Annotated in this window: 43 protein-coding genes (1 of these 43 running past the window's edge); 11 read left to right on the forward strand and 32 right to left on the reverse strand. The window is 57.0% G+C overall.

Annotation, left to right across the window (positions count from 1 at the left end):
* The 6 genes from ACFFSY_RS08940 to ACFFSY_RS08965 form a co-directional block, all read right to left on the reverse strand.
* Window positions 1-1,004, reverse strand: a 1,004-nt coding sequence (locus ACFFSY_RS08940; protein WP_512699689.1) for a DUF8696 domain-containing protein, incomplete at its 3' end; no start/stop codon positions are given.
* 772 nt (window positions 1,005-1,776) lie between these two features.
* Window positions 1,777-2,373, reverse strand: a complete 597-nt coding sequence (locus ACFFSY_RS08945) for a phage tail protein (protein ID WP_377492945.1) — start codon at window positions 2,371-2,373, stop codon at window positions 1,777-1,779.
* A gap of 53 nt (window positions 2,374-2,426) precedes the next feature.
* On the reverse strand, window positions 2,427-3,014 hold the full coding sequence (locus ACFFSY_RS08950) for a phage tail protein (protein ID WP_377492947.1): 588 nt from the start codon (window positions 3,012-3,014) through the stop codon (window positions 2,427-2,429).
* A gap of 83 nt (window positions 3,015-3,097) precedes the next feature.
* Window positions 3,098-3,685 (reverse strand): phage tail protein, encoded by a 588-nt coding sequence (locus tag ACFFSY_RS08955; RefSeq protein WP_377492949.1) that lies wholly within the window; start codon window positions 3,683-3,685, stop codon window positions 3,098-3,100.
* A gap of 100 nt (window positions 3,686-3,785) precedes the next feature.
* Complete coding sequence (locus ACFFSY_RS08960) at window positions 3,786-4,373, reverse strand: phage tail protein (RefSeq protein WP_377492951.1); 588 nt, start codon at window positions 4,371-4,373, stop codon at window positions 3,786-3,788.
* A 167-nt stretch (window positions 4,374-4,540) separates the two neighbouring features.
* The gene (locus tag ACFFSY_RS08965; RefSeq protein WP_377492953.1) at window positions 4,541-5,704 is read right to left on the reverse strand and encodes a response regulator; all 1,164 of its coding nucleotides are present in this window, start codon (window positions 5,702-5,704) and stop codon (window positions 4,541-4,543) included.
* A 388-nt stretch (window positions 5,705-6,092) separates the two neighbouring features.
* On the opposite strand from ACFFSY_RS08965, the gene ACFFSY_RS08970 reads away from it, so the two are divergent.
* Complete coding sequence (locus tag ACFFSY_RS08970) at window positions 6,093-6,566, forward strand: GNAT family N-acetyltransferase (RefSeq protein WP_377492955.1); 474 nt, start codon at window positions 6,093-6,095, stop codon at window positions 6,564-6,566.
* A 167-nt stretch (window positions 6,567-6,733) separates the two neighbouring features.
* On the opposite strand, the gene ACFFSY_RS08975 is transcribed toward ACFFSY_RS08970, so the two are convergent.
* The 9 genes from ACFFSY_RS08975 to ACFFSY_RS09015 form a co-directional block, all read right to left on the reverse strand.
* Window positions 6,734-7,627, reverse strand: coding sequence for an ABC transporter permease (locus ACFFSY_RS08975; protein WP_377492957.1), 894 nt, complete (start codon window positions 7,625-7,627; stop codon window positions 6,734-6,736).
* 12 nt (window positions 7,628-7,639) lie between these two features.
* Complete coding sequence (locus tag ACFFSY_RS08980) at window positions 7,640-8,644, reverse strand: ABC transporter permease (RefSeq protein WP_377492959.1); 1,005 nt, start codon at window positions 8,642-8,644, stop codon at window positions 7,640-7,642.
* Between the two features lie 79 nt (window positions 8,645-8,723).
* The gene (locus tag ACFFSY_RS08985; protein ID WP_377492961.1) at window positions 8,724-10,406 is read right to left on the reverse strand and encodes an ABC transporter substrate-binding protein; all 1,683 of its coding nucleotides are present in this window, start codon (window positions 10,404-10,406) and stop codon (window positions 8,724-8,726) included.
* 50 nt (window positions 10,407-10,456) lie between these two features.
* Window positions 10,457-11,440, reverse strand: coding sequence for an ABC transporter ATP-binding protein (locus tag ACFFSY_RS08990; protein WP_377492963.1), 984 nt, complete (start codon window positions 11,438-11,440; stop codon window positions 10,457-10,459).
* A gap of 15 nt (window positions 11,441-11,455) precedes the next feature.
* A complete protein-coding gene (locus tag ACFFSY_RS08995; RefSeq protein WP_377492965.1) occupies window positions 11,456-12,430 on the reverse strand; it encodes an ABC transporter ATP-binding protein in 975 nt (324 codons plus the stop codon).
* 589 nt (window positions 12,431-13,019) lie between these two features.
* Window positions 13,020-14,135 (reverse strand): glycoside hydrolase family 88 protein, encoded by a 1,116-nt coding sequence (locus ACFFSY_RS09000; RefSeq protein WP_377492967.1) that lies wholly within the window; start codon window positions 14,133-14,135, stop codon window positions 13,020-13,022.
* Between the two features lie 264 nt (window positions 14,136-14,399).
* Window positions 14,400-15,971, reverse strand: coding sequence for an extracellular solute-binding protein (locus ACFFSY_RS09005; protein WP_377492969.1), 1,572 nt, complete (start codon window positions 15,969-15,971; stop codon window positions 14,400-14,402).
* Between the two features lie 114 nt (window positions 15,972-16,085).
* The gene (locus ACFFSY_RS09010) at window positions 16,086-16,823 is read right to left on the reverse strand and encodes a carbohydrate ABC transporter permease (RefSeq protein ID WP_377492971.1); all 738 of its coding nucleotides are present in this window, start codon (window positions 16,821-16,823) and stop codon (window positions 16,086-16,088) included.
* Window positions 16,824-16,966: 143 nt separating this feature from the next.
* Window positions 16,967-17,953: an ABC transporter permease gene (locus tag ACFFSY_RS09015; RefSeq protein ID WP_377492973.1), complete on the reverse strand. Its 987-nt coding sequence runs from the start codon at window positions 17,951-17,953 to the stop codon at window positions 16,967-16,969.
* A 933-nt stretch (window positions 17,954-18,886) separates the two neighbouring features.
* On the opposite strand from ACFFSY_RS09015, the gene ACFFSY_RS09020 reads away from it, so the two are divergent.
* Together ACFFSY_RS09020 and ACFFSY_RS09025 are read left to right on the forward strand one after the other, a co-directional pair.
* The gene (locus tag ACFFSY_RS09020; RefSeq protein WP_377492975.1) at window positions 18,887-19,201 is read left to right on the forward strand and encodes a hypothetical protein; all 315 of its coding nucleotides are present in this window, start codon (window positions 18,887-18,889) and stop codon (window positions 19,199-19,201) included.
* Window positions 19,191-19,544, forward strand: coding sequence for a hypothetical protein (locus tag ACFFSY_RS09025; protein ID WP_377492977.1), 354 nt, complete (start codon window positions 19,191-19,193; stop codon window positions 19,542-19,544). Before ACFFSY_RS09020 ends, ACFFSY_RS09025 begins: the two co-directional genes overlap by 11 nt.
* A 144-nt stretch (window positions 19,545-19,688) precedes the next feature.
* On the opposite strand, the gene ACFFSY_RS09030 is transcribed toward ACFFSY_RS09025, so the two are convergent.
* Window positions 19,689-22,007 carry an AraC family transcriptional regulator gene (locus ACFFSY_RS09030; protein ID WP_377492979.1) on the reverse strand — a complete coding sequence of 773 codons (2,319 nt, stop codon included), beginning with the start codon at window positions 22,005-22,007 and terminating at the stop codon, window positions 19,689-19,691.
* Window positions 22,008-22,237: 230 nt separating this feature from the next.
* Here ACFFSY_RS09030 and ACFFSY_RS09035 point away from each other — a divergent pair, with 230 nt between their 5' ends.
* Window positions 22,238-23,848, forward strand: a complete 1,611-nt coding sequence (locus ACFFSY_RS09035) for a sensor domain-containing diguanylate cyclase (protein WP_377492981.1) — start codon at window positions 22,238-22,240, stop codon at window positions 23,846-23,848.
* A 91-nt stretch (window positions 23,849-23,939) separates the two neighbouring features.
* On the opposite strand, the gene ACFFSY_RS09040 is transcribed toward ACFFSY_RS09035, so the two are convergent.
* The 3 genes from ACFFSY_RS09040 to ACFFSY_RS09050 all read right to left on the reverse strand — a co-directional run bounded on the left by ACFFSY_RS09040 (window position 23,940) and on the right by ACFFSY_RS09050 (window position 28,261).
* The gene (locus ACFFSY_RS09040) at window positions 23,940-24,476 is read right to left on the reverse strand and encodes a GyrI-like domain-containing protein (protein ID WP_377492983.1); all 537 of its coding nucleotides are present in this window, start codon (window positions 24,474-24,476) and stop codon (window positions 23,940-23,942) included.
* A 110-nt stretch (window positions 24,477-24,586) separates the two neighbouring features.
* Window positions 24,587-26,089, reverse strand: coding sequence for an MATE family efflux transporter (locus ACFFSY_RS09045; RefSeq protein WP_377492985.1), 1,503 nt, complete (start codon window positions 26,087-26,089; stop codon window positions 24,587-24,589).
* A gap of 114 nt (window positions 26,090-26,203) precedes the next feature.
* The gene (locus tag ACFFSY_RS09050) at window positions 26,204-28,261 is read right to left on the reverse strand and encodes a beta-galactosidase (protein ID WP_377492987.1); all 2,058 of its coding nucleotides are present in this window, start codon (window positions 28,259-28,261) and stop codon (window positions 26,204-26,206) included.
* A gap of 134 nt (window positions 28,262-28,395) precedes the next feature.
* Between ACFFSY_RS09050 and ACFFSY_RS09055 the strand changes: the two genes are divergently transcribed.
* Complete coding sequence (locus ACFFSY_RS09055) at window positions 28,396-29,232, forward strand: AraC family transcriptional regulator (RefSeq protein ID WP_377492989.1); 837 nt, start codon at window positions 28,396-28,398, stop codon at window positions 29,230-29,232.
* A gap of 533 nt (window positions 29,233-29,765) precedes the next feature.
* On the opposite strand, the gene ACFFSY_RS09060 is transcribed toward ACFFSY_RS09055, so the two are convergent.
* The 7 genes from ACFFSY_RS09060 to ACFFSY_RS09090 all read right to left on the reverse strand — a co-directional run bounded on the left by ACFFSY_RS09060 (window position 29,766) and on the right by ACFFSY_RS09090 (window position 42,475).
* Complete coding sequence (locus tag ACFFSY_RS09060; protein WP_377492991.1) at window positions 29,766-34,061, reverse strand: glycosyl hydrolase 53 family protein; 4,296 nt, start codon at window positions 34,059-34,061, stop codon at window positions 29,766-29,768.
* Window positions 34,062-34,305: 244 nt separating this feature from the next.
* Window positions 34,306-35,895: a DUF3502 domain-containing protein gene (locus ACFFSY_RS09065; protein ID WP_377492993.1), complete on the reverse strand. Its 1,590-nt coding sequence runs from the start codon at window positions 35,893-35,895 to the stop codon at window positions 34,306-34,308.
* A gap of 73 nt (window positions 35,896-35,968) precedes the next feature.
* Window positions 35,969-36,901, reverse strand: coding sequence for a carbohydrate ABC transporter permease (locus tag ACFFSY_RS09070; RefSeq protein ID WP_377492995.1), 933 nt, complete (start codon window positions 36,899-36,901; stop codon window positions 35,969-35,971).
* Window positions 36,902-36,919: 18 nt separating this feature from the next.
* Window positions 36,920-37,840: an ABC transporter permease gene (locus ACFFSY_RS09075; protein WP_377492997.1), complete on the reverse strand. Its 921-nt coding sequence runs from the start codon at window positions 37,838-37,840 to the stop codon at window positions 36,920-36,922.
* 309 nt (window positions 37,841-38,149) lie between these two features.
* Window positions 38,150-38,884 (reverse strand): YheC/YheD family protein, encoded by a 735-nt coding sequence (locus ACFFSY_RS09080; protein ID WP_377492999.1) that lies wholly within the window; start codon window positions 38,882-38,884, stop codon window positions 38,150-38,152.
* 159 nt (window positions 38,885-39,043) lie between these two features.
* Window positions 39,044-40,600: a response regulator gene (locus ACFFSY_RS09085; protein WP_377493001.1), complete on the reverse strand. Its 1,557-nt coding sequence runs from the start codon at window positions 40,598-40,600 to the stop codon at window positions 39,044-39,046.
* Between the two features lie 150 nt (window positions 40,601-40,750).
* Window positions 40,751-42,475 carry a histidine kinase gene (locus ACFFSY_RS09090; RefSeq protein WP_377493003.1) on the reverse strand — a complete coding sequence of 575 codons (1,725 nt, stop codon included), beginning with the start codon at window positions 42,473-42,475 and terminating at the stop codon, window positions 40,751-40,753.
* Between the two features lie 223 nt (window positions 42,476-42,698).
* Between ACFFSY_RS09090 and ACFFSY_RS09095 the strand changes: the two genes are divergently transcribed.
* Window positions 42,699-43,757: a glycoside hydrolase family 53 protein gene (locus ACFFSY_RS09095; protein WP_377493005.1), complete on the forward strand. Its 1,059-nt coding sequence runs from the start codon at window positions 42,699-42,701 to the stop codon at window positions 43,755-43,757.
* 236 nt (window positions 43,758-43,993) lie between these two features.
* Here ACFFSY_RS09095 and ACFFSY_RS09100 read toward each other — a convergent pair whose 3' ends face one another.
* Window positions 43,994-44,971, reverse strand: a complete 978-nt coding sequence (locus ACFFSY_RS09100) for an alpha/beta fold hydrolase (protein WP_377493007.1) — start codon at window positions 44,969-44,971, stop codon at window positions 43,994-43,996.
* A gap of 165 nt (window positions 44,972-45,136) precedes the next feature.
* Window positions 45,137-46,300 carry a hypothetical protein gene (locus ACFFSY_RS09105; RefSeq protein WP_377493009.1) on the reverse strand — a complete coding sequence of 388 codons (1,164 nt, stop codon included), beginning with the start codon at window positions 46,298-46,300 and terminating at the stop codon, window positions 45,137-45,139.
* Window positions 46,301-46,642: 342 nt separating this feature from the next.
* Here ACFFSY_RS09105 and ACFFSY_RS09110 point away from each other — a divergent pair, with 342 nt between their 5' ends.
* Together ACFFSY_RS09110 and ACFFSY_RS09115 are read left to right on the forward strand one after the other, a co-directional pair.
* The gene (locus ACFFSY_RS09110; RefSeq protein ID WP_377493011.1) at window positions 46,643-46,864 is read left to right on the forward strand and encodes a hypothetical protein; all 222 of its coding nucleotides are present in this window, start codon (window positions 46,643-46,645) and stop codon (window positions 46,862-46,864) included.
* Window positions 46,846-47,523 carry a hypothetical protein gene (locus tag ACFFSY_RS09115; protein ID WP_377493013.1) on the forward strand — a complete coding sequence of 226 codons (678 nt, stop codon included), beginning with the start codon at window positions 46,846-46,848 and terminating at the stop codon, window positions 47,521-47,523. Before ACFFSY_RS09110 ends, ACFFSY_RS09115 begins: the two co-directional genes overlap by 19 nt.
* A gap of 168 nt (window positions 47,524-47,691) precedes the next feature.
* Here ACFFSY_RS09115 and ACFFSY_RS09120 read toward each other — a convergent pair whose 3' ends face one another.
* On the reverse strand, window positions 47,692-49,038 hold the full coding sequence (locus ACFFSY_RS09120; RefSeq protein ID WP_377493015.1) for an extracellular solute-binding protein: 1,347 nt from the start codon (window positions 49,036-49,038) through the stop codon (window positions 47,692-47,694).
* A 318-nt stretch (window positions 49,039-49,356) separates the two neighbouring features.
* On the opposite strand from ACFFSY_RS09120, the gene ACFFSY_RS09125 reads away from it, so the two are divergent.
* Together ACFFSY_RS09125 and ACFFSY_RS09130 are read left to right on the forward strand one after the other, a co-directional pair.
* Window positions 49,357-51,174 (forward strand): cache domain-containing sensor histidine kinase, encoded by a 1,818-nt coding sequence (locus ACFFSY_RS09125; protein ID WP_377493017.1) that lies wholly within the window; start codon window positions 49,357-49,359, stop codon window positions 51,172-51,174.
* A complete protein-coding gene (locus tag ACFFSY_RS09130; RefSeq protein WP_377493019.1) occupies window positions 51,146-52,762 on the forward strand; it encodes a response regulator in 1,617 nt (538 codons plus the stop codon). The genes ACFFSY_RS09125 and ACFFSY_RS09130 overlap by 29 nt, the downstream gene beginning before the upstream one ends.
* Before the next feature lie 110 nt (window positions 52,763-52,872).
* Here the strand turns inward: ACFFSY_RS09130 and ACFFSY_RS09135 are convergent, their stop codons facing one another.
* From ACFFSY_RS09135 to ACFFSY_RS09145, 3 genes are all read right to left on the reverse strand, one after another.
* On the reverse strand, window positions 52,873-53,097 hold the full coding sequence (locus ACFFSY_RS09135; RefSeq protein WP_377493021.1) for a hypothetical protein: 225 nt from the start codon (window positions 53,095-53,097) through the stop codon (window positions 52,873-52,875).
* Window positions 53,098-53,139: 42 nt separating this feature from the next.
* On the reverse strand, window positions 53,140-53,604 hold the full coding sequence (locus ACFFSY_RS09140) for a pentapeptide repeat-containing protein (protein WP_377493023.1): 465 nt from the start codon (window positions 53,602-53,604) through the stop codon (window positions 53,140-53,142).
* Window positions 53,605-54,260: 656 nt separating this feature from the next.
* Window positions 54,261-57,176 (reverse strand): pectate lyase-like domain-containing protein, encoded by a 2,916-nt coding sequence (locus ACFFSY_RS09145; protein WP_512699690.1) that lies wholly within the window; start codon window positions 57,174-57,176, stop codon window positions 54,261-54,263.
* Window positions 57,177-57,504: 328 nt separating this feature from the next.
* On the opposite strand from ACFFSY_RS09145, the gene ACFFSY_RS09150 reads away from it, so the two are divergent.
* Window positions 57,505-57,671: the start of a ribonuclease domain-containing protein gene (locus ACFFSY_RS09150; protein ID WP_377493025.1), read on the forward strand. The gene runs 271 nt beyond the window's last position; only the first 167 of its 438 coding nucleotides appear in the window; the start codon lies at window positions 57,505-57,507; its stop codon lies off the right edge, out of view.

Genomic DNA, 57,671 nt, shown 5'->3' on the forward strand with positions numbered 1-57,671 from the left:
TGCGTATCGATGCTTGGTGACGCGGCATTCGTCAGCGCGTTGACTTGCACCTTCGCTACGCTGCTCGTTGCCGTTGCCGTTTGCTGGCCCGTTGCGCCCGTGTCCGTGTTCGTCACGATTACATAGTAGTACGTCGTGCCCGCTGTACCCGTCGGAGCTACATAGGTTGCGCTCGTTGCGCCGGTAATCAGCGTGCCGCCGCTCGTGCTGTTTGTCGTGTTGCTGTACCACTGGTAACTCAACGCTACGCCGCCGCTTGCCGCGACTGTCAAGTTAGCGGTGCCGCCCACGTTGACCGTTTTGTCGGACGGCTGCGTGTCAATGCTCGGTGCTGCTGCGTTGGTTAACGCGTTCACTTGCACCTTCGCTACGCTGCTCGTTGACGCTGCGGTTTGTTGGCCTGTTGCACCTGCATCTGTGTTCGTCACGATTACATAGTAATACGTCGTGCCCGCTATACCCGTCGGCGCCGCATAGGTGGCGCTTGTTGCGCCGGTAATCATCGTGCCGCCGCTCGTGCTGTTCGTCGTGTTGCTGTACCACTGGTAGCTCAACGCTACGCCGCCGCTTGCCGCGACTGTCAGGTTAGCGCTGCCGCCCACGTTCACCGTTTTGTCGGACGGCTGCGTATCAATGCTCGGTGTCGCCGCGTTAGTTAACGCGTTCACTTGCACCTTCGCTACGCTGCTCGTTGCGGTTGCCGTTTGCTGGCCCGTTGCCCCCGTATCCGTGTTGGTTACGACGACGTAGTAATACGTCGTGCCTGCTGTGCCGGTCGGCGCTGCATAGGTTGCGCTCGTTGCACCGGTAATCAGCGTGCCGCCGCTCGTGCTGTTCGTCGTGTTGCTGTACCACTGGTAGCTCAGCGCTACCCCGCCGCTTGCCGCGACTGTCAGGTTGGCGCTGCCGCCTACGTTCACCGTTTTGTCGGACGGCTGCGTGTCGATGCTCGGCGTCGCTGCGTTAGTAACTCCTACAGGATCACCGACTGTTAGATCATCCATATCCACTGAAACCTTGGAATTTGCACTAATTCGAAACTCATCAATATTGCCCCATGATGGTTCGCTGGAGAAATCCACCGTATAAAATTGGGTGTATACAGGAGTGAATATCTTTACAGCATTCGCTACTGGATTTCCGTCTAAATATCCTGTCACTGTATATTGATTAGCAGTAGCATTTCGCTCGATGACTCTAAATGATGAAAGCTTAAATGGTCCCGTCTTGGATTTAACACGCCCATATTCCGTCGGACCCTTGTTAAGATTGCCTAAAAACATAATGTCGTTGGTAGTGTTAGGACTTACCTTTCTGAGTTGCACCCTAGGCGTACTGGTTCCGTCCGTACTAGCTGCACTAAAGGTCCAGTCTCCATGGTCAATCGAAGTCGTAGCAGTACCAGTTGTAGCACTATCAAAATTCTCACTGCTCGGTGTCGTAGCCGCATACACGTGTTGTGGAGCAATCACCGATTGTAAAGGAGCGGCAAAAACTATAGCTATACATAGCCACGCAATCCATTTCATCTCTTTCAGAGATGACCTGCTTTGTCCCATAATTCCACCTCTTTAAGCCTGTTTCTATTCTATTGAAGCTATACGTATAGATAATAAAAAAGTAATCTAGTTCGCCTGAAACAAGATCAAGGAGTCCATTGCATAACGCAACAAACTCCCTGACCTTCATTAGAATTGCCTCTCTGCTGTTCGCACCTTTCCTATGAACAACGGCTATTCTAACAAGTTGGAACCGTACTATTAAACAACGCAGCCACTAAGGTTTCGGAGGATACAAACCACTCACGCATATGATGTAATTAATGACTTGGTAAGGCTGCACATTGCTAAACGGCATTCCGGATCCCGCCACTCCCGTAGTTCCGCTAACCGATGCGGTTGTATTCATGGTTGCCGTCATCATCGTTGGAGGCGAGGTATTGTAAATGTTCGCTTCCCCAGCCGTTGAATCTTGCGCTTTGGAGAGACTTGTATTGGCCGCTGGCGTATTGGTCGTCGGTTCGCCCGTATTGGCAGGCGCTCCAACGCTTACGTTCGCGGTCCCTGAAACCGTATGATTATGCGCAGGCAGCTGATTGGATGTTAGCGCGGTCGTCTCCGTTCCCCCAACTGTACTGATCACATAATTCGTTCCGCCAGGCTGCTGCCCCATCCCAACCGGTACGCGTCCGCGCAAATCCGGTAATTTGAATGTCCTCGGTGCAGTTCCGCCATAGGTGTTGCCGATTAAAGAGTACAACGCCTGATACTGCTGGACGTTCAACTCCCGGCCATCACAGGGCAGCCAATCCACTGGCGCCCAGTTCAGTGACCACGGCATAATCATCCCTATATATGCTTCCACCTTACCCATCCCCTTTTAACATTCATGCACTGCAAGAATTGTATACAGAATTAACCGTCCCGCTAAGGCCGCTGAGGATACAATCCGTTCACGCATATGATGTAATTAATCGTTTGGTACGGCTGCACGTTGCTAAATGGCATTCCAGTCCCCGCCACTCCCGTAGTCCCGCTAACCGAGGCGGTTGCATTCATGGATGCCGTCATCATCGTGGGGGCCGTCGTATTGTAAATGTTAGCTACATCTCCCGATGAATCTTTCGCTACAGAGAGACTTGTATTGGCCGCCGGCGTATTGGTTGTCGCATCGCCCGTATTGGCAGGGGCTCCAATGCTTACATTCGCGGTTCCTGAAAACGTATGATTATGCGGAGGCAGCTGGCTGTTTGTTAGCGTAGTCGTCTCCGTACCGCCAACAGTGCCAATCACATAATTGGCTCCGCCAGGCTGCTGCCCCATACCAACCGGTACGCGTCCGCGAAGATCCGGTAATTTAAAGTTTGTCGTTGCATTCCCGCCATAAGTGACGCCAATCAGCGAATACAACGCTGCATATTGCTGAATGTTCAACTCCCGGCCATCACAAGGAAGCCAATCCACCGGCGCCCAATTCATTGGCCATGGCATAATCATCCCTACAAATGCTTCCATCTCACATATCCCCTTTTCAATATGAAATACGATCCCTATTACTCTCGCAAGCGAAGAAAGCATGACACAAAGCTAAATCGACATCATGGACGCGAAGGATACAATCCGTTCACGCATATGATGTAATTAATAACCTGGTACGGCTGCACGTTGCTAAAGGGCTGTCCAGACCCTGCCACTCCCGTATTCCCGCTAATCGATGCGGTTGCACTCATGGTCGCCGTCATCAGCGTTGGTGGCGAAGTATTGTAAAGGTTTGCTTCCCCAGCCGTTGAATCTTTCCCTACCGAGAGACTTGTATTGGCTGCCGGTATATTCGTCGTCGGATCACTAGCATTTGCAGGCGCCCCAATGCTTACATTCGCGGTCCCTGAAAACGTATGAGCATGCGCCGGCAGTTGGTTGGTTGTTAACGCAGTCGTCTCCGTCCCGCCAACTGTACCGATCACATAATTTGCTGCGCCAGGCTGCTGCCCCATACCAATCGGTGCTCGTCCGCGTAAATCCGGTAATTTGAATGTCGACGATGGCGTGCCTCCATAGGTGACGCCAATCAAGGAATAAAGTGCTTGGTATTGGTTAACCGGCAGCGTACGACCGTCACAAGGAAGCCAGTTCACGGGCGCCCAATTTAGTGCCCACGGCATAATCATCCCAATATATGCGTCCATCTCTTACAACCCCTTTTCAATATGAAATACGATCTCTTCGTGCAATCTCCATGGGTCATTCTCACGTGCGGGGAACGAATAAGTCAGGATTATTCACCTATCAAGGCCGCCGAGGATACCAGCCATTCACACATATAATGTAATTAATAACCTGATACGGCTGCACGTTGTTAAAGGGCTGCCCAGCCCCTGCCACTCCCGTACTTCCGCTAACCGATGCGGTTGCATTCATGGTTGCCGTCATCATCGTTGGAGGCGCTGTATTGTAGATGTTAGCTTCCCCAGCCGTTGAATCTTTCCCTATCGAGAGGCTTGTATTGGCTGCCGGTATGCTGGTCGTCGGCTCGCCTGTATTGGCAGGCGCTCCAACATTTACATTCGCGGTCCCAGAAAACGTATGCACATGCGCTGGCAACGAGCTGGTTGTTAGCGCAGTTGTCTCCGTACCGCCTACAGTGCCGATCACATAATTTGCTCCGCCAGGCTGTTGCCCCATACCGATCGGTACGCGTCCGCGCAGATCCGGCAATTTGAAGGTTGTTCTTCCATCTCCGCCATAAGTGACGCCAATCAAGGAATATAGCATTTCGTATCCGTTAATCGTCACCAAGCGTCCATCGCAAGGAAGCCAATTCGCTGGCGCCCAGTCCATCGGCCATGGCATAATCATTCCTACATATGCTTCCATCTTCAAATCCCCTTTTAATATGAGATACGATCCTTGCAGAAATTATCGAAGTTTATCAAAAAAATCTGCCGAGCTCATAGGTAAAAAGTATCACCTTCCTCTGACCACTTTCTGATCAACAATAGCTAGCACTAGTACAAAATCCCGTTCCTTCAATGTCTTATCTGCTATTGCCCGTATTCCGCGCTCTTCTCCATTCCATTAAGAACTCCGATGCTAAGCTGTTGATAGAGTTCGGATGTAGATGCTTTCGGACCGATTCCCAAATCTTCATTCAATAAGGTTATGAATTCATTAAAATGTGTAATCATTGCGTACCGGTCACCTTGCAGCGTGTACACCTTAAGCAACAGCTCGTTCATATCATCAAGATACGGATTTTTCTGCAAGGCCTTACGAAGACAGCGTTCCGCTTCCTGCAGCCGGTTTTCGGACAGGTAGAACTCCGCTAATCGCTTTAATAGGAAAATATATTGTTTTTTCATGTTCTCTCTTTTTTCTCTTACCCATTCAAACTCTTCTTGCTCCAAATAATCGCCGCGGTATAAATCTGCTATATTCTCATAAACGCTGACATTCGCAGAATGAATCCGCATGCTGCTTTCGACCATTTGTTCGAACACCTCGGCATCACACCATGCTTCCTGCATTTCAAACCGATATCTGTTGTTGTGATATTCCAAAACGGCGTTGCATTCTTTGATCATTTTTCGAATGTTGTATACACACGAGTGCAAGAACGCTACCGCTTGTTCCCGACTTGTTTCCGGCCAAAGCTCCTCCATAATTCTTTCCTTAGAAACAAATTGTCCCCGGTAATGAAGGAAAAGCGCCATCAGTTCGCGTTCTTTCGATCTTCTCCATCTTACCGCCGCCATAGATTGCCGATTCGATATCCATTCGAATTTTCCGAAGCAAAAGAATCGTTCTTTAAAATCCGACGTCAGAATACGCCCTGGTCCTCTTCCTTGCTCACGACGGGCGAGCAGTCGATTCACAGTCTTGTGCAGACGATTGGCTTCAAGCGGTTTTAGAATGTAATCGAATACACCGATCTCGAAAGCCTTGATCGCAAAATGATTATGCTTTGTAACGAAAACAACCTTGATCTCTGCAGCAGTTTGCAACAATGACTCTGCGATAAGGAGGCCGTTCACTAGAGGCAGTTGTATTTCTAAAAACACCACCTCGACCTGCTTGTTCAGAACCGTTTCCAGCACTTGCTCAGGCCGGGTCTGCTTCTCGACAATTTCGAAGATCCCGTATCCCGAAAGCAATGTCTCCAAAAGCTCAAGCTCCGACTCGTCGGAATCAATAATCATGGTACGCATTTTGCATCACCCCAAAGGAATTCATCTTATCCGATACACCTGCTGCGATAAGAGAACACCTATTTTGAATCCACACGGCGCCAATTTTTCACCAAATTTTGGTCTGTAGGAGATAGTAATTCGACATGATTAATCTACACCCTTCTACAAAAATTGACAAAATTTATTTCTATTCGTTTTTATTGGCCTCCATTTCCCGAAGCGACTCAGAGTGGGCGTGCTAGTTTACGAAAACGGATGAAAAGAGTAGAAAACAGTCAAATTACATGTCAATATAAAGCTATTCAGTGAAAACCCCTTACCCGTACAATCATTCAGTCTAAAACTGTGCTATGATTCTTAATTTTAAATTAGGTACATCTATCCCGTTCCATCAAAGGAGAATGAAATGATCCGCACAATGCCCGCAATTGAGTCCGATGCCTCTTTTCTCTATCAGCTTTTTGTACATACCCGATTGGAGGAAATGCAGGCGTGGGCCTGGGACGAAACGATGCAGCAGCAGTTTCTGAACATGCAGTGGACGGCTAGACAACACTCCTACTCGCTCCAATATCCCGCTGCCGAACAGCTCATTTTGCATGTCCGGGACGAGAGAGTCGGACAGGCTCTAGTGAACAGGACGGACAGCAATTTGACATTGGTCGATATCACCGTGCTACCGGCCTATCGCGGTCTCGGCATCGGTACCGCATTCATACAAGAACTGCTATCCGAAGCGGAAGCCGGCGCCAAGAATATTCATCTCAGCGTGCTGCCGGACAATCCGGCATTGCGACTCTATGAACGTCTGGGATTCAACAAGATCGAAAGCAGCAGTTTGCACATTCAGATGGTATGGAGCCCGGTCCCAACGAGGTAGAAGACTCCTCTATATAAAAATTCCCATGAGTGGACACTTGATCAACGATTCCTATTTGGGCGAAGTTCGTATGTTCGCAGGTGGTTATGACGTGGGGCTTAACATGTTGAGGAAACGCAAAAAAGACCGCATCGCTGCGGTCTTTTCTTGTATCTATCGACTTCCTTCTAGCTCTTCATCCGCGGATCAAGCACGTCGCGCAGGCCGTCGCCCATCAGGTTGAACCCAAGCACGGTCAGCATGATCGACAGACCTGGGAAAATAACGGTCCACGGCGCGTTGGCGATGAACTGGCGCGAATCGGACAGCATCTTGCCCCACTCCGGATCGGGCGGCTGCGCGCCCATGCCGAGGAAGCCGAGCGCGGCTGCTTCGATGATCGCGGTGGCGACGCCGAGGGTGCCTTGGACGATAACCGGACCCATGCAGTTCGGCAGGATGTGATGGAACAGAATGCGCGGCGTCTTCATGCCGAGCGCCTTCGCAGCGGTGATGTACTCTTCGTTCTTGATGCTGAGCACCCGAGCGCGCACGAGACGCCCGAACACCGGCACGTTCACGATGGCGACCGCGACAAGCGCATTCTGCAGCGACGGACCGAGCGCCGCTACGATCGCAATCGCGAGCAGAATGCCCGGGAATGCAAGCAGAATGTCGAAGAAGCGGGAGATCAGCATGTCCAGCCAGCGGCCGTAGTAGCCGGCAGCGATGCCGAGCAGCGTGCCGACGGCGATGGAGCCGATGACCGAGCTAATGCCGACCCAGAGCGAGATCCGCGTGCCGTACACGATTCGGGTATAAATATCCCGGCCGAGATCGTCCGTGCCGAACCAGTGATCGCCGCTCGGCTTCTGCAGCCGGTTCATCAAATCCTGCTCTTTGTAGTCATAACTTGTGAGCAGCGGCGCCGCAATGGCGACGAGGATGAAGAATATGATAATGCCGAGGCCGACGAGGGCCATCTTGTTCTTCCGAAAACTTCTCCAGCCTTCCAGCCATGGATTGGTCGAAGCTGCCGCGCCCGCTTGCTGTGGTTGAACGTTCGTTACGATTTGAGACATGGCGCACTCCTCCTATTCATAGCTGATTCGCGGATCGACGGCCGCGTAGAGCAGGTCGATCAGCAAATTGATCATGACGAAAATAAACGCGATGATGAGAATGCCCGACTGGATGACCGGATAATCCCGGGAGCTGATCGCTTCGAAGATATACCGGCCGATACCCGGCCAAGCGAAGATCGTCTCGGTTAATACCGCGCCGCCGAGCAGCAGCCCTGTCTGCAGACCGATAATGGTCAGCACCGGGATGAACGCGTTGCGAAGCGCGTGCCGATAGATGACCCAGAATTGGGACAACCCTTTGGAACGCGCGGTGCGGATGTAGTCGGAGCGGAGCACTTCGAGCATGCTGGAGCGCGTCATCCGGGCGATGATCGCCATCGGAATAGTGCCAAGCGCGATACCCGGGAGAATCAAGTGCTTGATCGCGGTCCATACTTGATCCCAACGTCCGGCAATCATCGCGTCGATGACGTACAAATTCGTAACGGCGTCGATCGGATCGCGCGGGTTCATCCGCCCGATGGACGGCAGCCAGTGCAGCTTAAGCGCGAAAATCCACTGCTCCATCAGACCGATCCAGAAGATTGGCATCGAAACCCCGATGAGGGCGATGAGCATGCACAAGTAATCGAACCACGAATTGTGCTTCCAAGCGCTAATAATGCCGGCATTGACGCCGACAAAGACGGCTAGCGCCATCGCGACGATCGTCAGCTCCAGCGTTGCCGCCAGATATGGCCAGATTTCCTTGGCGATCGGCTCCTTCGTCTTGATCGACGTGCCCAGATCGCCCGTTACGAGCTTCTTCAAATAATCGCCGTACTGGATGTACAGCGGTTCATCCAGCTTCAATTCCTGCCGCAGCGCCGCCTTCGATTCCGGGCTTGCCTTCTCCCCGAGAATGACATCAGCCGGATCGCCGGGTATGGCATGGATGATAGCAAACACGATGATCGTCATGCCTAGCAGAACCGGAATGAGCATCAGCAAGCGTCGAACGGTGTAATTTAGCATGCAACCGTCACCCTTTTATTAGAAAGTAGAAGGCGGTAGGTGACCTACCGCCTCGCGTGGAGTCCAAACTTGCTGCTTCTTATTTAAAGGAAATTGTGTCGTATGCTTCAGAGCCGGTCGGCGACGGGATGTAGCCGTCCAGGTTCGCTTTGCCCGCCAGCAGCGGCGTGGAGTGAACGAGCGGTACCCAAGGCGCGTCCGCTTTGATCAGCACCTGGGCCTGCTTGTACAGCCCTTCGCGCTTCGCCGGATCGGTCTCGGATTGGCCGGCTACGAGCAGCTTGTGCACTTCCTCGTTGTCGTAGAAGCTGTAGTTGTTGCTGCCGATGCTGTCTTTGTCGAGCAGCGCGTACAGGAAGTTGTCCGGGTCGCCGTTATCGCCCTGCCAGCCAAGCATGTACAGGTCGTCCTTGTCGCCCTTCTGCGTATCGTCCAGGTAAGTCGCCCATTCCGGCGATACGATATTCGTCTTGACGCCAATCTTATCGAAGTCCGCTTGGATTGCTTCCGCGACTTTCTTGCCATCCGGCATGTACGGACGGGCAACCGGCATCGCATAGAACGTCAGCGGCTCAGGCAGACCGTTCGGGTAGCCCGCTTCAGCCAGCAATTGCTTCGCTTTCTCGAGATCGTACGGGTAATCCTGCACCTCGTCGTTGTAACCGAGCGTCGAAGGCGGCATCGGGTTCTTCGCCGGCTCCGCAAGGCCGCCGTAGAACGCATTGATGATGCCTTCTTTGTTGACCGCGTGGTTAAGCGCGACGCGGACTTTCACATTATCGAACGGTGCCTTCTTCAGGTTGAAGCCGAGGTAGCCGACGTTGAAGGACGCGCGCTCGATCTTCTGCAGATTCGTATCGGACTCCAGCTTGCTCAGGTCGTCCGGATTAACGCCTTCCATCATGTCGATCTCGCCGTTCTGCAGCGCCGTGAAGCGCGCGGAGTTGTCCGGGATGACCGTGATGATGACGCGGTTCAGCTTAGGCAGTCCTTCTTGCCAGAAGTTCGGGTTCTTCTCGACCGTGATGGACTCGTTGCGCTTCCACTCTTTGAACACGAACGGGCCGGTGCCGACAGGCTCGGATTTGAACTTCTCTTTCTTCTCTTCGATCGCTTTCGGGGAGCCGATCGCGAACGCCGGCATCGCCAGGTTCTGAAGGAAAGGCGCTTGCGGTTTGTTCAGCGTGAACTGAACCGTGTTCGCGTCGACCGCCTTTACTTCCTTGATGACGCGGCTGCCGTCCGGACCGAACATGGAATCGAAGTAGTCGAAGGAATCGCCTTCGAATTTGAACGGGCTCTTCGGATCGAGCCAACGGTTGAAGTTGAATGCGACCGCTTCGGCGTTGAAGTCGGTGCCGTCATGGAATTTGACGCCTTGGCGAAGCTTGAACGTATACGTCAGACCGTCCGGGGAGTTCTCCCAGCTCTCGGCAAGCGCGCCTTCGATTTCCGTCGTGCCTTCCTTGTAATCGAGCAGCGTGTCGAAAATTTGCTGCGTCGCCTTGAACGATTCGCCGTCTGTTACGATGGACGGATCAAGCGCCGCCGAGTCGCCGCCGCGTGCGACGATGAGCGTATCTTGCGTGGACGCTCCCGAAGCTGCACCGTTATTCGCGCCTTCCGTAACCGCGTTCGTATTCTCTGCCTTCGGCTGGTTGTTCGCCGCGTTGTTGCCTTCGTTGCTGCTGCAGCCGGCCAGTAAGACCGATGTCGCCAGCACGACGGCTGCGCCGCCCTTGATCCAATTTTTGTTGCTCATGAGACCCACTCCTTATAATAGTTGATGTCGCTCTGTATGATTGCGCGATCTCATCCTTGCCCTGCGGCGGGATAGAGATGACAAGCCACGAAATGATCCCCGCCCGTCTGCTGAAGCACGGGGCGTTCGGTACGGCACCGATCGGTCGCGGCCGGGCAGCGCGTGTTGAATACGCAGCCAGCCGGGACGTTCGCCGGGCTAGGCACCTCGCCTTGAAGCAGAATGCGCTCCTTCGCGGCGCCCGGTTCCGGTGATGGAGCAGCGGACAAAAGCGCTTGGGTATACGGATGATGAGGTTTGCTATACAGAGAATGCTTATCCGCAATCTCTACGATACGCCCCAAGTACATTACCGCGACCCGGTCGCAGAAATGCTTCACGACGCTAAGATCATGCGCGATGAAGACGTAAGTAAGCTTGAAGCTCTCCTGCAGGTCCTGCATCAGATTGAGAATCTGCGATTGAATCGAGACGTCGAGCGCCGATACCGGCTCGTCCGCGACGATCAGCTTCGGCTTCAGCATGAGCGCCTTGGCAATCGCGATCCGCTGACGCTGCCCGCCGGAGAACTGATGCGGATAGCGGTCCAGCTGCGAGACGTTCAGGCCGACCGTGACGATCAGCTCTTCGACCAGCCGCTTGCGCTCCTTCGCGTCGCCGATGCCGTGCACGATGAGCGGCTCCTCTAGAATCTTGCGGACCTTGTGCCGCGGATTAAGCGAAGCGAAGGGATCTTGGAAAATGATCTGCATCTCCCTGCGCTTAAGGCGCATCTCTTCCTTGGAGAGCTTCGTCACGTCTTCGCCTTGGAACAGCACTTGTCCCGAGGTCGGTTCGATCAAACGCAGGAGCGATCGGCCCGTCGTCGATTTGCCGCAGCCGCTCTCGCCCACGATGCCGAAGGATTCCCCTTCCTTCACCGCGAACGATACGCCGTCGACCGCCTTGACATGTCCAACCTCCCGCTGCAGAAGTCCTTTGCGAATCGGATAGTAAGTGGACAGTTCGTTTACTTCCAGTAAGTTCTGTGTCATGTGCTCGTCCCCTCTCTACCCGTTCAGCCAGCAGCGGGACCGGTGTCCCGCTTCCTCGCCCGACTGCACCAGCTCCGGCAACTCGGACGCGCAGCGGTCCATCGCGTATTCGCAGCGCGGCGCGAACCGGCAGCCTTGCTTGATCGTACCCGGGAGCGGAACGCTGCCCTTGATGGAATACAGTCTGTGAACGTCATCTTCCATGCGCGGGATGGAGCGGATGAGTCCCTTGGTGTACGGATGCTGCGGATTGCGGAATACTTCCTCCACCGTGCCTTCCTCCACCACTTTGCCCGCGTACATGACGACGACGCGCTGGCACATCTCCGCAACGACGCCCAGATCGTGCGTGATCATCAGGATGGCCGTGCCTGTCTCCTCGTTGAGTTTCTTCATGAGGTCGAGAATTTGCGCCTGAATCGTCACGTCGAGCGCTGTCGTCGGCTCGTCGGCGATGAGCAGCTCCGGCTCGCAGCAGAGCGCGATGGCGATCATGACGCGCTGCCGCATACCGCCCGACAAGCGGTGTGGATATTCACTGACGATCTGCTCGGCGCGCGGGATACCGACTTTCTTCAGCATCGCCACGGCGTGCGCCTTCGCATCTTTCTTGCTGATCTTCCGGTGAATGCGCAGCGTCTCGGCGATCTGGTCGCCAATTGTGAGCAGCGGATTGAGCGAGGTCATCGGCTCCTGGAAAATCATCGAGATCTCTTCGCCGCGAATTCGGCGCATCCGACTCTCGCCGGCCTTCGCGATATCCTCGTCCTTGAATCGGATCGAGCCGCCCGCGATGCTGCCGACCGGCTTGGGCAGCAGCTGCATGATCGAGAGCGAAGTGACGCTCTTGCCGCAGCCGGATTCCCCGACGATGCCGACGATTTCGCCTTTGCGAACGGTTAGATCGACGCCGTCGACGGCCGGAATGACGCCACGGTCCGTCTTAAAATGAGTCTGCAGGTTGGCAATTTCGAGTAAGGTCTGACCCATTTTCTACCCCCTATTACATGTCATCTCTATGTGAACTATGAATACACCCTTAAAAAACTAAATTATGTAATATATCATGACTCAAATCGGTATTAATTTCTAATTTTTGCGTAATAACAGTATATTAATAGACTAAAAGTTATGTCAATTCATTTTTTTGCATGAATTATGTGATATTAAATAACATTTTGATTGTTATACATGTAAATACATAATTATTCACTATAATGCATTTAGTATAATATTACATGAAGTAATCACTAGCATAATTACACCTTAAACACCGTGTCGATTTGTATTTTTATGATTAAAGTTTGCATAACAACGCTTACAACGTCGACTGCTTCCACGAGGCTAACCCTTCTCCCCATCCTCCGCTCGGCTCGGCGTCCGCCCGCTCTCCGCCACCGCGCCGATGTCAATTGTAAGCGTTTGTCGTTGAGACGGCAGTACGGTGCCCGAGTAAAGGTGATGGCTTAGCTGACACCAACCCTCCTAATTTCAGGAAACGAAATGACCTTGCAGGCCAAAGCTGCAGCAGAAAAAGCACCCTTCATTCGAAGAATGAAAGGTGCTTGATTCCACGCGTCTACCAGTAGCCTTTGATACCTCGGCTCATCCGCACGAGTGCTTCCAAATAGAAATAATCGCCCCAGATCATGTAGTCGTCCGGCGCCCGTTCGCCGCGCACATGGTAGGAGCCATGCTGCAGCAGACCTTCCGCGCCTCGGATCGAACGGGTCGAATACGTCTCCGCCAGGGATCCCATCATGTCGGAGAGCGCACCCGAGAAGTAATTCCGGTCGGCATCGGTTAGCGGAAGCTGCTCCAGCAGCTCGAGCAGGCCGCAGGCGGCAATGGCTGAAGCCGAGCTGTCGCGCGGCGTTCCTTCGGTTATCTCGACGTCGAAGTCCCAATACGCGACGTGATCTTCGGGCAGGTGCTCGATGTAATAAAGCGCAAGCCGCTTGGAGGCATCCAAATACGCCGGATCCTTCGTATACCGGTAGCTCAGCGCGAACCCGTAAATTCCCCATGCCTGGCCGCGCGTCCACGTCGAGCCGTCCTGGTAGCCTTGATGGGTGCCGCCATGCAGCGCCGCGCCGCTTCCCTGATCGAAATAGAACGTATGATAGCTCGAACCGTCGCCTCGCACGAGGAACCGCAGGCTCTTCTGCGCATGCTTCGTCGCGATGTCGTAGTACCGCTGTTCGCCGGTCTGCTCGTGCGCCCAATAGAGCAGCGGCAAATTCAGCAGACAATCGATAATGATGCGCCCGCCATTGGCCGGGTCGCCCTCCTTGCCCCACGCCTGAATCGCGCCATACGCTGGACGATACCGATCCGCAAGCTTGTCCGCCGCCGCTAGCGCCAGCTCCCTTGCTCCTTCGTGTCCCGTGATGCGCCACTGCGCGATGGCCGACGGTGAGTACAGGAACCCGATGTCATGATGGTCAAGCACGATATGATGCTTCAGTCGATGCGCGTAACTCTCCAGCTGCGCTTCCGCCGCAGCCTTGAACCATTCGTCGCCGCTATATTCGTAGGACAACCACGCGAGCCCCGTATAGAAGCCTTCAATCCAGTCGTCATTGCCGCCCCACTCATACTTCCGTCCTTCGGTAATATGCGGGAACCGCCCCGGATGGCTTACGATATTCGCGCGCACCGTCTCCATGGCGGCCGCAATCGCATCCTGCCACATAATAGGCCACCTCTTCTCTCTTGATCTGTCCCGCCGGATGTTAAAAAGCTCCATCGTCCCTGCCTGCGCTCCGCAAGGCGCAAGCGCTGGACCGATGGAGCTGAACTTACGCTTCAGGGATACGACGATAACGTCTTATCCCCGGAAATCGCCGTTATGTCATCGCCTTTGCCGCTAGCGACGCGAACCACGTTACGATCAGCGGTTGATTCACGTGCGATTCGCGGGCGATTTCGCCGCGTATGGACAAGGACAAACGCGTAATTACTGCTGGCTGACTTTCTCTTTGTACATCGCGTTCGTATCTTCGACGTGCTTCTTGAAGTTGGCGTCGTTCTTGAATGTCTCGACGAACTTGTCCCAATCTTCCAGCTTGCTCTGGCCAATGATGACGTTGACGATCATGTCGAAGCGCTTCTTGTTCCAGTCCGCGCCTCTCTCCTTGAAGCCATCCGTCGCCGGCAGGCCGTACGTCGGATCCGGAATCGCGTTCGGCTTGATCGAATCGACGAGCTGATGATTGTACTCGCGCACATCGGCCGGCATGCCCGCCGCTTCCGCGCGGCCGTATTCGTTGAAGTAGCCGGAGAGCATTTGGTTCGTTTGGCCGTAGCCGGCTGCCTTGCCCGCGTCCGTCTGCGTGATGAAGCCCGCTTCGTCGACCGTGTAATCTTTGTCTTTAATGCCGTACGAGATCAGGTCATAGCCTTCTTTGGTCGCCGTGTAGTCATAGAACTCGAGAATCTTCTTCAGCTTCTCTTCGCTCACTTTCTTGCTGACGAACAGCTGGCCATAGAAGCCCGGCGCTTCGTTGTAGTACGTTTTGCCGTCGGCTGCTGCTGGGAACGGATACGCTTTGATGACCGCGTTCGGGTTCGTTTTGTTCAGCTCGAACTGGAAGTTCCAGCCGTCGTTGACGTTGCCGTACCACATGCCCGCTTTATTCTGCAGGATGTTCTCCTTCACCTGTACGCTCTTCAGCACCGGCATATCCGGGATGATGTTGCCTTTCTTGAACTCTTCATTGAAGAACGCCAGATTGTCCTTGAACTGCGGCGTCCACCAGTCCGGAATGAGATTGCCGTTGCCGTCATCCTTCCAGTTCGTCCCCGTGCCGAACATATAATACGGCAGGTTCGGGTTCGGGGAGCCCATGAAGACCGCGCCGTATGTGTCCTTCTTGCCATTGCCGTCCGGATCGTTCTGCGTGAACGCCGTCAGCACCTTGTCCAGCTCCTCCATCGTCGTCGGCGCCTTCAGACCGAGCTTATCGAGCCAGTCTTGGCGGAACATGAGCGCGGATTGGCCATTGAGCGGACGAACGCGCGGCAGCGACATGATTTTGCCTTTGTACTTCACGTTGCTCCAGATGTTCTCCGGATACGCGGCGAGGCTCGGATAATCTTTAATATAGTCCGTCAAATCCCAGAAAGCGCCTTGGTCGATCGCGTTCGCGTACGTCGGCGTCAAGTTGAGGTCCTCGACGAACATAACGTCCGTAAGGTTGTTGCCCGCAAGCAGCGCCGTCAGCTTCTCGGTAATGTTGTTCGCCGGGATATAGTTGACTTTCAGGTTAATGTTCAGCTTTTCATTGATCTGCTTGATGGCTTCCAGATCGTTCGGAGGCGATTCCGCGAACGTGATCGTCGTGATCGTAATATCGGTCGGCTCGGCTTTTTTCTCTTCTTTGCCTGCGTTGGCGCTTGCGTTGCTTGTTCCCGCGTTCGAGGCCGCGCTGTTGCCGCCGTTATTGTTGTTGCCGCCGCATGCGGCGAGCGTTGTCAGCATGGCGGCGCAGACGACGCAGGCCGCGAGACGAGTGTGAAGCTTTTTCATGGAATGACCTCCCTGGTATTCGTACATGATTTTGACCCTACATCCCAAATAACGCATGCTCGTGTTGCCCCAATGTACCGGATACCACCACCTCTCAAGTATAGGGCAGGCGGACTAGCCTTTGACAGAGCCCACCATCATGCCTTGCGTGAAATATTTCTGCAGGAACGGATAGACGATGACGATCGGAATCGACGAAATGACGACCGCGGCCATCTTGATGACCTGCGGCGGCATCACCTGCTCGCTGCCGAGCATCTGCGCCACCGACGGATCGGCGACTTGCGTCGAAGACTGAACGAGCATCAATTGCAGAATAACCTGCATCGGACGGAGCGAGTCGGAGTTGATGTAGAGCACACCGGCGAAATAGGTGTTCCAGTACGCCACCGCGAAGAATAAGCCGAACGCCGCCATCGCCGATGCCGAGACCGGAATCATGATCCGGAAATAGACGCCGATGTCCGAGCAACCGTCGATTTTCGCCGCTTCCTCCAGCTCGTCAGGCACTTCCAGGTAGAAGTTGCGCATCAGGAACACGTACCACGCGCTGGTGAGCGACGGCAGAATGAGCGCCCAGATCGAGTCCATCAGCCCGAGCTTGTCGATAAGCAGGTAGTTCGGAATCATCCCCGGGTTGAACAGCATCGTGATCAGAATCGCGAACAGGATGAACGTTCTGCCTTTCAGTCGTCTTCTGGATAGAACGTAGGCCAGCGAGCTCGTGACGATCAGCGAGAGCAGCGTACCGCCGACGGCGAGAATACCGCTGATCCCCATGGAACGGAGGAACGTTTTGGTCGACAAAATGTATTCGTAGGACGCGAGACTCCACTTCTGCGGGATGAGCACGAACGACTTGCTGCTGTACTCGACCGGATCGGTGAACGAGACGAGAATGACGTACAGGAACGGCAGGAAGGTCGCCAGACCGACCAGCGTCAGAACGAGATACGTAAGGAATGTGACGCTCTTCGCGCCTTCATGAATGCGGTTCAGTAGAGACCCTCCTCTCCGAATTTCTTCGCCAGCCGGTTCGTCAGGACGACGAGGATGAGACCGACCACCGATTTGAAAATGCCCGCGACCGTCGCGTAGCCGAAGCGGCCTTGCTGGATGCCGACCCGGTACACGTACGTATCGAAGACGTCCGCGACATGGGCGACCGGTCCGCTCATCATTAAGTAAATTTGCTCGAAGCCGACGTCCATCACTTGTCCGAGTCTTAGAATGAGCAGCACGATGATCGTGCTTTTGATACCCGGAATCGTAATGTAGCGCATCTGGTTCCAGCGGTTGGCGCCGTCGATGCGGGCCGCCTCATACAAGTCTTGATTGATGCCCGAGAGCGCCGCGAGGAAAATAATCGTTCCCCAGCCGGCTTCCTTCCATATACTCTGCGCCGTCAGCATGCCCCAGAAGTAGTCCGGTTCGATCAGGAACGCGACCGGCTTGCCGCCGAACAGCTCGATCAGCTTGTTGACGATGCCGTCCGCTTGACCGAAGAGCAGGAAGCAGATCCCCGCGATGACGACCCACGACAGGAAATGCGGCAGGTACACGATCGTCTGCACGACCCGCTTGAACACCATCAGCCGAACCTCGTTCAGCAGCAAGGCCAATATAATCGGAATCGGGAAGAAGAAGACGATGTTCAGCAGGCTGATCGCCATCGTATTGCGGAACAGGATCAAGAAGTCCGGGTTGCTGAAGAACTCCGCGAAATACTTGAAGCCGACCCATTCGCTGTCCCAGAAGCCGAGAAACGGCGAGTAATTCTGAAACGCCAGACTAAGGCCCCACATCGGAAAATACTTGAAGACTAGGAAGAACAGCAGGCCGGGAACGGCGAGCAGGTACAAAAACTTATCCCGCTTGAACGCCTTCCCCCACTCGTGCAGGGCGCCCTGCTTTCTTCCGGGCTTCGCTTGCGTCGGCAGATAGGAGGCTCCTTCCTGCACACGTTCGATTGGTAACGACAACTGAGCATCCCTCCGTAACGGTCGAGCTGGAATCGCTCGCTCCTTGTGATGTCTGCATCGTACCGTGCCGCCAAGAAACGCCGCAATGACCATTATTTGAGCGGATTCGGCTGTTCGGAGCGAACAAGCTGACATCCTGCTGCGGCAAGGGTTTGCGGGCGTGAGGTCGCAGGATTTGCCATCTTGTTGAGGCCAATAACGATAAATGGGTATCCCATTTTGGGGCGTTCCCGCCTCTCGGAAGCCGTTGTGGGTAAAAGATGACACCGCGTGTCGTGCGAAGGTGATGGTCAATCGGTACCATTGGCAAAAAATGCGTAGTCCCTCTACGTTGTCCCTCCTCCCACCTCCTCCGCCGAGGAGGCCCCAAGGGCTGCCGCCCTCTGGGCACCCGAATGCCCCTCCTCCCACCTCCTCCGCCGAGGAGGCCCCAAGGGCTGCCGCCCTCTGGACATCCGAATGTCCCTCCTCCCACCTCCTCCGCCGAGAAGGCTCCAAGGGCTCCGCCCTCTGGACACCCGAATGTCCCTCCTCCCACCTCCTCCGCCGAGGAGGCTCCAAGGGCTATCGCCCTCTGGACACCCGAATGTCCCTCCTCCCACCTCCTCCGCCAAGGAGGCTCCAAGGGCTGCCGCCCTCTGGACACCCGAATGTCCCTCCTCCCACCTCCTCCGCCGAGGAGGCTCCAAGGGCTGCCGCCCTCTGGACACCCGAATGTCCCTCCTCCCACCTCCTCCGCCGAGGAGGCTCCAAGGGCTATCGCCCTCTGGACACCCGGTTTCGTGCCGACGTGTTGGGTTCTTGGTTGGCGGTAGCTTTCGAGTTGGCACGCTTTTGTCCTTGCGGACAAAGCTTACGTTGATGCCCCTTCTCCCCCATCCTCCGCCGTAATCCTGTCAGGTTAAGGAGAATCGTTCGGGTGATGCGCGCTCCTTGATAACGACGAATTCGCCGCTAAATGCAAGCGCCGACGGCCTTCGGATGAGCAATAACGACTTGGACGTCGCTATTGCGGTCGCGGACTACCTTCGGATGAGCAATAACGACTTGGACGTCGCTATCGCGTTCTCGGACTACCTTCGGATGAGCAATAACGACTTGGACGTCACTATTGCGGTCGCAGACTACCTTCGGATGAGCAATAACGACTTGGACGTCGCTATTGCGGTCGCAGACTACCTTCGGATGAGCAATAACGACTTGGACGTCGCTATTGACGGTCGCGGACTACCTTCGGATGAGCAATAACGACTTGGACGTCGCTATTGCGGTCGCAGACTACCTTCGGATGAGCAATAACGACTTGGACGTCGCTATTGCGGTCGCAGACTACCTTCGGATGAGCAATAACGACATGTACGTCGCTATCGCGGTCGCGGACTACCTTCGGACGAGCAACATTGTCCTCCGTCCGCCGAAGAGGCTCCAAGGTCTGCCGCCCTCTGTACACCCGGTATGCATGCTGGCACGCATGGTAGTGGTCGGCGGGGGCTTTCTTTCAACTTACGTCCTGTCGGAAAAAGCATACGTGGGCGGCCGCTGCCGGCTCGCGGTGGTCGCATTTTTTGCTTTGATGCCGGATGAGCGTTAAAAAATGAGCCTCGCCGCGGTATGTTCGAAGGCCTGTAGACGCGTGATCTGCTCGCTCGTGCATCAGCTCGCGGGTTACCAAACGAAAAAAAGAGCCCGCTTGGCTGCGGACTCTTCTCGTTCCTTTTCGATGGCTGGTATACGCCTATGATGCCGATTCCCGATATTGACCGGGCGTGACGCCGACTTGTTTCTTGAATACGCGGATGAAGTTCTTCGGCTGATAGCCGACCTTCTCGGAGATGACGTTCACGGGCAGGTCGGTTTCTTGCAGGTAACGCTTCGCCTGGTCGACCCGAATGCCGGTCAAATATTCGATAAAGGAAATGCCCATCTGCTTCTTGAACAGCTTGCTCAAATAATGCGAGCTGATCCCGCTCATCTGCGCGCATTGGTCCAGCGACACGTCGTCGGCGTAATGCTCTTGCAAATAATGCACCACCTGCTCGACCACATGCTCGTACGCCTGGCTTTGGCTCCCTTGGACCGATGCGGCGATCGGCGTCAGCAGTCGCGCGTCGATCCAGTCGTGAAGCTCCTGAGCGGTCGTATGGCGGATCATCTCTTCGTATGGATTCGACGCCTTCGCGAATAACTGATCTGACTGGATGCCGAGCAAATACGCCATCCGCAGCAGCGTCGTGAGCAGCTGCTGGTAGGTCATCCGAATGAGCTCCGGCCGATTGACGTTCTGGGCGAGCGCGCGGGAGAACTCGTCCAGCATGCGGCGCGCCTCCGCCAAATCGCCAAGCTGCAGCGAGTTCTCGATCTGCGCTTCGATCTCGACCGGGTAACGGTACTGGATATTCGGGTACGACCGGTCGGAGCTGCTGATTAGCTTGCCGCTGCCGACGAGGAAGCGGGAGCGAACCGCGAGCACCGCCTCCTGATAGAGCTGCGGGAGTGCGGACACGGAATCCGCAATCTCGCTAAGCCCGATCGTAATCGGCACCTTGAGGTAATTGGCGAACCGCTCGCGCATGAGCTCGGCGGCTGCTTCCGTACCTTCGCGCCAGCCTTCGTCCTCGCCGGCGTCGTTCATGAGCCAGATCGCCACCTGGTCGTCCAGCAGCTGGATGACGATGCCGTCCAGCCCCGTCTCCTCCGCGGTGATCGTATCCATCGCCATGTTCTTGATCGTGAAGACGATGAGGTCCTTATCCTTCTCGGTGAACCGGTTCTCGCCATCGCGCGCCGGATCGTACGCCACGAGCAGCACGCGATGCCGGCGGAACGCCGGTATATTATAGCGATGGAACACTTGCGCCAGCTGCGGCTCCGAATAGTGGGCGAAATGACCCTGCAGCAGCTGAAGCGCGAAGCTCTCCCGTATGATCGGAATTTGGCGGTTGACAAGATCCTCCAGCTGCACCGCCTGCTCGCTCAGCTCCTTCCACCTGCGGCTGACATAGCCCATTTCGTCCTGGACGCCTTCGCCCTCCTTACCGCCGCGGACGAGCGTCAGGAGGCTGGCGACAGGCTGATAGGCTTTGCGCGTGCCGAGCGAGGAGATGAGAATGCCCATTAGCAGGAAGAAGGCGACGATCGCCAGCGTAATATAGGCGATGCCGTTCGCCTGCTTGTTCAACTGATGGACCGGAATCATATCCGTATACGTCCAGCCGTTGAAGGCCGATTTGATCGGCGTAACCTGATAATCGACGCCGGCCCACTCGTAGATGAAGCTCTGTTCGGTTTCGGCTTGCGCATGAACCTTCTTATATAAAGGCTCGGGCGGCTGTTCGGAGCCGACATGGGCAATAATGGTACCATCTGCCCCAAAGATAAAGATGCGCTCCCCTGCGTACGTGCGGAATTTCTCGATCATCGTGCGGAACTGTGTATCGTCGATTCGGATGAAAATAAGGCCGACGGCTGCCCCGGTCTGCAGCGGAGCGCGCAGCACGAGCGTCACTTCCGAAGGCTTCGGCGATGGTAGGAATGCATACGGCTCCGTCGTCCACTTGAAGCGGACCTCGCCGCTTAATTCATCATATAATTGCTTCATTTGGTCGGAAGCATCCACTCGTATGCCGCCGAACGTCGGCGACTGGATGTAGCCATCCGCCCACGTGTACATGGCGATATCGCGTATTTCTTGATTCGCGCTCTGGAACGCGGAGAGATTCTGGAAGATGCCGGAATAGAAGGACGCATAGTTCTCGGCGCGCAATTCCTGCAGATCGGAGGAAAAGAAGGAGCCCAGCATAAGCTGCATCGCGTTGTTCTGCACCCGATCGAGCGTCTGGTCAATCGTCGCGGAAGCATTACTGAGCAGGCGTATGTTCGATTCACTCACTTCTCGCTTGATCGTGGAGGACGAATACAGGTAGCTGAATATGCCCACGAATATAATCGGGATGACCGATGCTAATATCGAAATGGTAATCATCCGCCGCATGAGCAAATCGCGTTTGGGACGAAAAATTCGGATCGGCGGCAGAAAGCGAGCGAACTTCGGCATGGGGACACCCTCTCTAGATGTACGTCTAGGCTATCTTCTCTATTATAGCGTAGACGAGCTCCTCCTTCATACCCTCATGCCGCAACAAAAATGCCCTTGATAGATGCGGCAATGATCGCGAATGCGAGGCCGTGCGGCGTGGAACTTTTACCACGAAGGAAGTAAAGGATATTTGTCGCTCTTGTCGAATATAGTCGATAACTCAAAAATTAGATTTAGGATGTGCAAGCATGGCTCTTCTGCCCAAACTTCAGTCGCGAGGCATCCGGCTGGCCGCAGTATTGACCTTACTAGTCGCGGTCGCCGTCTTGTGCGCGCTGTTCATTCAACTGATTGCTTCGTACCAGTCCGAGAAAAATAGCCTGACCGACACGACGCTTACGCTGAACTACTCGAACGCCAACAAAATCGCAGGTACGATCGACTCCTTGTTCACGTCCATGCGCAGCAGCCTGAAGGCGACTGCCGAACACGTCTCGGAGACGGATGCGTTCGACGCCGGAGATATTCAGCGCGAGCTAGAGCTGATCCGGGTGACCAGCCGCTACTTTAACTCGCTGTCTTGGGTTGACGAGACGGGCTACGTGCACAATATCGCGCCGCTCAGCGTCGGCTTGAAGGGCAAGACCATCAAATCGGGCTTGACGAAGGTCGCCATCGACCTTAGACGCCCCTATTCGTCCGAGCCTTATATTGCCCCGAGCGGACGCCTCATCGTCTTGCTGAGCGAGCCGCTGTACAATCGGGCGGGCGAATACCGCGGCATCTTGGCCGGATCGATCTATTTGCAAGAGAGCAACATTCTATATGAGATTCTCGGCAATAACGTCGTGGACGAGACCGGCTCCTATTTCTACGTCACCGGACCGGACGGACGGATTCTGTATCATCCCGACCATACACGCATTGGCGACAATAGCGATGCCAACCCGGTCGTCCACAGGCTTAGGGAGGGACTGAACGGCAAGCAGCAGGTGACGAATACGGTAGACACTCCGATGCTGGCCGCCTACGTGTCCGTCCACCAGAACCGGTGGGGCGTCGTCCAGCAGACGCCGGTCGAGGCCGTGCACGACAGGCTCGCAGCCAATCTTCGCAGACAGGTGCTCTACATGCTCGCGCCGTTCCTGCTGCTGCTGCTGATCGTCGTCTTCATCGCGCGCAAGCTAGCGCAGCCGTTCGTCTCGCTCGCCGATACGGTCAAGCGAATGTCCGAGGGAACCTATACGCCGATCGCCCATACGAAACCGCACTGGAACCGAGAGGCAGAGCTGTTGACGAAGACGGTCATTTTCGCGATGGAAGAGATGCGCAAGAACAATAAGCAGCTCATCCTCGAGGCTTCCACCGATCCTTTGACGGGACTGATGAACCGCCGCACGATGACCGATATCATGGATGGCTGGTTCGAGGCGCGTATGCGATTTGCGATCGTCATCCTGGACATCGATTATTTTAAATCCGTCAACGACACGTTCGGCCATCAAGCAGGCGACGAGGTGCTCAGATCGCTCGCACGCACGCTGAACCATTCCGTCCGCCGCAACGACCTGTGCTGCCGCTACGGCGGCGAGGAATTCGTCCTCCTCTTCCCGGGACTCCGCGCAGACGAAGCGTTCGCTCAGGCGGAACGAATACGCAGGAAGGTCGAGCGGATGTCGGCGCCGATCGGCCGCAGCGTGACAGTCTCCATGGGGGTGGCGGAATATCCAAGCCACGCCGACACGATGGAGACGCTCATTGAATTGGCGGATCGGGCTCTGTATCAAGCCAAACAGAACGGCCGCAACCAGACGGTGCTCGCGTCTTCGAGGGATACGGGGGAACCGGACATGGAATAACGACAAAGAGACTTGCCGACGGTTCATAAGCCGCTTCGGCAAGTCTCTTCTGCTCGCGCCGGATTCTACCCGACCACCGCGGCGTCTTGTCCTAAGCTCTGCGCTTCAACGGGAAGTGAAGCTCAAACACCGCCGCAACTTCTTCTTCGCCCGCGAAGGCGTCAGCCAGCCGCTCGAACTCGTAATCGTCCACGACGTCGTACGTCTGCTGTGACGGATACCAGACCTGATGCAGATAATCCCACGCTTGTCCGTATTCAGCCGGCTTGCCCCGGAATCTGACCACCGCCGCCTCGCCGCCCGGAATCTGCTTCACAAGCATACCATCCGGCAGGGCATCGGTTCGTCCGTCCACTTCAAACCCGGCCGTGTAAACAAACTCCTGTCCAGGTCCAAACGGTGGCTCGTAGGCGTATAGCCCGATCTTACCCGATGTCGGCGACAATTGCTGTACGCCTTCCGTGCGCTCCAGCAGCTGTCTCCATAGGCGCGGTATTTCCACCTCCGGGCGTACACGCTTCTGATCCACGAACATCTCGATTCCAATGATGCTCCGCTCCCCGCATGTCCTCACCTCAACTCCGATCACGCCAGGGTATTGCTTGGTTTGCTCCGCATTCGAATGCATAGCCAGACCTCCTCGATTAAGGATGAATTCCACTGGTCATTGACCTGATGCGCCATCTGAGCTGATGAAGCCGACGCTTGTTCGGACTTCCAATAGGTGGAATATTCTTCCTAATCATTGTAGGCGAACAAATGTTCCGCGTCAATCCTATTCTTAACGCGCCGCCGTCGCCAAAGATAAGCAAACAACACGCCCCGCGCGAGCTCATCTTGCATCATGGCCAGCAGGACCCCTTTCAGCCCCCAGCCGAGCGACACCCCGAACACGTAAGCCCCGCCCGTCGAGACGAACCACATGCCGATGACGGATATGACCGCCACTGGCCGCGCGCCGCCGACGACGTTCAAGGCGCCTGATAGGCAGAATGGAAGGACGCGCAGCGCCTGCCACGCGATGCACATCGCCAGCAGCGGCAGCGAAGAGGCAATGATCGCATGATCTCCCGTGAACAGGCGCATAACGGGTTCGCCCGCGAGCCAGAGCGCCGCCGAAGCGGCGAGGATGAGGAACGTTCCGGCTTGAATCGCCCGATAAGGTCCGCGATGGACGCGCGCATGCAAGCCGGCGCCGTGCCAATGGCCGACTTGAATTGCGAGCGCGCCGCCGACCGCCGACGCGATCATCCAAGGGAACTGCTCCACCGTCTGCAAATAAGTATAGGTAGCGAGCGGAACCGGGCCGAACGACGAAATGACGGCGAGCAGCACCAGTTGGGAGAAGCCCCACGACATCGCCGTTACGGAGACGGGAAGGCCAATGGCTAGTATCTCCCGCACGAGCCCGCGATCCGCACCGCGAAAATCCGCCCGCCCCAAGCGGGGCCGGAACGTTCTCCACAGAACGAAGAGCGCTGCCGCAAGCGCCGCAAGCCGGCTGAGAACGGTGGAGAGCGCCGATCCTTCAACGCCCATCGCCGGGAACGCCCCCGCCCCGAAGATCAGCGCATAGTTTAGCAGCAAATGCAGCACGTTCATGGCGACGGTGATGAGCATCGGGCCTTTGGTGTTGCCTGTGTTGCGAATTAGCGCGTTCACGACGAGATGGAGCGCGATGACGATCAGCGCCGTGCCGACGATGGTCAAGTAGCCGTTCGCGTACGGACGCACCTCGCTCGGCACGCCCATCAGCCGCAGCGCCCAGCCGGAGCCGAATGCGAAGAACAAGCCTCCGGCTAGGCCGAACGCGATATTCACCTGAATCGCGATCGCCGCCGTCTTCCGCGCCTTGGTCCATTGCCGCGCCCCCCACATCCGGGCCAATATCGCGCCAGCCCCCGCGTTGACGACGGTAAACAACATCATTGCCGCCTGCAGAATTTGGTTCGAGACGCCGACGGCAGACACCGCATTGTCGCCGATCCGGCTTACCATAAGCGTATCGACGGTGCCCATCAGAAATTGCAGCATCAGCTCGATGCCGATTGGCCAGGATAACTGCCATAAGCCGAGCTTGGCGGCTTCGCGTTCATCTTCGGCACCGCCCGAAGATGATCCGGGCGGCCGGGTCGGCGTATCCGCCTCGAAGTTCGCGTGCGGCGGGGCGTCTTGTCGTCGACTTCGCTGGCCCTCCTTCTCTTGCAACCGCTCGTTGGCGAAAGAGATTAGGCGTTTCATATGCAGCATCACGTTCTTTCGTTTTGGGTATGGAGCGGCGTGCCGCGCTCTCGCGGCGCCGAAAAAAAGACAAGCCAGAGCGAATCGCCCCGGCTTGTCGTGCGCTATGAAGCTTTAAGCTTGCCGCGTCAGCAAACGAATGCCGTTGACCGGCAGCGTCACCGATTGTTCGGCCGACTCGCCGCTTTCCATGTCGCGGTAGCCGCGAGCATCCAGTTCGACCCTCTGCTCCGCACCGCTGAAGTTCATCAAGAAGACGAAATCGGTCTCGCCGTCCGTGCGCACTTGCGCCGTGACGCCTGCCGGCAGATCTACGTCGATCGCGCGCGCAACGCCCGCTTCGTCGACGATCCGCTTGTAGAACGAGCCCAAGAAATCGTCCTTCAGTCGCGTCGCCATGTGGTAAGCGCGGCCTTGACCGAACCGGTTCACCGTCAGCGCCGGACGTCCCGCGTAGAAGCTGCTCGTATACGTGCCGAGCACCTCCGCGCCTTCCGAATGGATCAGTTCGCAAATTTCGCCTGCTTCGAACTCGCCTTGCAGTCCGAGCGCATTGCCTTCCGCCAGCGTTACGCCGTTGCGGTCATGGTCATACAATCCTTCGATCTCCTCCGCCCAGATGCCGAGCGTCTTGCGAAGCGGTCCCGGGAATCCGCCGAGGTGGCACAGATCATGCTCGTCGACGACGCCCGACCAGTATGTGGCCACGAGCGTGCCGCCCTGCTCCACGAACTGCTCGAGCTTGCGGCCCGTCTCTTCGCGGCACAGGTAAAGCATTGGCGCCACGATCAGCTTGTAGCCCGCGAAATCCTGCTCCGAGCCGATGATGTCGGTCGGCACGCCCTGCTCCCACAGCGCGCGATGATGCGCGTAGACGGTCTCCTCGTATTTGATGCCCATGTTCCGCGGCCCTTGCGAATCCTTGATCGCCCACCGGTTATCCCAGTCGAAGAGAATCGCCGTCTGAGAAGGCGTCACCGTACCGACGACATCCGAAATGTTGCCCATCGTCTCGCCGAGCTTCGCAACGTCCTGGAAAACGCGCGTATGCTCGTGGCCGACATGGTCGACGACGGCGCCGTGGAACTTCTCGCTCGAGCCCCGGCTTTTGCGCCACTGGAAGTACTGCACCGAATCCGAACCGTGCGCGATCGCCTGCAGCGACGACAGCTGGTGCATCCCCGGCTGCTTCAGCTTGCTCACCGGCTGCCAATTCGTCAGACTCGGCGTGCTCTCCATGAGTAGGAACGGCTTGTGCTTCAGCGAGCGGTACAGATCGTGATAGAACGCAACCGATGCGCCCAGCTGGCTGTCGTCCACCTGCTCGTGCCACGTCGGGTAAGCGTCCCAAGAGATAACGTCCAGCACCTCCGCGAACTTGCGGTAGTCCAGCCCTTCGATCATGTGCATGTTCGTCGTCGCCGGCAGCGACGGATTCGCGCTGCGCACCGACTCGATCTCGTGGCGGCAGAAGTCCACCGTCTGATCCGTCACGAAGCGGCGCCAGTCGAGATTATGGCCGTGCACCATGTTCTCCCCGTGCGGAGCCGGCGATTCCACTTGGCTCCAATCGGTGTACGTATGCGCCCAGAACGTCGTCCACCATGCGCTGTTGAGCGCATCCAGAGAGCCGTATTTCTTCTGCACCCATTGGCGGAACGCCTCTTGGCAGTAATCACAGTGGCAGTCGCCGCCGAACTCGTTCGAGATATGCCAGCCGAGCACGGCCGGATGGTTGCCGTAGCGCTCCGCCAGCTTGCCGTTGATAATCGCCGTCTTCTCGCGGTACACCGGCGAGGTATTGCAGTGGTTATGCCGCATGCCATGCAGGTTGCGTACCCGGTTCGCCTCCGTGCGAAGCACCTCTGGGTACTTGGCGCTCATCCATGCCGGACGCGCGCCGCTCGGCGTCGCGAGCCAAGCATAGATGCCGCTTGCCGCGAACGAGTCGAGCACCCGGTCCATCCATTCAAAGTTGAAGTTGCCCTCGGTCGGCTCGAACGCCGCCCAGGAGAAAATGCCGACGGCCATCACGTTGCAGCCGGCCAGCTTCATGAGCCGGATATCTTCCTCCAGCACTTTCGGATCGTGCAGCCATTGGTCGGGATTATAGTCGGCGCCGTGCATGAGCACGGTCAGTTTATCGCTAATTGGCGCAAATTTGGTCGTCATATCCATATCGCTCCTCGCATTATCGTCATATCCGCTTATCTGTTTTGATTATAGATTGAAATCGCTTTATACTCATAGAACAGATACTCCAAAAAATCGTACAATCTTAACATTGAAGGTGGACTGACTTCCTGATGATGCCATTCCTGCTGGCGGAATTCGCCAATCTCGAGCAGCTTCTTCCGCTATATGTCACCTGCGTCGGCAGCCATGCCCAGAAGCATCTCGACCGGCCGGACGGGTATACGGCCCACCAAATTCTATTGTCCCGCAGCGGCAAAGGCTTCTTCCGTCTCGCAGATCGCGGCCTGCTGACGATGACGCCGGGCACGCTGCTGATTCTGCCTGCCGGGGTGCCGCACGACTATTATCCCGACCGTTCGGACGAGGTCTGGGATCTTGGCTTCGTCGCCTTCGACGGCTCTGCGGCCGCCCCGCTGTTGAATCAGATGGAGCCGCTCGTGGGGACCGTTCTTCCGGCGCCGAACTTCAGCGATCTGTGGGACCAGCTGGAGTCGCTGTGGCATTTGATCAGTCTGAACGGCGAGCAGGCTTATTGGGAATCGTCCAAACGGATGTACAATTTGCTGCTCACCGCCTTGGAAGGACAGACCGCCGGCAAGAAGCCCGCCAAGAACGTCTATCCGGCCGGTCAATCGAACGCCGCGCTCCAGACCGCCGTCAAGCTCATCCACGATCATTACAACGAACGTCTGCTCCTGGCCAACGTCGCCCGCGCCGCCGGGTATTCCGTCCAGCACTTCCACCGGCTGTTCGTCGAGAGCTTCGGCGTCACGCCGCAGCAGTATATTCTGCAGCTGCGCATGCGAAGGTCGGTCCAGCTGTTCGAGGAGCAGCCCGGCATCTCCGTCGAGAAGGTCGCCGAACTGATTGGGATGGAGACGAGCTATTTCATACGCATGTTTAAGCGGACTTATGGGCGTACGCCGAAACAGTACAATAAAGGCTAGCGCCCTTTGCCGAGGGCTTCCGCCCTCTGGACACCCGGAATTACACCTCCCCAAGCTGATTCCCTCCCCCTTCCCCCTCCGCCGAGGGGAACCATAGGACTTCGCCCTCTGGACTCCCTTTTTCGTGCTGGCTCGTTTGTTCGCGGTCGGCGGTTGCTTCGAGCTGGCACGCTTTTGTCCTTGCGGACAAAGCTTCAGTCGGTTTTGAAGTCTGTCCTACGACATAAGCCTGTCATCTATAGGCCATGGGTGGCTTCACCGAACTTTCCCTTATCCTTACAGCACTCCCCCCTCCGCCGAGGGGAACCATAGGACTTCGCCCTCTGGACTCCCTTTTTCGTGCTGGCTCGTTTGTTCGCGGTCGGCGGTTGCTTCGAGCTGGCACGCTTTTGTCCTTGCGGACAAAGCTTCAGTTGGATCTGAAGTCAGTCCTACGACATAAGCCCGGACACGCTTTATGTAAAAGAAAGCGCGAACCCTTGTCGGGTCCGCGCTTTTGCTGTTCTGATAATAGTCTTGAGTCCTTTTAAACCTTACTCCCCATACAACACGCCCATCAGCTGATGGATCACCACGGCCGCTTCGGCGCGCGTCGCGGTTGCTTTCGGCGCGAATTTGCCGCCGGTTGTGCCTTTCATGAGGCCTTGCGCCTGCACGGCCGAGACCGCTTCGCGCGCATAGGACGAAATGGATGCTTCGTCGGTGAAGCTTGCCGCAGCTCCAGCGGCCGGCTTGGCACCGGCTGCCTGGATGGCACGGTGAAGCAGCACCGCCATCTCTTCCCTTGTGATGACATCATTCACGCCGAACGTTCCGTTCGTTTTGCCTTTGGCAATGCCCAGCGCCTCGGCAGCGGCAACGGATGCGGTGTACCATTGTCCGGCCTTCACATCGGAGAATTGGCTCGTTTGTGCTTCAGCGGTGCCGCCCATTGCCTGCATAAGCATGTGCAGGAAGGCTGCCCGCGTCACTTGACCGCCCGGCTGGAACGCATCGGCGTTCACGCCTTGGACAATCCCTTTGGCCGCTAGCGCCGCGATGGCTGGCTGCGCCCATGGATACGCCTTCGTATCTTGGAACGTCAGCTTCGCATACGCAGCCGCATACCGGCTGAAGTGCTCCGGCATGAACGAGATCGTTCCCGTCGCTTCATCGTAGCGGACTTGACGCACCGCTTCGAGTCCGCCTTGCTCGTTGACATAGTACACGGCCAGTTGATCCGGGTTCTCGCCATCCTTGAGCGTGTACGGCATGCCGACTTCGATTTTGCCGCCTTGCCATTCGAGCTTCTTGTCGCCAACGGACAGCTGGAAGTCGTAGACCGGACGGTCGCCGACCAGGCTGCGCGCTTCCGCCGTCAGGCTATCTGCGTTCACCTGCGCTACCGAGAGCTCGATCGGCTTGCCAGTCAGGCTTGGCGCCGATTCCAGAAGAGACGGAGCCAGACTGACCCGAACGCCGCCGACTGTAACTTCAACAGCCTTCACATCTTGCTTCGACAATTTAGCCATCCAATCCGTCGGGAGCGATACTTGAGCTCCCTTCGCGCCGGCTGGCAGCTCGATCGCGATGGCGATACGTTTGTTATCGCCTGTCGCCGCTTGCGGCAGATTGTTCGCGCCAAGCTCGACGCTCACCTTGCCGTTCGCGTCCAGCTTGCCGGTCGCGGTCACCTTCACCTGCGAGCCATCGACCGTGACGGTATTCGTGCTCGGAATGCTGACCGTGACAGGGCCGGAAGATTGCTGCTGAGCCGCGACCAGCGAGGCTATCGCCGTCTTCAGTTGTGCAGCTGCGCCATCCACTTGATCCTGCACGACCTCTTGGCTCGTCGCGATGGTCTTCGCCGCTTGGAGGGCGGTCGCAAGCTTCGTCCAGCTGTCGCTCGTGTAGGCGCTCTGCTGCAGCGCTTCGGCCTTCGCGATTTCCGCTTCGAGCGCCGTTTTGTTCGTCAAGAACAGGCCCGTTGCGCTGAAATCCATGAAGCCGACCCAGTCGCCGCCGTTCGTAACCGTTACTTTAATAAATCTGGCAATCGTATTCGCCGGCAAGACAACCGAGGATTGATCGATGACATCGTTCGTCGTGTCTGCCGCCACCGTGTACGTCTCGCCGTCCTGCGATACCTCGATTTTGAACTTCTTCATGCCGGACCACAGGTTCATCGCGACTTTCTTCACGAGCGCCGGTTTGCCGAGATCGACGCTCCACCAGCTGCCCACGCCTTTGTCCGTTCCCCAGGACGTATTCGGATTCGCGTCGATCGCGCCTGCCGGGGAATTGTCTTGACCGCCGCCGCTGCCCGCGCTGGACGATGCGGTCGCCACGACGCCTTCGGCTTCCGTCAAGTCAATGAGTGGAAGGAGGGCCGTCTTCGCCGCCTCCAAGGCGCTCAGCGCCGCATCCACTTCCGCTTGCGTTGCGTCTGCTTTCGCTTGTACCGCGATGGCGGTTGTCAGCGCCTTCTGGAGCGACTGCCACGTCGAGCCGACGTAATCGGAACCGCTCAGCTTGCCGATGTTGGCGATCAGCGCGGCCAACGCGCTCTTGTCGACATTGGACAATTGATCGATCGCTGCATTCAGAGCTGCGACCGCCTCGTTCACTTCCGTCTGCGTCGACTTCGCGCTGGCGAAGATGCTCTTCGCATTCTCAAGCGCCGATGTCAATACGCTCCACGTCTGCGCCGTCCAGTCAGCCTCGTTCAACGCTTCCGCCTCTTCAATGGCGGCAGCCAGCGTCGTCTTCACTGCCGGGATGACATCGAGCGCGTCAATCGCGGACGTCAAGGCCGCCGCGGCCGAATCGGCTTCCTGCTGCGTCAGTCCCGATGCGGCATATGCCTTCGCATGGACAGCTTCCGCAGTCGCGATCGCCGGCGCCAGCGTCGGCCAACTCGCGGTCGTGAAGTCCTCCGCCTTGAGCGCCTTCGCCTTCGCAATGACGCGAGCAAGCTCCATCCGGTTCGCCGGGAACTGCGCCATGCCGACTTTGTACACGTCGAGCGAGTTCAGCGCATAGCCCTTATACGCATAGCCGCCATTCTCCGGATACGAATCGTAGTCGAACATCGACTGATTCTCCCATGCGTCGCCTTCGGAGGCGATCCAGCCGACGTTCGCCGGAATCCAGGCCGGCTCCCAGTAGAAGAAGCCTGCGCCCTTGTCTTCCGGTACGGAAGCGAGCAGCTCCATCATTTTTTTGATCGCGTCGTATTGACCCTGCACAGTCGCCGGCCAGATCGCGCCGCCGACCAGTTTCGCATCGGAATCGATGATATTGCCGTGCGCGTCGCCGTCTTTATACGAGAACGGATACGACGTTTCCGCGATAATGACGTCTTTGTTGTAGCGTTTCGAAATATCGTCCATGTTGCTCTTCACCGCTTCAAGCGTGCCGTGCCAGAACGGATAATACGACAGTCCGATAATGTCGTAATCGACCTTGCCGGTTACCCCTTCCCTCATCCCGCTAATGCCGTCGAAGAAATTGCGGAACGTGCCGTTTTGGCCGCCCTCGGCCAAGTGAATCATGATCTGAATCTTGTTGCCGTCCGTCTCGAACTCGCGGACCGCCTTGGCGCCGCTGTTCAGGAGCTGCACCTGCTCGTTGAAATTGACCGAACCGCCGAGTCCGGTCAGCACGCCGGAATTGATCTCGTTGCCGATCTGAACCATATCCGGCAAAGCGCCGGCCTCTTTCAGCTTCGTTAACGATTCGTGCGTGTAATCATAAACTGCCTGCACCAACCCGTTAAAATCAAGGTCCTTCCATGCCGCCGGACGAACCTGCTGGCCCGGATGGGCCCAATCGTCGGAGTAGTGGTAATCGACGAGCAGCTTCATGCCTTTCGCCTTGACGCGCGCAGCCATGCGGATCACGTCGTCCAGATCGTTGTAGCCGCCCGACTTCGTCGGCTCGTTCCACAGCCGCAAGCGCACGTAGTTGACGCCGCGGTCCTTCAGAATGTCGAGCAGATCCCGCTCCGTCCCGTTCGCATCGAAATACCGTCCGCCGTTATCTTCGATGGCAGTCAACGTGGAGATGTCGACGCCGCGGACAAAATCGTCCCGGTACCACGAGACCGATACATCTGCCGATGGTTGAACCGAAGCCCCTGCGACCGCTCCCGCCACCGTAAAGCTGCCTTCCGCCGCATACTGAGTAGCGTTAACGCTGTCCCATACGACATTCACTTCGCCGCTCGAGCCGTTCGCATAGCGAGCCGTCACCTTGGATGGCAGCGCTGGCGCGATACCGACCTTGGTCGTCAGCGTAACTGGATCGTAGCCAGTAATGGCGCTCGGCGCATGGCCGTCCGCCAGCTCCCAAATCTTCAGCTCCTTGATGCCCGGCCACCAGCCGCCGCCGGCGTAGTACGAGATGGACACTTTCACATAACGAATGTCAGTTTGCTCGAATGTATCCGTTGCGACCGTAGCCGCTGCTTCGTTGTTCGATCGATCGGCCGCCGTTGCCCAATCGGAGCCGTTCTCGGACACCTCGACTTTATATTTAACGTTCTTGTCGGCATCCTTCCACGTAATCTCCGAACCCGCGAGCGAGTAGGCCTGGCCCAAATCAACCTGAAGCCAATGCGTGCCGCCTTCCGCAATCGCGCTCGGCGCGCTCCATGCCGTCCCCGGATCGCCGTCGACCGCCTTCTCCTTGACATTGCCCCACTGCGTATCTTCACCGCTTGCCGTGACCGTCTTGCCTTGCGCCAAATTCACGTCGGCCGCTTCTACCGGCTGCGCGGTCCACACCATGCTTCCCCATGCGAGGAGCAACGTCATCATCAGTGCAAAATGCTTTCTACCTCGACGCATTCGAGCATCTCCTTTGTTTACCATTTGTCGGTGCTGATCACAAACTCCATATGTAAGCGCTGTCTTAAAAAGTAAAAATAAAAGCGCTCCATGTAAGCGAATGGACTATCGTGCGAAGCACTAAAATCGATCATGCGGCATCGTGCCATTTCACCGCACCCCATAAACTTCCAGCTTCACTGTCTTTGAAAAAAGCTGTCCCGAACTTTCGTTGCGGGACAGCCTTCTACCGTTCGATTGCCGATTACTTTTGCGCCGCGAGGAACGCGTCGATTTGAGCTTGCAGCTCGGTTTGCACCTTGTCGATGCCCGCCGATTTCAGCTGCGCGATCAAGTCGGCTTGGCCTTTGTCCAAGTCTTTGATCAGGCCGTATTCGAGCGGAATCGCGTAGCGAAGCATAACGTTGCCGATGTTCGCGACTTCGTTCTTCACTTTGGAGTCGTCGAAGACGAAGGTTTCGAGCGGGAAGTGGTACACTTTGCTCGTCCACGTGTTGAACATGTCGTCCGCCACTTTCGGATAAGCCGCGTCTTGACGGTTCAGCGCCGAGTTCCAGCCCCATACGGAGAAGCCCGATGGCGAGTAGTTCGCCGCGCTTGGACCCGCGTTGTATTTGTCTTCGCCAACCGCCTCGTAGTGCGTGCCAGCAATGCCGTACATCGAGAGGTCATGGATTTGCTTGTCGTTCTGAAGCAGGTCGATCAGCATCAGGGAACGCTCGACGTTCTTGCTTGTCGCGTGGATCGCCAGGCCGTTCTGCGTGGAGATCGCGCTGATTTTCTTCTTGTCCGGCGTCAGATCCGCGATGGCCAGCTCGATGCCGACATTCTCGCGCGTCGATTCCATGATGTTTGCCGCGACCGTACCGATGTTTTGCGCATAGGAAGCCGCTTTGCCTGCTTTAATGTCCTGCCATACGTCGTTCTTGTTGCTGACTACGTTGCGGGACCAGCCGTTGTTGTCAGCCAGATCTTTGTAGTACGCGAGCAGCTGCTTGAATTCCGGCGTGTCATATACGTTGAACACTTTGCCAGCAGCGTCGTCCATTTTGTACGCGAGCGGGAAGTTGTAGTCGACCAGGTTCCATTCGTTTTGCTGCTCGAGCATGATTTGGTCGAGTTCATGCCATTTCCAGCCGTCGGCCGCTTTCGCTTGGAACGCGTTGATGCCCTTCTCGTTCGCCGCGATCGCTTTCACGTACGCTGCATAGGTCTCTGGGCTCGTAACCGGCTCCAGGTTGTATTTCTTGCGCAGATCTTCGCGGATCAGGACGACTTTGTCCGTGATTTCCACGTTGTTGTTCGGCACCATGAACAGCTTGCCGCCGACTTTCGCTTGATCCCAAGCGACTTTAGGCATATTCGCCCATGTTTGCGGGGCATACTTCGAGAGCAGATCATCGGTCAGCTCCAGGAAGCCGCCTTTGAGCGATTGGTCATTGTAGAACGCCCAGTTCGCCGTGTACACGATGTCGAAATCTTCGTTCGCCGCGAATTTCAGCGGGTATTTCTGCGACCAGTCCGCCCAGTCGAGGAACTCCGCTTCGACCGTCGCGTTGATTTTCTCTTTCAGCAGCTTATTGAGCTCGCCGAAGACTTGATCGTAATCCGCCGGTTTGCCGCCGACGAGGAGCATTTTGAGCTTAACTTCTTCGCTTGTATCCGAAGTGCCGGCATTCGCCGTACCCTCAGCCGCGCCGTTCGTTGCGCCATTGTTGGCCGCTTGGTTGTTCGTCTTTGCGGTATTGTTGTTGCCCCCGCAAGCGGTGAGCACAATGGATAACATCATGATGATGGTCAGCAACAGCAGCGCTGATCTTTTCTTGGTTTGCATGAACCGCTTCCCCCTAAAAATATTGATAAGTGTAGTATATGATAACCGGGCGGTGCCCAGGGTCATCCAAATATTAGCCTTTGACCGAACCGATCGTCAGACCTTGCACGAAGTAGCGCTGGATGAACGGATATGCGAGCAGGATCGGGCCTGTTGCGACGAGCGTCATCGCCATCTTGAGGCTCTCCGTCGGCAGGCTGACGTTCACGACCGCGCCGGATTGCATCATCGCTTTGCGCATGCCTTCCATGTTGCCAAGCATTTTGTACAAATAATATTGCAGCGGCATCAAGTTCTCGTTGGAGATGAACAGGAGCGCGTTGTACCAGTCGTTCCAATAGCCCAGCGCGATGAACAAGCCGATCGTCGCCAGCGCCGGCTTCGCCAGCGGCAGGATGAGCTGCAGGAAGATGCGGAAGTCGCCAGCGCCGTCGATCTTCGCCGACTCTGTAATGGCTTCCGGAATGCTGCTCATGAACGATTTCATGACGATGATGTAGAAGACGTTCAGCAGCATCGGCAGAATCAGGACGAGCAGCGTGTCTTTCAGATGCAGATACTTGATGATCATCAGGTACCACGGCACCAGGCCGCCGCTGAACAGCGTCGTGAAGAAGAAGAAGAACGAGAATTGGTTGCGCCATTTGAAATCTTTGCGCTGTAGAACGTAAGCCGTCATCGCCGTGAGGAACAAGCCCGCCACGGTACCGATGGCCGTCACCGCGATCGTGATGCCATAGGCGCGGAGCATTTGCTCCGGATATTTGAACAAGACGCTGTACGCTTCGGTCGAGAATGTCGTCGGGATCAACTGGAAGCCATTCTCGATGATCGACTGCTCCTCCGAGAAGGAAGAGGAGACGACCAGCAGGAACGGAATGAAGCAGAACACCGCGAGTACCGTGATGACGATATAGCCGATGATTTGGAGCAGCAGCACGTCTTTGCCGCGCCGGTTGGCCGCGATCTTCGCGTTGCTGCTTGCTTGCGCTGCGGGTGCGCTCATGTGTAACTCCTCCTTCTGTTAGAACAATGCGCGATCTTTGTCGTAGCGGCGTACCGCATAGTTCGCGAGCATAATCGTCGCGAAACCGAGAATCGATTGATAGAAGCCGACCGCTGCCGACAGCCCAATCTCGTTGGACGTGGTCAAGGAACGGAAGACGAAGGTGTCGATGACGTCCGTGTTCGAGAACAGCAGGCCGTTGTTTCCGACCATGTTATAGAACATGCCGAAGTCGCCGCGGAAGATGTTGCCGATTGCCAGCAGTACCAGAATGATGATCGTCGGGTACAGGTTCGGGATCGTCACTTTGAAGATCCGCTGGAAGATGTTGGCGCCGTCCATCTCCGCCGCCTCGTACATTTCCGTATCGATGCTCGTGATCGCCGCCAGGTACATCACCGTGCCGTAGCCTAGCGTCTTCCAAGCCGATACGATGACGAGAATGACCGGCCAGTAGGAAGGCGTGTTATAGATGTCGATCGGCTCCATGCCGAACGTCGTCAGAATCGAGTTGATCGTGCCCACATCGTAGTTGAACAGGTTGTACGCGATCGCGCCGACGACGACCCAGGAGATGAAGTACGGCAGGAACATGACCGACTGCGCGATTTTGCGGAACCACTTGCCCGCCACCTCGAACAGCAGGATCGCGACCGTGATCTGCAGCACGTTGTTCACGACGATGAACGCGATATTATAAAGCGCGGTGTTCCGCGTGACGAGCCAAGCGTTGCCGGACTCGAAGAAGAATCGGAAGTTGTCCAATCCGTTCCATGGGCTGCCGAAGATGCCGCCCGTATGGTTGTACTGCTTGAATGCCAGGACGATCCCCGCCATCGGGACGTAGGCGAATACGAGGAAGAACAGCACGGCCGGCGCGAGCATCAGCAGCAGCGCCCGGTTCTTCTTGATCTCTCCCCAAACTCCATTCCGGTTCATCCGATTGTCTCCTCTCGTGTGTTGCTCTCTGTGTGTATAGGCTAATTATAACGAGGGAGCGCTTTCGGCAAGATTGAGGGGGGCAACTAAAAGTAGTACAAAAACAATGATTTGGGGTGGGGAGGTTTAGTTTGGGGTAAAGGGCGGGGATAAAAAAAACGGCACCTCAGGTCTTTGTCCCTGCGGCGCCGAATGTCGCTGTCTTACCAACGATATTAAAACGATTCTCTCCATAAAAGAGCAAGCCCCGGTTACCGAGGCCTACTCACTTTAAGCAATACCGGGTAAGGCTGCCACCTAATCGCCCCTCTACCGCGCCAAATACGCCCTCTCATACCGCATCACTTTCCGAAAAACGCGCTTATCCGGCAGCTTCCGGAACACATACGGGTCCGGCATCGTGTTCACCTCAAGGATCCACGGCTTCAGCGTGGCATCCATGGCGATATCCAGCCCGACCTTGTACACGCCGGGAAAAGCGTTCCGCATCGTCCGACCGGTCAAGACGCCAAGCTCGGCCAGCGATTTGAGCTTCGCGTCCAACTGCTCCGCATGCGGGGCAAGCAGCCGTTCGGCGGGGACGAGCTCGCCGCCGTTGTGGACGTTGGTGACGACTTTGTGCTTGGCGGCGACGCGGCCGATGATGCCGGTCGTCTCCCACTTGCCTGCCGGCGAGTACTGGGCCATGACGCGCAGATCGAATCGCCGCCCGTTATGTTTCAGCAGGTTGATGCCGCGCTGGACCAAATATTTACGTTTACGAGTATCTCGCAAGATCGCGGCATACATCGAATCGTAAGTACCGTGATCGTTCGTTTTCGTGCCAAGCTGATAGCGGTACCCGCTGCCGAGCCGCTCCACCCGCATGACGCCTTGCCCCCACATGCCTTTCTCCGGCTTAACGTACACCATCCCGTAGCGATCCAGCATCCGCTTCAAGCTAGCCTTTCTCATGCGCACCGTCTCGGGTATACAACGGTCGAGCTCCGATACTTGGCGAAGAGCGGCGGTTTTTTTCCATTTGCTCGTAACATACCGGGACAATCGTTCCACCTCTTCCCCCGAACGCCCCTTCCTTGCGCACTCGGGTCCATATTGAAGCAGGCCGCTTCAGGCTATCCTATGCGCCGCCGCACGAGCCTGACCGTCCATTTGCCCTACCATGGCAAAAGACCCGCATCCTCCCGGATACGGGTCTCCTTCTCAAATCTTATGCTTCTTCCGGTACTCGCCCGGCGACATCCCGATTGCCTGCTTGAACTGGCGGTTGAAGTAAATGATGTTCTTGTACCCGACGCGCTCGGCGATCTCGTACACCTTCAGCAGCGGATCGCGCAGCAGCTCGCAGACGCGGTTCATCCGGCGCTCGTTCAGGAAATCGCTGAAATGCTGGCCGGTATCTTCCTTGAATACGTGCCCCAGGTAGTTCGGCGTGAAGTCGAAATGCGCCGCGACTTCCTTCAAGGTGACGCGATGCTCCAGATGATCGTCCACGTAGCGGATGATTTCCTCGATCAGCTTGCGCTTCTGGCGCTGCTTCTTCGCGTACAGCAGCTCGGACAGCTCGAAGAATCGGCGGCGCAGCCAGGAGAGCACGTCGCCCATCGTCTCGAATTGGAACAGCATAACCGGCTGGTGCGACTCCCACTGGAGCAGCTCGTACAGGTTCTCGCCTTGGCGCTGCAAATCCGCGTGCAGCTTGGACGTAATGCGTATAATGAGATCGTAGATCTCGCTCTTGCGGCTGCCGGAGACGTCGCGGTTGAACAGCTGGAGCAGGCAATCGTCGATGGCGACGAGGTCGTACTCGAGGATCGCCTCCAGCATCCGGTCGACGACCTCGTCGTCGCTTTCGGCCAGCGACGGCCGCGCCGAGGATGCCGCCCCATCGCGGATGAGCCGGCTCTTGCCGAGCAGCCACTTGGCGCTGACCGCCGCCTGCGCCTGTCGGTACGAATCGTGCAGCCCGCGTAAGTCCGTCGCGTATTGGCCGACGCCAACCGTAATCGTCAGCGGCGAGCCGCCGCGCACGTCGGCGATCAGCTCCTCCAGCATCGCCGTGAGGCGTTCCTCCGGCACCGAGGAGACGAGGATGAAGCGCGAATTACCGCTCATAAGCAGCGTCCCGAGCGCACGATCCGCGACCAAGCCCGCAATCAGCAGCTCGATCCGGCGCGCCGTGTTTGCCCGCTCTTCTTCGGCTACCCGCCACTCCAGGTCATCGATCTCGATTGCCGCCACGGTCGCCCCCGCCTGCAGGAGCGGGTGCAAATAATCGCGGATATGCGGCTCCACCGCGCCCGCGTCGCCGGACTGGAACCAACGCAGCAGCAGCTCTTGGCTGACCAGCGACAGCGCTTCAGACATCGAGCGGTCCTGCTCCCGCTGCCGATTGAGCTTGGCGCTTAGACTCTCCAGCATCTCGTGCAGCTCGTTATCGTCCACCGGCTTGAGCAAATACCCCGCCGCGTTCACCTGCATCGCTTCCTTCGCGTAGCCGAAGTCTTCGTGTCCGCTAATGAAGACGATCTGCACGTGCGGATGCAGCTCCCTCACCTTCCGCGCGAACTGGAGCCCTGTCATAATTGGCATCCGGATGTCCGAGAGAATGACGTCGACATGCTGCTCCTCCAGTATTTTCAGCGCGGCGAACCCGCTGTTCGCCGTCCCCACGACCTGTACGTTCAAGTGGCTGCCCGCCACCCGCCGCCGCAGCCATTCCAAATCGATCGCTTCGTCATCCACCAGCAAAATATTCATCCTGTATGCACCTCGCTTGCTGTAATCCGCGCTAACGCACCGCCTCGCAGTGCTTGTCTCCTATGCGCGGCTGGTTCTTCGTACCGAAGATATGCCGCGGCAAACTGATGGCAATTCCGCAGCCCGTCCTTCCTCCGAGCGTCCGCATGCTTATCCGCCGCTTTCGTCCTCCGTTCCCGCGTCCTCGCGATGCTCGAACGGGAGCAGCAGCTGCACCGTCGTGCCGCCGCCGAAGACGCTTTTGATCGTGACGCCGAATTCGTCCCCGTAGCGCAGCTTGATCCGCTCGTTGACGTTTTTCAACCCATAACTGTCCGACTGGCTGGGGCCGACGAGCAGCCCGCGCACCGTCTCCGGCCTCATGCCAACGCCGTTGTCGATGACTTTCAGCTCGATCGACTCCCCGACCCGTCTGCCGGTGATCCGGATTGCGATCCGTTCCCCGTACCATGCATGTTTGAAAATATTCTCCACGAACGGCTGCAGGATCAGCTTCGTCACCTGCACATCCTCGATGCCCGGCTCGATGTCGATATAGACGGCGAACGCGTCGGCGTATTTCACCCGCTGGATGTCCAGGTACGTCTCCACCTGCTCGACCTCTTTGCCCAGCGGTATGAACACCTTGCCCGAATTGAGCGTCAATCGGTAAAATTTCGCCACGCCCTTCACCATCTCCGTCACCTTGCGCGTCTCCCCGAGGTTCGCCAGCGAGCTGATCGTCGAGAGCGTGTTGTACAGAAAATGCGGATTGATCTGCGCCTGCAGTGCCTCAAGCTCCGCCTGCTTCTTGTGTAAACCCTGCACGTACACGCGGTTGATCAGCTCCTGAATGTTCTCGGCCATGACGTTGAAGGCGTCGGCGATCTGCACGAATTCGTCGCTGCCGCTGAACCGAATCCGCTTCTGGAAGCTGCCTTCCTGGAAGGAGCGGAGCATCTTGACGATGCGGTTCATTTTGCGCCCGGACAACCTGGCCACGATAACGCCGATGAACGCCATGACCGCGAAGCTGGCCGCGCACACGAGCATGATCGAATTGCGCAGCTTGCCCGCGTCCTTCTTCAAATACGAATACGGCACGAGCGTCTCGATCGAATAACCGGTTCGGGGAATCGGCTCGATCAGCGTCAGCGAACGCTCCCCCGGATTGGCGGCCGTCCCCCCCCGCTGGAACACGGTCCGTCCGGTCGCCGTCTCCTGCAACCGCAGCACGATGCCTTCGCCCAGCGGGAACGCGTTGAAATCCCCGAGCAGGTCGTCCAACCGCGTCGTAATGCGCACGTAGCCGATGACCGTCATGTAGTCGCTGTACGATACCAGCTTGCGCAGATGCGAGATATTCTCCAGCCGCTCGTCCGAATCGAGCTGCACCCAGGTGTTGTCCTTGCCGGATTCGCGGAATTCGCGATAGCCTTCGCTTTCGGCCAGCCGCTGCGCCGGGAGAATATAGTAGTCGCTCTTCTGAATCGGCGCCGAGACCGGATCGCCCTCGACCTCGTTCAGATCGTTATTCAGCGTGAACAGCATCAGCCGTAAGCTGTTCCCGTACAGCTGGAGCGGCGACTGCAGCTGCGGCACGATCTCATCGAGCATCGTCCAATAGATCTCGATCGGCTCGCCGCGCGTCTGGATCGCCCGCTGGAACGGCACGCTGCTGAACAGCGTGTCGGAGATGCGCTGCATCTCGGACATTTTGTACGTCATATTGTTGCGCGACTGCTCCATCGCCGTGCGGATGTTCGTCTCCGCCATCTCGGTCCGCGATTCGATGAGCATGCTGTAAGAGATATAGCCGATCACAATGTCGGTCAACAGGACGAGAATAAGGTAAGGCAGCATCATTTTGTAGGTAAAAGGCATGTATCGCTTCATGTTCCGTGTCGCTCCCCGGCCGTTCGTGTCCCCCGCGGTCTTCCCGTGCTTAGTATACCCTTTGGCTCCGCGAACGATGGAAATTGTTGCATTAGTATAACAAAACGTTGATGTCCTCATCTACAGCGACGTTATCAAAGCGCTTACAATTTGAGATGTCGGGAGGTCGCGACCCTGCAAACCGATAGATCGTCTATCCCACCGCACACAAGGAGGAATCATCATGTCTCAACGCTCAACTCGTGTCTGGAAGCCGCTCCTGCTGCTGCTCGCCGCGCTGCTCCTGACCACGTCGTTCCCGTATACCGCCGGACACCAGGCCGTCGCCGCGCCCACGTTCGCCAAAGGCGCCGATATTAGCTGGGTCGCCGGGATGGAGGCGCAAGGGTACAAATGGAAGGACAAGAACGGCACGACGCGCGACATTTTGCAAATTCTGAAGAACGATTACCAAATGAATTCGGTGCGCCTGCGCGTCTGGGTCAATCCGAATATGAGCGACTACTTCAACGGCTACATGAACGCCGAGACGGCGGCGAAGCTGGCCAAGCGGGCTAAGGACCTCGGCATGAGCGTCATGTTAACGCTGCATTACAGCGACTCGTGGGCCGATCCCGGACAACAGACGAAGCCATACGCATGGCAAGCCTACAATTTCACCCAGCTGATGGACGCGGTCTGGTCGCACACCGTCTACGTCATGAACACGATGAAGAACGCGGGCGTCACCCCGGACTGGGTGCAGGTCGGCAACGAGACGAACGACGGCATGCTGTGGAGCGATGGCCGGGCTTCGGTCAACATGAAGAACTACGCCTGGCTCGTCAATACGGGCAACAATGCGGTCAAGAGCATCTTCCCGTCCACCAAGACGATCGTCCATCTGGCCAACGGCTACGATAACGCGGTGTTCGTCTGGAACATCGGCGGCCTGATCGCGAACGGCGCGACCTTCGACATCATCGGCATGTCCTTGTACCCGAGCGCGTCGGATTGGAGCACCAAAGTGACGCAGACGATCAGCAACGCGAATAATATGATCAGCCGTTATGGCAAAAGCATCATGATCTCCGAGATCGGCCTCGACTACAATCAGCCGTCCGCGGCGAAGAGCTTCATCGCCGATATCAAGACGAAAGTGCGCAATATTTCCGGCGGCAAAGGTCTCGGCGTCTTCTATTGGGAACCGCAAGCGACGCCAGGCTACAACGGCGGCTATAACAAAGGCGCATGGCAGGCCGACGGCAAGCCGACGATCGCGCTCGACGGATTCTTGAACTAATCTCTTCATTGTAAAACGTCCCTCGCGGTGCGCGGCATCGAGGTTAGCAACGAAAACCTATACTTTTTCAACGATTCGGCGCAAAGCGAGGGCATGTTCGGCGCCATAGGCACCCATTAGGCGATGATTAATAGAAGAAACGCAAATAGAAGGCGGACCAAAAGGTGCCATAAGGTACCCTAGGGTCTGCCTTCTTCACGTTCCGACATGGCTTATATCGATGACTGCACGTCTGTCTACTCATCCAGCATGATCCCCGCGACCCCCGCGCTGATCAGCCCTGCCACCGCCTCGATGACGATCCTTGGCTGATGGATATGTATCGCATGCCAACTGTCCGGCACGACGACCTGCTTCGTCCGCTCCGTCAACCGAAGCAGCGCCTGCTGCCCTTCCAGCCACTCGGCCGTCTGTCTGCCGGCTGTCAGCACGATGACGGGCAAATGAGGCGGCAGCGGCGGCGCCTGGTGCAGCTGCGCAGCGCTGTCCGCCGTGCCGATCAGTTCCGCGTACGCCGTCTTGTACGCGCTGCTCCGGTAGCCGAGCGAACGGACGGCCCGTCCCGCTTCGCCCGGCAGGCGCTTCACGCCGATCCATTGCTTCAGGTACCTGGGAATGCCGATCGGCGCGAGCAGGTACCCAAGCCGCAGACGGCTCCGGTGCTTCGAGCGCTCTGCCCTGCGCGCGGCATGGCCGTCTTGCCCGGTTTGCGGGGCGAACCGGTCCGCGTGCGTCGAGTCGACCAGCACCAGCCCCATCACCTCTTGCGGGTAGCTTGCCGCGAACAGGTGCATGATCATCCCGCCGTAAGAGTGGCCGACCAGCAGATAAGGCGGCGCCAAGTTCAGTGCTCGCAGCAGCTCCCTTAACGCTGACGCGCTGCCCGCGCATGTCGGCACGCCGCTTGCCGGGGAGCTCCAACCGAAGCCGGCTCTATCATAAGCGAGCACCGTCGCATATTTGGAGAGCGCCGGCTGCACGAGCGACCAATCGAGCGAGCACCCGCCCATGCCGGATTCCAAAATAACGGTCGGTCCGCCCGATCCGGTTACGATCGCATGCAGCTGTCCATCGCCGACCTGCACCATCTCGCCCACCGGGCCGTACCGATGCGCGTCATAGCGGGATAACGCCGCTTGCAGCGCGCTCAGCGGCAGCCCGGCGATCGCGATCGCGTGGCGCAATACACGCTCGTTGGCCTCGATTCCGCTCATTCCTCTCACCTCGCGTAAGAACGTCTATACGACTCATCATAAAGGTGAAGCTTCTCGCGAAAAAGAGAATTTACAGCTGGCGTTTTTTCTTATTTTTGCGCGAGAAAAAAGACGCCGTGGCGGCGTCTTCCTTAACATCCATCCTGGCGAGGAAGATGGTCGTTATCATGGCAGTAGCTGCATGATCTCGAGCAGCGTTCGCGTCTTCTCCCGCTTGGTCGGCGTGCGGAACATGGAATCGACGTACGTGTCTTTCACCCAATCTTCGAACGGCTCCGACGTCTCCACCTCGTTCGTCTCCGGGTTGTAATCGATGCCGATGACCGAGAGCTTGGATTTCGTCCGGGAACCGGTCAAACGCATGATGGTAGCCATATTCGCCGCTTCGCCCGTGTTCAGATAGGCCAGGATGTTGTCGTGCGTCTCCTTGTACTGCGCCTGCAGCCGCGTAATTTCCTCGGCCGCCGCGTTCTCTATCGCCGCTTGCTTCTCGAGCTCCCGCGCCTTGATCGCTTCCATCTCGTCGTCCGTCAGCGGCCGTGTCGGCTTGCCGAAGGACAACGGATCATAGACGGACTCCGCCACGTACGGATAGCCGGTCCGCTTGGTCCAGACGCCTCCCCCTTTGCGCAATATGTGGCCTATCGACGAGGACGAGCCTGAAGTCGCATCGACGAGACCCGAGTAATCGTTGCCGCCCGGTCCCTTCCTGTCCGTTGCCATCGGGATCATGAAATCCGGCCGCGATCCGCGCAGATTGCCCGGCGTCACTTGAATGCCCACGCCGCTCATGTTGGCGGAGGCGTAATCCTCGATCAGATAGCCGCCCGGCGCGGACGGATGGACGCTTGCTCCGCCGCCGATATGATCCATCAGCTTGTTCTGGAAATTATCCGCGTGCCCGCTGTACGGGAACTTGGCCGCGACCTCCGTCACCTTCATCCGGCCGGCGACGACGTCGTTCACGACCTTCTGCACGTTATCCCGCGCTTTATTGACATGGCCGTCGATTTCTTTGGCTTTCAATCTCGCGCTTGCGATCAGTCCCGCCAACGCCCGATTCTGATCATCGTTCAGTTCCTTCGAGACAACCGGAGCCGTCGGCGTCGGCACGTATTCGATTACTCTGCGCTGCATGACAGGTCCGTTGGCTGACGCTCCCGTCTTGGCAGCCTGATCCGCTGCCAGCTGAAGCAGGGCCTGGTTGCCGATCTTCCGCTGCAGGGCATGCATCGCGTGGGATGGCGCGGCTGCCTTGCCGTCCCTGCCGCCTGGCGTCTGCGCCTGCATCGGGCGGATCTCGCGCTTATTATCCATGTCGTGCTTCATCTTCGTTTGCTCCTCGCTCCCCGTGCCTTGCGTCTGCTCGCCTTTGTTCTATCGTTATGTACATTGTAATATGTTGTCGAATAATGGTAAACGGCAATATTTTGAACGCTATTATCGCGCGGAGCTGCGGCGACAGCGGAGGGGAGATACATATGCGCGGCGCATGATGTAGTGTTGACCCCCGATTCTAGCAGAATGAGGAGCAATCGCTTCCCGCCAAGCCGTCGAGGGCGATCGGCCGTTTTTATTCAGAACCTGCCCGCGCAAAAACTGGTATACTAATTATATGAAGCGGTTGGGTTGTTCGAAAAACGGCAATCATGCTCATTAGGAGGGACATGGATGAGTAACCGAAAGCTCAACGATATTCTGGATAGAACCAAAGAGCGTGTCTCGTTCTTTGCCCATGCGATTCCCGCAATGCCGGAAACCCGGCAGCGAGATGAGGCGCAGCGCAGGCGCGTCATTGCGGTGGAAATCGCGCTGATCGCAGAGAAATTCGATCGCACCAAATTTTCCAAACCTGATCCGGAGATGGTAGCGGCATGGAAGAAATATATGTAGATCCCGAATTGATCACCTTATTGGAAAAAGTCAAACACATCGACGATCCATGGCGGCAGGACTTGGCGGTTGCAAGTATAATTACGAAAGTCTTTGACGACAATCATGTTACCGCACCGGTTATCGTAGGCGGTCTTGTCGTTGCTACCTATACTCAGGGGCTGTATAAATCAAGGGACATCGACTTGATAGCTGTCAACACAGAATTCCCTTACAGAGTGATGGAACATCTGGGCTATGCCAAAATCGACAGCAAGGATTGTTTCCATCCCGAGTTGAAATCCATCGTCGAATTTCCGTCCGGTCGATATTCCGGTTCTTATGATCGCGTTCTCGACTATGAAATCGAGGAGACGGGGCTTGTCGTGCATGTGCAAGGCATGGAAGATATCATACTCGATCGAATCGAAGCCTATGCTGCGAGCAGCGATCAGCGATCCTTGGAATGGGCCTTAAAAATGATGGGCGTTCTCTACGATGAACTCGACTGGACTTATTGCCATACCGAGGCCAGCAAGCGTCACATTCTACGAGATTTTGAGAATATCCAACATTCCATTAAACGCTACAAAGACGACTACATGAAAATGATAGATAAAGTCAATGAACAACGAAAAACTAGAAAGCTAAACAACATTATTACCAAGAAAACCGATTAACACTCGTAAATGGACGGTTGCACATCTTCACGAGCAGCGTCTCTGTCAAAGTCTATAGATCATATTTCATGAAAAAGGTGGTGCCCCTTCGTCATCATAATGACTTTTGGAACACCACCTTATAGACGGACTTTCGCACTCCCCAGCCTTCCACCAATCGCCCTGCCTCTAATCCCGAGACGCCGCCTCATCCAGTCCCTCCACGAACGCCTCCGGCGTGATCACGCCTTCCAGCAGCTTACCGTGCAAATCCATGATCGTTTCCTTCCACTCCGGCGTGCCCTCGTCGAGAATCGGCGTGCCGCTTCTCGACGTCGTTTTCTCCAGAATCGCGAGCAGCTGCTTCTGTAACGCCGTCTCCTTGCCTGTCAGGGCGAATCGCGAAGCCGGAATGCCCGCGCCCTTCTCCCACAACCGCTTGGCCCAATGTTCGGGTTGGAAGAAATACCGGAGGAATGCTTCCGCCTCCTCGGGATGTCGGGTGTGCCGCGCGATCGAGTAGCCGCCGCCGTACCAGACCGCGGTGCCGGTCGAAGTCGCTTGCGCGGATGCCGGATAGGCCATCGCGCCGACATTCTCCCGGAACGCATCCGGGAAGGCCGCGTCAGTGGCGAGTCCGATCTCCCAGCTGCCGAGCAGATACATTGCCGCCTGCCCTTGACCGAACAGGTTGCGTGCGGTTCCGTAATCCGCGGTCAAATAGCCATCCGCGAACGCCCCCATCTCCGCCAGCTGCTGCATCTCCCGCGCCGCCGCAAGGAAGCTGTCCGCGTTAAACGGCATCTCGCGCCGCAGCGCCCGGTCCATCAGGCTGAAGTCGCCGGTCAGCCGCTGATGCACGTACTCGAACCAGATCGGAAAGGACCATAGGTCCATGCCGTTGACCGCGATTGGATTGATTCCTTTCGCCCGGAATTTCTTCACCGTCGTCTTCAGCTCGTCCGTCGTCTTCGGAATGGGCACGCCGTTGTCCGCAAACATTTTCCGGTTGTAATACATCAGGAAATAATCGGTGCTGCGCGGCAGGCCGTAGGCGTTGCCATCCTGCGAGAACCCGTCGACCGCGCCTGGCATGAAGCCCGCAGCCACGTAATCTCCCAAGTCGAGCGGCATCAGTAGTTCATTATCGATCAGCGGCTTGATGAAGGAAGCCTGCCCCCACGTTTGGATGATGTCAGGGAGATCGTTCGTCGCCGCATATACCTTGATTTTGGATTTATAAGGCTCATCCTGCAGCGCCTCCACCTCGATCTTCACGCCCGGATTCGCCGCCATGTACGCATCGATCAGCTCCTGCTCGACCTTGCCCGCTCCATTCGCGCGGTCGGACAAGGCAGTGAACAGCTTCAGCGTCACGACGCCCTCCGCTTGAACCGCCTTGCCAGAAGCCGCGGTCCGCGCGGGCGGCTGCCCGCGCGGCGCCTCGTCATACGTCCCCCCGTTATTGCCCAAACAAGCCGCCAGCAGCGGCAATCCCGCGATAGCCGCCGCAGCCTTCCACCAGCCGCGTCTCATAACCAGACCCCATTTTCCATCGTTTGTTTCGTTTCCTCCTATCATAAAGCCGCACCTCGTTCCATCGATATGCGCGATATTTGCGAAAAGGTAGACAAAATTACGGACTTCGCCAGCGCGCATGTCATTCCCCAGAAATTTCCGATATACTGGGATGGTGAAGCGCTTACAGAAATGCCTGCCCTTACGTGCAGCGCATGCCGCGCGTGGACGAACGAATGCCGCCATCGCCCTATCGTAGGCGAAGCTGCCATCGTGCCGCTGCCCGCCGCGCCGACATAGCCGACCACCTTCCGCCACAAGGAGGCTTCGAACGACTTGCCGCAGCACCGCTACTATCGCTACGCCAATTGGCCGATCCGGATGAAGCTGATGGTGTGGATTATCCCGATGCTCGTCGTCACGATCGGATTGACCGGCATGTTCTCTTATTATATTGCTTCCCAGCAAGTGCTGAGCAAGAGCCGCTTGAATCAAATCAACATGACCCGCACGCTGATGGACGATTTCAATTATATCGCGCAGGACGCAGTCGACTTCTCGAACTTCCTGTTCCTCTCCGATGCGGTGCAGGATTTGCTGAATAAACCATCGGATGCGGCCGTCCGCAGACGGGCCTTCATCTCGCTCTCCACCTTGATGGTCACCCGCCATACGATCCAATCGCTCATCATCTATCCGCTGAACGACTACGGGGACGCGGGCGGCGACCCGTTCGCCATCGACCAGAGCGGCACGACGAGCGCCGTTCCTCTTGAGCGGTTCAAGCAAACTCCGCTCTTTGAGGCGGCCATGCAAGGCGGCGGCAAGGAAGCATGGAGCTTCGTCCATGCGCTGGAAGGCCCGTTCATCGGCGATCGGGACAACAAGCTCGTGCTGCTGAAAGTCATCAAGAACGCGAACGATCTGAGCCGCAAGGCGATCATCGTCGTCGGGATCGACGAGAATCGCTTGAAGGCGCGGCTGGCGGACGCCTTCGACGCGAGCACGCATATTTTTCTCGTCGACCGGACCGGCACGATTATGAGCGGCTCGCTGCCGCGGTGGATCGGCCAGCATTATTGGGATGTGCCGATTGCGGAGATCCACGCGCCGCTGATGGACTTGCCCGAGAATATCCGATCGGACGAACGGCTGATCTCGCATACGTATTCCGCGCTCACCGGCTGGCATGCCTTCGTCGCGCAGCCCAAGCGGCTCATTCTCAAGGAGCTGGACCGCATCAGTCTTATTACCATCCTGTTCATGAGCATCTGCCTGCTGGCGGCCATCTTCGTCTCCTGGTTCGCCACCCTCGCCATCACGAGGCCGATGGGCAAGTTGCTGCAGTCGATGCGCCGCCTGCAGCAGGGCGACTTCACGCAGCGGGTGCAGTTCGCCGCCGGGGACGAAATCGGCCAGCTCGGTCGCGGCTATAACGCGATGGTCCAGCGGATCGACGAGTTGATCAACGACGTGTATTCGACGCGGCTGAAGCAGCGCGAAGCGGAGCTGAAGACGCTGCAGGAGCAGATCAACCCGCATTTTCTATATAACACGCTGGATATGATTTACTGGTCGGCGCGCAAGCAGAGCGACAAGGATTTGTCGGAGATGATCTACTCCCTCTCCAAGCTGTTCCGCCTTCGGCTGAATAACGGCCAGCCCATGATCACGCTCGACCAAGAGCTTGAGCTGGTGCGCCATTATTTGCAGCTGCAGCGGTACCGTTTCAAGGACAGGCTCGACTACGACATTCATGCCCCTCGACTGCCGGTCGACGTCTATATTCCGAAGCTCATCATCCAGCCGCTCGTGGAGAACGCCGTCGTACATGGCTTGGAGCCGATGGATGGCGACGGCTGCGTGCAGGTGCTGTGCGAGACCGATGACGCCTGCCTGCTCATACAGGTGATCGACAACGGGCGCGGCATTGCCGAAGAGCGGCTGAGACAGATCTCGGCCCCCGTCCGCGATCCGGCCGGCGACTCCGGGTTCGCCCTGCGAAATATCGAGGAACGGCTTAGGCTGGCGTACGGCGCGGACGCCTCGCTTCATATCGCCAGCCGCGAAGGAAGCGGCACGACGATTACGCTACGAATACCGCTGACGGAGGTGAAGCAGCCGCGTGCTGAAAGTATTGATCGTGGAAGATGAACGCACCGTACGGGAGGGAATTGCTGAGTCCATTGAAGAGATGCAGTGCGGCTTCCGCCTGTGCGGCCAGGCCGGAGATGGGGAGGAAGCGCTCAGGCTGATCGACCGGCTCGCTCCGGACATCGTCATTACCGACATCCGCATGCCCCGGATGGATGGCTTGGAGCTCGTGCAAGCCGCCAAACGAGAGCAGCCGGGGCTGGAGTTCATCCTGCTGTCCGGCCACAATGACTTCGAATATGCCAAGACCGCCCTGCGTCTTGGCGTCAGCGACTATCTGCTCAAGCCGTGCAAGCCCGAAGAGCTGATGGATACGCTCATTAGCGCGAAGCAGAAGATCGCCAAGACGCGCGAGACCGAGCATTCGCTTCATCAAAGCCTTGCCGCCGTCATGGAGAAGACGCTGGTCCGGTGGCTTCAATCGCCGCCTCAGCCCCTGGAGAACCGCAGCCGCCAGCTGGAGATGTGGGGTGAACCGATTGAGGCTGCCCACATCTATGCGGGCATTGTCCGCTTCGACGAGACGGGCTCGCCCCATACGCAATCGCCAAGTCCCTACCAGCCCAGGGATATGGAGCTGATCCGATATGCGGCGGAGAATGTCATGCGCGAGACGCTGCAGACGCCAAGCCGGGGAAGCACGATCGTCTTCCGGTGCGGCAGCGATTTGGTCTGGCTTGCTAATCGGCAGCCGGCGGACGAGGTGCACCTCGCAGCGTGCCGGACGAAGCTCACCCAGCTCCGGACGAATCTGGAGCAGTTTCTGCGTATCTCGGTCAGCATCGGCGTCGGGGGGCTCGCGGATTCCATTGACGAGCTTCACCTGTCGTACGACCAAGCGGCCGAAGCGCTGAACGCGCGTTTTTACGAAGGCAGAGGGAGCATCCTGTTCTACCACGACCTGCTCGCCGGTGCTCTGGCCGCCGCGGACAACGCGTGGCAGGACAAAGCGCTCGAGCGGTTGGAGGAGCAGATTTTGCACGATTTGCGGACGATGAATTTCGAGCATGCGCTCGATGGCGCGGAGACCTGGATCGAGCGGCTGCGAAGCAGCCCTCATTACGGCCAGTCCGGGGCGAGTCTGAAGACGACCGCCTTCCTGCTGGAGCTGCAGAAGCTGGCGCAGGAGCAGCATGCGGCCGCCTTCGAATGGAAGCTGCAGATGGTCGACTGGCTGAAACAGCTGCCCTTGATCGAGACGATCGACGACTTGTCCACGCTCGTCAAATCGCTCATCCGCGGCTTGGTCGCGGTGCTCACCTCCATGACGCCGACCCATCGGACCGTCGCCGCCGCGCTCGATATCATTCACGCCAAATACCAGACGAACCTGACGCTCGATGCCGTCGCGAAGGAAGTGTTCGTCTCCAAAACCTATCTCAGCTCGCTGTTCAAGCAAGGGCTTGGCATCAACTTCTTGGACTATCTCCATCAATACCGGGTCGAGCAAGCCAAGCCGCTGCTGAAGCAGCATTACAAAATTTACGCCGTCGCCAAGCTGGTCGGCTATCAGGAAGAGCGGCATTTCAGCGCCACGTTCAAAAAGTGGAGCGGCCTGACGCCTTCCCAATATCAGAAGTCGGTATAACGAACAGGCTTGCTCCGCCGATCTGCGAAGCAAGCCTGTCTTCGTATCTATTCGCCGCACACATTCAGCCTCCGGAGCTGAAGAAACTCTATGGCTCTCTATCCTTTCATCTATTTATTCTTCTGCTTTGCAACTTGCATACCGCCGATTACAAGCATGATAACGCCAATTACGGCCAGAATCGTCCGAACTAAGAAAGGACTCAATGAAAACACAGTTTCACCTTGCAAGTGCAATCCGAACAACCTTTCATTCAGCCCCACAATCGCCATTAATGGCTCAAGAAACATACTCAGCGCTAATAATCCTATCCCCCAAAAAACATTGCTGTTCATTGATTCATCACCTCTCTTACAATTTATGCATTCTTCGATAGTTCAATCTATTAGAGCATTTTTCTTGTAATTCTCTAATAAGTCCGTTAGCAAGATTCCATCTATACTTAGACCTTCAATATTGCACTCCTTAATTTGGACATTGGTAAGATCACACTTTTCAAATCTCGCTGTGCTTAAATCGCTGGTCTTGAAAACCACCGGTTCAACGTTTACCCAACCATCGGTTCCCGGCTCATCAGACAACTGACTCATTGCGGCATTTGGTCGGATAATATTTTCAAATACAGTCCCACCCATCTGAATAAAATTAATATGAACATTAGAAAAGTAGATATGCTCCCATCTAGAATTCACAAAGTTCGTATGAGCAATTTTGGTACTGCGCATATCTATACCGTGAAAATCAGACTCCTTAAAACAGACCATATGTACTTCTTCATTTCGTAGGTCTTGCAGTTCCAAGCCATTTTTCGAATCTATAACCATCTTCTGAGAAAGCTGCATTCTCACCACTCCCTTTTTATGGAATTTTACCTTTAGATTAGCGAATATACGTTCCTCTGTAAAGTCGTTTATCCAGCTGATTTTCAACGCTATTCTGTCCGCTAGTTGAGAAAACAGGAAGCCTTCCGTAGCTGCCTGTTCTCTGTGATCATTGAGCTTGTGCTGTTTTATGTCCGGAAACGGGGGCGATCCGACCGCCAGACGTGATAAGCCATTGTCCGGATTCCCATTCGGTTGGCTGCTCAGAGTCTATGGCATAGTAGAGATCGACTCTGATGCCGAGTTGCCCTTGCCATGGAGAAGCAAGCGTGACGCTTCGAAAACAGTCTTCGAGATCCGGAATGGAATAAGCATACGGTGCGGGAAGAGTAGCCTCCGTCGATGCGTAGATCGGCCGGTTCATGGTCAGGGGATGTCGCCCATAGAATGGTATACCGTACATTCGCGGACACGCATAAGGCAAGAAATACGTTAAGCGGGCTGCGGGCGCCGAAGCGGCAGCTTGTTAAGCACATGCCCATCTGCAATCCCCCCCTTCAACTCCGGTAGTTAACCATCCCCCAGCCAAAAAAAGAGAGGGATCGCTCCCTCTCTTCCGCATGACATTCTCGCTCCGCCGTCAAGAACGGCGGTCAGCCGCCGCGCCTTGGACACGGTTAATTGTAGACGTTCAACTCGCGCGCGGACCACCAGCTGGAGGCGGTGCCGGTCTGCACGATTCTCATGTACCTGGCATTCTGGGACGCGAACGTCACCGTCAGCACCGCACCGCTGCCCGTGCCGCTCGCGATGGGAGCGCCCCACGTTGCGCCGTCGTTCGAGACGTACACCTCGTAGCCGCGGGCGTAATCATTGTCGCTGCCCGTCGAATCGAGTACGAGCTTGCTGAAGCTCTTCGCCGTCTTCATATCGACAATCAGCTGCTGGCCTGGCGTCATCGCCGTGCCCGTGCTCCAGCGCGTCGCCATGCTGCCATCGAGCAAATTCGATGCCCCGTCGCCGCTCGAAGGTGTCGAGGATGCGCTCCAGCCCGTGCGGTCCAGCGCCGCTCCCGTGCCCGGGTTCGGGTTCGTACCGCCGCCAGCCGCGCCGCCGTATACGTTCAACTCGCGGACCGACCACCAGCTGGAGGCCGTTCCGGTCTGCACGATTTTGACGTAACGCGCGTTCTGAGACGCGAACGCTGCTGTCACGACAGATCCCGTGCCCGTTCCGCTGGCCACCGCGTTGCCCCATATCGCACCGTCGCTCGACACGTAGACGTCATAGCCGCGGGCGTAATCATTGTCGCTGCCGGTCGAGTCCATCGTCACCTTGTTGATGGTCTTCGCGCTTTTCATATCAATGATCACATACTGACCCGGCGCCATCGCCGTGCCCGTGCTCCAACGCGTCGCCATATTGCCGTCAAGCAGGTTCGCTGGCGCGTCGCCGCTCGACGGGTTCGAGACCGCCGTCCAACCGGTGCGGTCCAGCGCCGCGCCCGATCCGCCGCCTGCCAGCGTCGTGGCGCTCGCCGCGCCGCTTGCTGCCGACACGTTGCCCGCGCCATCTTTGGCTTTTACGGTGTAGCTATAAGCGGTCGAAGCGTTCAAGCCCGTGTCGCTATATGCCGTTGTCGACGACGATCCGATGAGCGAGCCGCCCCGGTAGATGTCGTACCCGGCAACGCCCACGTTATCCGAGGAGGCATTCCAGCTCAGATTAATCGCGCTGGCGGATACGGCCGTCGCCGTCAGGCCGGCCGGCGCTGTCGGCGCCTGCGTATCGCCTGTTCCCGTCCCCGTGCCTGCAAACTCGGATACCGTCTGCCGCATCGCTTCCGCCGGAGAATTGGCATACACTTTGCCGCCCGCATCGTTGATGACGTGCGTAATTTCGCTGCCCGGCGTGCCGGCGAGCCAGATCGACGTCGCGTGATGGATTTTGACGCCCGGCACGTTCGGCACTTCGATGCCGCTCTGCAGCTTCACGGCCGCATCCCGGAAGAACGAGTACACGCCCAGCCCCCATGCCTCGTGCGTAGTGACGGAGTCCGCGACTTTATAAGACGCGTAGCCGTTGACCGTTCCGTTCTTACTCATCCAGGACGCTTGATTCGGCACGTCGTACGGAATTTCCGACTGGTAGAAATACAGCCGTCCGCCGTTGCCGTTCCACACCGTCTGATATTGGTTGTGATGCTCGTTGAACAAGCCGTAGATCGTCACGTTGGCGCCGTTGACGACGAGCCCGTTGTTCGACACGTTGCTGGTCCAGCCTGCGCCAGCGCCGTGATCCGCACGCCAAATCCAGAAGTGCTCGCCGATGACGTTATTGCTGTTAATGCGCAGGCTGGCGTCGTTCTTGCCGTTGACATAACCGCCGATGCGGAAGTACAGATCATGCAGCGACGTCGGATTGGCGGCGTGGTTCGCGCTGCTGCCGGCCGGTCCCACTTCCAGCAGGGACGACGAGTTCAGCGGTCCCGCGTCATAGATGAGTCCGGCAATCTTCACGCCATCCACGTCCGCGACGCTCATCGCGACCTGACCGTTATCCGGAATAAGCGTCGGCATGCCGATCCCGAGCACGACGGTGTTCGGGTTCGTGATGCGGATCGTGTCGCTCAGATGATAGATGCCCGGCGTGAAGAACAGATGCTTCCCTTGCGCCAGCGCCGCGTTGATGCTCGCCGCGCTCGCCGTATCGGGTCTTGCGATATAGAACTGCTCGATCGGCAGCGACTGCCCCGGCGTCTGTCCGTTCGCCCAGCTGACGCCTTGCGTATTCGTCTGCAGCGAAGGGACGAATACGTTGTATTGACCGGCGCCGTTCACGTACAAGTACGGCTTCTCCCGGATGACCGGCGTCTTCTCGACGACGGTATACGGCGGGTCCGGGAACTGGCCGGACGGCGGATTCACCGCGCCGACGAAGGTCATGTTCCAGACGCCGTTCGTCCACTCCGACCATTGGCTGTTGCGGGAGAACCACTGCTGCTGCGAGGCTGGGACGACCTTGTTGTCCACAAGCGAATCGGCCAAGTAGCCGCCGCTCGCCCAGCCCGCGTTCCAATTCGAGTCGAAGTCGAACAGACTCAGCTCGCCCTTGACGTGGACGCGCCGCATCGGGGCCGCCTGCGATACCGCGTACTGCGTCTTGCCGCTCGCCGGGGCGATCGTCAAATTCTCGACTGAGCGCCAGAAGTTCCGCGTCGCGTTGCCGTTATCCCAGTCGGCATCCGCGTTGAGGCCGCCCGTGATGGCGACTTCGGACGGATGCTGCCCCAGCCCCGCGACATGGGTATAGAAGCCGACCCGCACATTGACGTTATACGAACCAGGCTTGAACAGGAACGCGTACCGCTGGCTGCCGAACTCGTTCGACTCCTGCTGGCTGAACACCGATGCGGCGACGCCGTCGATATCACCCGCAGCCATCGAAGGGTCGAACACATACACATTCGGGCCGAAGATCGACGAGTTCGCCTGGCCGATCGGCGTCGCCGCGCTTGTCGCGGCCGGCGCGACGATATTGGCGCCAAGCGCCAATGTAAGCGCCGAGATGGTGGTCAACATTTTCTTGAACACGATAAAAGCCTCCTCATCCTAATGGAGTAACGTTTGGCCATGCGGAATCCGCGATTGTTGCGCCGTCCGTTTCACGCTCCTTCCTTATTTGGCCGGCTGATAACCGCTTGCTGCCGTTGACTCCTTCATCGTAATCCAACGCGTTTCTTGCGCACATGTAGGAAAGTTACGATCAATGGCGCGATTTTTCCGTTTTTCCCGCCCCCCATGTAAAACCAACGTAAACCCGCCCGGCCCCTTCACAATAAAATAACGGGACATCCCTAGGCAGCTCGCTATAATAATCCTTGCAGTCCAAATCGTTCCAATCGAAGGAGGCCTATCCGTAATGAACAAATGGTTAAGGCTGATCGCCTCGATCGCCATGGTGCTGACGCTCGTTTTCGGCAGCGCGGCACCGCTGCTGCTGGGGAATCAGACCGCCGAAGCGGCGGCGCTCGGTCCGACCGACTTCGCAGGCATCATTAACTACTTAAAGACGCACAGCAACAAGCT

The organism is Paenibacillus aurantiacus, assembly GCF_042431225.1.
GTDB lineage: Bacteria > Bacillota > Bacilli > Paenibacillales > Paenibacillaceae > Paenibacillus_Z > Paenibacillus_Z aurantiacus.

Bases quoted from the DNA above. Each gene is read 5' to 3' on its own strand.
- ACFFSY_RS08945 (WP_377492945.1), bottom strand. From the start codon at position 2,373: ATGGGTAAGGTGGAAGCATATATAGGGATGATTATGCCGTGGTCACTG.
- ACFFSY_RS08950 (WP_377492947.1), bottom strand. From the start codon at position 3,014: ATGGAAGCATTTGTAGGGATGATTATGCCATGGCCAATGAATTGGGCG.
- ACFFSY_RS08955 (WP_377492949.1), bottom strand. From the start codon at position 3,685: ATGGACGCATATATTGGGATGATTATGCCGTGGGCACTAAATTGGGCG.
- ACFFSY_RS08960 (WP_377492951.1), bottom strand. From the start codon at position 4,373: ATGGAAGCATATGTAGGAATGATTATGCCATGGCCGATGGACTGGGCG.
- ACFFSY_RS08965 (WP_377492953.1), bottom strand. From the start codon at position 5,704: ATGCGTACCATGATTATTGATTCCGACGAGTCGGAGCTTGAGCTTTTG.
- ACFFSY_RS08970 (WP_377492955.1), top strand. From the start codon at position 6,093: ATGATCCGCACAATGCCCGCAATTGAGTCCGATGCCTCTTTTCTCTAT.
- ACFFSY_RS08975 (WP_377492957.1), bottom strand. From the start codon at position 7,627: ATGTCTCAAATCGTAACGAACGTTCAACCACAGCAAGCGGGCGCGGCA.
- ACFFSY_RS08980 (WP_377492959.1), bottom strand. From the start codon at position 8,644: ATGCTAAATTACACCGTTCGACGCTTGCTGATGCTCATTCCGGTTCTG.
- ACFFSY_RS08985 (WP_377492961.1), bottom strand. From the start codon at position 10,406: ATGAGCAACAAAAATTGGATCAAGGGCGGCGCAGCCGTCGTGCTGGCG.
- ACFFSY_RS08990 (WP_377492963.1), bottom strand. From the start codon at position 11,440: ATGACACAGAACTTACTGGAAGTAAACGAACTGTCCACTTACTATCCG.
- ACFFSY_RS08995 (WP_377492965.1), bottom strand. From the start codon at position 12,430: ATGGGTCAGACCTTACTCGAAATTGCCAACCTGCAGACTCATTTTAAG.
- ACFFSY_RS09000 (WP_377492967.1), bottom strand. From the start codon at position 14,135: ATGTGGCAGGATGCGATTGCGGCCGCCATGGAGACGGTGCGCGCGAAT.
- ACFFSY_RS09005 (WP_377492969.1), bottom strand. From the start codon at position 15,971: ATGAAAAAGCTTCACACTCGTCTCGCGGCCTGCGTCGTCTGCGCCGCC.
- ACFFSY_RS09025 (WP_377492977.1), top strand. From the start codon at position 19,191: ATGAGCAATAACGACTTGGACGTCGCTATTGCGGTCGCAGACTACCTT.
- ACFFSY_RS09030 (WP_377492979.1), bottom strand. From the start codon at position 22,007: ATGCCGAAGTTCGCTCGCTTTCTGCCGCCGATCCGAATTTTTCGTCCC.
- ACFFSY_RS09035 (WP_377492981.1), top strand. From the start codon at position 22,238: ATGGCTCTTCTGCCCAAACTTCAGTCGCGAGGCATCCGGCTGGCCGCA.
- ACFFSY_RS09040 (WP_377492983.1), bottom strand. From the start codon at position 24,476: ATGCATTCGAATGCGGAGCAAACCAAGCAATACCCTGGCGTGATCGGA.
- ACFFSY_RS09045 (WP_377492985.1), bottom strand. From the start codon at position 26,089: ATGAAACGCCTAATCTCTTTCGCCAACGAGCGGTTGCAAGAGAAGGAG.
- ACFFSY_RS09050 (WP_377492987.1), bottom strand. From the start codon at position 28,261: ATGACGACCAAATTTGCGCCAATTAGCGATAAACTGACCGTGCTCATG.
- ACFFSY_RS09055 (WP_377492989.1), top strand. From the start codon at position 28,396: ATGATGCCATTCCTGCTGGCGGAATTCGCCAATCTCGAGCAGCTTCTT.
- ACFFSY_RS09060 (WP_377492991.1), bottom strand. From the start codon at position 34,061: ATGCGTCGAGGTAGAAAGCATTTTGCACTGATGATGACGTTGCTCCTC.
- ACFFSY_RS09065 (WP_377492993.1), bottom strand. From the start codon at position 35,895: ATGCAAACCAAGAAAAGATCAGCGCTGCTGTTGCTGACCATCATCATG.
- ACFFSY_RS09070 (WP_377492995.1), bottom strand. From the start codon at position 36,901: ATGAGCGCACCCGCAGCGCAAGCAAGCAGCAACGCGAAGATCGCGGCC.
- ACFFSY_RS09075 (WP_377492997.1), bottom strand. From the start codon at position 37,840: ATGAACCGGAATGGAGTTTGGGGAGAGATCAAGAAGAACCGGGCGCTG.
- ACFFSY_RS09085 (WP_377493001.1), bottom strand. From the start codon at position 40,600: ATGAATATTTTGCTGGTGGATGACGAAGCGATCGATTTGGAATGGCTG.
- ACFFSY_RS09090 (WP_377493003.1), bottom strand. From the start codon at position 42,475: ATGAAGCGATACATGCCTTTTACCTACAAAATGATGCTGCCTTACCTT.
- ACFFSY_RS09095 (WP_377493005.1), top strand. From the start codon at position 42,699: ATGTCTCAACGCTCAACTCGTGTCTGGAAGCCGCTCCTGCTGCTGCTC.
- ACFFSY_RS09100 (WP_377493007.1), bottom strand. From the start codon at position 44,971: ATGAGCGGAATCGAGGCCAACGAGCGTGTATTGCGCCACGCGATCGCG.
- ACFFSY_RS09105 (WP_377493009.1), bottom strand. From the start codon at position 46,300: ATGAAGCACGACATGGATAATAAGCGCGAGATCCGCCCGATGCAGGCG.
- ACFFSY_RS09110 (WP_377493011.1), top strand. From the start codon at position 46,643: ATGAGTAACCGAAAGCTCAACGATATTCTGGATAGAACCAAAGAGCGT.
- ACFFSY_RS09115 (WP_377493013.1), top strand. From the start codon at position 46,846: ATGGAAGAAATATATGTAGATCCCGAATTGATCACCTTATTGGAAAAA.
- ACFFSY_RS09120 (WP_377493015.1), bottom strand. From the start codon at position 49,038: ATGAGACGCGGCTGGTGGAAGGCTGCGGCGGCTATCGCGGGATTGCCG.
- ACFFSY_RS09135 (WP_377493021.1), bottom strand. From the start codon at position 53,097: ATGAACAGCAATGTTTTTTGGGGGATAGGATTATTAGCGCTGAGTATG.
- ACFFSY_RS09140 (WP_377493023.1), bottom strand. From the start codon at position 53,604: ATGCAGCTTTCTCAGAAGATGGTTATAGATTCGAAAAATGGCTTGGAA.